This is a genomic window from Citrobacter sp. ANG330 (assembly GCF_047467925.1).
Taxonomy (GTDB): domain Bacteria; phylum Pseudomonadota; class Gammaproteobacteria; order Enterobacterales; family Enterobacteriaceae; genus Citrobacter_A; species Citrobacter_A amalonaticus_G.
This window is the reverse complement of record NZ_JASJUI010000006.1, coordinates 173,015-229,170: the sequence shown is the minus strand read 5'-3', so window position 1 is coordinate 229,170 and position 56,156 is coordinate 173,015. Positions and strand designations below refer to the sequence as shown.

Below are 56,156 nucleotides of genomic sequence, written 5' to 3'. Positions count from 1 at the left end.
TGGCGAGAACATTCCTGAGATGTCTCGCTCGCGCCTCTACACGGTACGTAAACGGATGAGTATGCTGTTTCAGTCGGGGGCGCTGTTCACCGATATGAACGTGTTTGATAACGTTGCCTATCCGCTGCACGAACATACCACGCTTCCCGCACCGTTACTGAAAAGCACGGTGATGATGAAACTGGAAGCGGTCGGTCTGCGCGGGGCGGCAAAACTGATGCCCTCAGAGCTGTCTGGTGGGATGGCGCGCCGGGCGGCGTTAGCGCGCGCCATTGCGCTGGAACCGGATCTCATCATGTTTGATGAGCCGTTTGTCGGCCAGGATCCGATCACCATGGGTGTGCTGGTCAAACTGATTTCAGAATTAAACAGTGCGCTGGGCGTGACCTGTATCGTGGTCTCTCACGATGTGCCTGAGGTCCTGAGCATTGCCGATCACGCCTGGATTATGGCGGACAAAAAGATTGTGGCCCACGGCAGCGCGCAGGCGTTGCAAGAGAATGACGACCCGCGTGTGCGTCAGTTCCTGGATGGCATTGCAGACGGGCCGGTCCCGTTCCGCTATCCTGCGGGCGATTATCACTCTGATTTACTCGGAACAGGGAGTTAAGCCACTCATGCTGTTAAATGCACTGGCAACGCTGGGACATAAGGGGATTAAAACCCTCAGAACGTTCGGGCGTGCCGGGTTAATGTTGTTCAATGCGCTGGTCGGCAAACCGGAATTTCGTAAACACGCGCCACTGCTGGTGCGCCAGCTTTATAATGTGGGCGTCCTGTCGATGCTCATTATTATTGTCTCTGGCGTGTTTATCGGCATGGTGCTGGGTTTGCAGGGCTATCTGGTACTCACCACCTACAGTGCGGAAACCAGTCTGGGGATGTTAGTGGCGTTGTCGCTGCTGCGTGAACTCGGTCCGGTCGTCGCCGCGCTGCTGTTTGCGGGGCGTGCGGGCTCTGCGTTGACCGCTGAAATTGGCCTGATGCGCGCGACGGAGCAGCTTTCCAGTATGGAAATGATGGCCGTCGATCCACTGCGCCGGGTGATCTCTCCGCGTTTCTGGGCGGGCGTGATTTCTCTGCCGCTGCTGACGATTTTGTTTGTGGCCGTCGGGATCTGGGGCGGTTCTCTGGTCGGCGTAAGCTGGAAGGGGATTGATGCTGGCTTCTTCTGGTCTGCGATGCAGAATGCCGTCGACTGGCGTCTGGATCTGGTCAACTGTTTGATTAAAAGCGTGGTGTTCGCTATCACGGTCACCTGGATTGCATTGTTCAATGGGTATGATGCGATTCCGACCTCGGCGGGAATCAGCCGGGCAACCACACGCACCGTTGTGCATTCGTCGCTGGCCGTTCTGGGTCTGGACTTTGTACTGACCGCATTGATGTTTGGGAATTGAGTTCATGCAAACGAAAAAAAATGAAATTTGGGTGGGGATCTTCTTGTTAGCCGCATTGCTGGCCGCGCTGTTTGTCTGCCTGAAGGCGGCCAACGTGACCTCTATGCGTACAGAACCGACCTACACGATTTACGCGACATTCGATAATATCGGCGGCCTGAAAGTGCGCTCGCCGGTGCGTATCGGTGGCGTGGTGGTGGGGCGCGTGGCGGACATCTCCCTGGATCCAAAGACCTATTTACCGCGCGTGACGCTGGACATCGAAGAGCGCTATAACCACATCCCTGATACCAGTTCTCTGAGCATCCGCACGTCGGGTCTGCTGGGGGAACAGTATCTGGCGCTGAACGTCGGTTTTGAAGATCCTGAGCTGGGAACGTCTATCCTCAAAGATGGCGGCACAATCCAGGACACCAAATCCGCGATGGTGCTGGAAGACATGATTGGTCAGTTCCTTTACAACAGCAACAGTAAAGGCGATGACAATAAGAATTCTGGCGATGCGTCGGCACCGAACGAAGGCCATAATGAAGCCACTGGGCCTGCGGGCACAACGAATTAATCTCAGGAGAATCGAATTATGCTTAAGCGTTTAATGATGGTGGCTCTGCTGGTGATTGCACCGCTGAGCACCGCCATTGCAGCCGATCAAACCAATCCTTACAAGTTGATGGATGAAGCGGCGCAGAAAACCTTCGACCGCCTGAAAAACGAACAGCCGAAAATCCGTTCTAATCCGGACTATCTGCGTGATGTGGTTGACCAGGAGCTGCTGCCGTATGTGCAGGTGAAATATGCTGGTGCGCTGGTGTTGGGCCGTTACTACAAAGAGGCCACGCCGGCGCAGCGTGAAGCCTATTTCGCCGCGTTTCGTGAATACCTGAAACAGGCTTACGGTCAGGCGCTGGCGATGTATCACGGCCAGACGTACCAGATTGCTCCGGAACAACCGTTGGGCGATGCGACCATCGTTCCGATCCGCGTGACGATCCTCGATCCAAACGGTCGTCCTCCGGTACGTCTGGATTTCCAGTGGCGTAAAAACACGCAGACGGGTCACTGGCAGGCCTATGACATGATTGCCGAAGGCGTCAGCATGATCACCACCAAACAGAATGAGTGGAGCGATCTGCTGCGTACTAAAGGAATCGATGGTCTGACGGCGCAACTGAAATCTATCGCGCAGCAAAAAATCACGCTGGAAGAGAAGAAGTAATGACCCAGTCACTCAACTGGACGCGTGACGGTGACAAACTGGCGCTGGTGGGAGAACTGGACCAGGACGTGCTGAATCCCTTATGGGATGCGCGCGTCGAGGCGATGACGGGCGTGACCTGTATCGATCTCAGCCAGGTTTCCCGAGTGGATACAGGGGGACTGGCGTTGCTGGTTCATCTCATCAGTCTGGCAAAAAAGCAGGGCAACGAGGTGTCGCTGACGGGGGTGAACGACAAAGTCTATACTCTGGCGAAACTCTATAATTTGCCGGCTGACGTGCTTCCCCGCCTGTAATCCATGCCGGATGGCGGCGTAGACGCCTTATCCGGCCTACACTTCTTATTATTTTCGTAGGCCGGATAAGACGCGCTAGCGTCGCCATCCGGCTTTTTGCTGCGGTGATTTAGCCGCTTATCTTCTTGCTTATTTATGACAGCGCAACTTTGCTCTAAGATGTTGGGCTGTTTTCTCAATCTGACGAATGAAGAGCCCATGGAAAATAATGAAATTCAGAGCGTGCTAATGAACGCACTCTCCCTCCAGGAAGTCCACGTCTCTGGCGATGGCAGTCACTTTCAGGTTATTGCCGTGGGTGAGATGTTTGACGGCATGAGCCGGGTGAAGAAGCAGCAGTCGGTTTACGCGCCGCTGATGGAGTACATTGCCGACAACCGCATTCATGCCCTGTCGATCAAAGCATATACCCCCGCAGAGTGGGCGCGCGATCGCAAACTAAATGGTTTTTGAGTTACGGGTGACGCACCGGTAACGACGATGAATTTTAACTGAGAACAACATCATGGATAAATTTCGTGTACAGGGGCCAACCCGGCTCCAGGGCGAAGTCACAATTTCTGGCGCGAAAAACGCCGCTCTGCCGATCCTTTTTGCTGCACTGCTGGCAGAAGAGCCGGTAGAGATCCAGAACGTCCCGAAATTGAAGGACGTTGATACCTCGATGAAACTGCTGGGCCAGCTTGGCGCGAAAGTGGAACGCAATGGCTCCGTGCACATCGATGCCCGCGAGGTAAATGTTTTCTGCGCTCCGTATGAACTGGTGAAAACCATGCGCGCATCGATCTGGGCCCTGGGACCGCTGGTAGCCCGTTTTGGTCAGGGTCAGGTTTCTCTGCCTGGCGGTTGCACGATCGGTGCACGTCCGGTTGACCTGCATATCACCGGTCTGGAGCAACTAGGCGCCACGATCACGCTGGAAGAAGGCTATGTGAAAGCCTCTGTGGATGGCCGCCTGAAAGGTGCGCATATCGTTATGGATAAAGTCAGCGTTGGCGCAACGGTCACCATCATGTGTGCCGCCACCCTGGCGGAAGGCACCACCATCATTGAAAACGCCGCACGTGAACCAGAAATTGTCGACACGGCCAACTTCCTGATTACGCTGGGAGCGAAAATTTCCGGCCAGGGTACCGATCGTATCACCATTGAGGGCGTAGAACGTCTGGGCGGCGGTGTCTATCGTGTATTGCCGGACCGTATCGAAACCGGGACTTTCCTGGTGGCAGCGGCGATTTCTCGCGGCAAAATCATCTGCCGTAACGCGCAGCCGGATACGCTGGACGCGGTACTGGCGAAACTGCGCGATGCCGGCGCGGATATCGAAGTGGGTGAAGACTGGATCAGCCTCGACATGCACGGTAAACGTCCGAAAGCTGTCAACGTGCGCACCGCGCCGCATCCGGCATTTCCGACAGACATGCAAGCCCAGTTCACGCTGCTGAACCTGGTGGCGGAAGGGACAGGGTTCATCACGGAAACCGTGTTTGAAAATCGCTTTATGCACGTGCCTGAACTGAGTCGTATGGGTGCTCACGCAGAAATCGAAAGCAATACCGTGATTTGTCATGGTGTTGATAAACTTTCCGGTGCGCAGGTAATGGCGACGGATCTCCGTGCATCTGCTAGTCTGGTACTGGCGGGCTGTATCGCGGAAGGAACGACGGTTGTTGATCGTATTTATCATATCGATCGCGGTTACGAGCGTATCGAAGATAAACTGCGTGCGCTGGGCGCCAATATCGAGCGCGTGAAAGCCGAATAATTGAATGATATTGCGTAGCCCCGAGGCGCTGTGCGGGGCTACTGTTTTATGCCTTACTCTACATCCTGCTTTTCCCGGCGCGCAGCCCGCATCAGACGCGTCCTGTCGATGAATTCGTGTGTTTTGGCATCATGGTAGCGTGACGGCCAGATCACCCAGGGTTCCGTCCCGAGTGCTTTCGCAATAATCAACTCGCCTTTCGGCCATGGTCGGGTTAAAGCGTTTGCCAGCGTGGAGGAACTTAATCCATGTCTGCGCGATTCGGCAGCCATGGATGTTCCTTTTTTACGTAACCCGGCAATGATATCTGCCGGATGCCAGTCAATGAGTTTGCTCTCCATTTTCCCCTCGCTCGTGGTCTTCATTGTTGATTTGAACATTTAACCTGTAGAAGACACTATACGCTCAGAGAACTGATGTTCTAATAAGTTCGAGTAAAGAGTTTATATATTCAGAATTTATTAAGGATTATTGCGCTGATTGCAAAGGAAAAGAGAGGTGGGATGGTTTTTACCAGAGCTTTCTGGAATCATCCCGCACGGCCTGGCGGGATGATTCCCTTGTCATCAACGGTCACGCTGGACAGCGATATGTGCCAGGCCGATCAACGCTTCGCGCCATTGGGAATCCGGCAGCACTTGCAGCGAGGCGATGGCTTTGTCAGCCTCTTCTTCCGCACGCTGGCGTGTCCATTCCAGTGAGCCGCAGGCGTTCATCGCTTCCAGCACCGGTTCCAGAAGGTGTCGGCCATTGCCTTGTTCAATAGCGCTACGAATCATTTGCGCTTGCTCAGGCGTGCCGTTGCGCATCGCATGCAGCAGCGGTAACGTAGGTTTGCCTTCGTTCAGGTCATCGCCGACATTTTTACCGAGCTGCTCGCCATCGGCGTTATAATCCAACAGATCGTCAATCAACTGGAATGCGGTGCCCAGATAGCGACCATAGTCCTGCAGCCCTTTTTCCTCCGCTTCGCTACAACCTGCAAGGATACCGGAACACTGCGCTGCGGCTTCAAACAGACGCGCTGTTTTACTGTAGATCACCCGCATATAGCTTTCTTCCGTAATGTCCGGGTCGTTAACGTTCATTAACTGCAGGACTTCACCTTCAGCAATAACGTTCACGGCTTCAGACATCACTTCCAGCACTTTCAGCGAGCCGAGGCTGGTCATCATCTGGAAAGCGCGGGTATAGATAAAATCACCAACCAGCACGCTGGCAGCATTGCCAAACGCGGCGTTCGCCGTCGCTTTACCCCGGCGCATATCAGATTCATCCACCACATCGTCATGAAGCAGGGTTGCAGTGTGAATAAATTCTATCAGCGCCGCGATCGTGACATGGGCGTTTCCCTGATAGCCAACGGCGCGCGCGGCGAGGACGGCGATCATCGGACGAATGCGTTTACCGCCACCGCTGACAATGTAATAGCCTAACTGATTGATCAGTTGGACGTCGGAATTAAGCTGTTCAAGGATTGTCGCATTGACACCCGCCATATCTTGCGCGGTTAACTCATTGATTTTTTCTAAATTCATCGCAAAAGCCGGGCTTTTCGCCCCGTTTACCTCATCATGCGGCAAGGTAACTTAGGGTTTAGGGTTAGAAATATATGCTGATTGTACTGAAAAAACGCCGCAGATAAACGTTACCGTACACGTTGTGTTTTTTTTCTTCATGTATTGACTGTAGCACTTGTCAAAGGCTCACGTTTTGCGTAATATTCGCGCCCTATTGTGAATATTTATAGCGCGCTCTGAATCATTGAAAAGGTGTGCGCGGAAGCGGAGTTTTTTATGTACGCGGTTTTCCAAAGTGGTGGTAAACAACACCGAGTAAGCGAAGGTCAGACCGTTCGCCTGGAAAAGCTGGACATCGCAACTGGCGAATCTATTGAATTCGCTGAAGTTCTGATGATCGCAAACGGTGAAGATGTCAAAATCGGCGTTCCTTTCGTTGATGGCGGCGTTATCAAAGCTGAAGTTGTTGCTCACGGTCGTGGCGAGAAAGTTAAAATCGTTAAGTTTCGTCGTCGTAAACACTATCGTAAGCAGCAGGGCCATCGTCAGTGGTTCACTGATGTGAAAATTACTGGCATCAGCGCCTAAGACCTGAGGAGAGATTTAAATGGCACATAAAAAGGCTGGCGGCTCCACTCGTAACGGTCGCGATTCAGAAGCTAAACGCCTTGGCGTTAAGCGTTTCGGTGGCGAATCCGTTCTGGCGGGTAGCATCATCGTTCGTCAACGTGGTACCAAGTTCCACGCGGGCACTAACGTAGGTTGCGGTCGTGACCACACTCTGTTTGCGAAAGCAGACGGTAAAGTGAAATTTGAAGTTAAAGGCCCGAACAACCGTAAATACATCAGCATCGTTGCTGAGTAAGTTTTTCGTGGTCCGGTAACGGATAAAAGCCCCGCACCTTGTTGCGGGGCTTTTTACATTCGATGACCGGTAAATATGCTCGTGAAACCGTTTGTATGGGATAACGAGCCCTTGCAGGGAAAACGGGCATGAAGCAGCAGGCTGGCATTGGTATTCTTTTGGCACTCACGACCGCGATTTGTTGGGGCGCTTTGCCAATTGCTATGAAACAGGTGCTGGAGGTGATGGAACCTCCTACCATCGTGTTTTACCGTTTTTTAATCGCCAGTATTGGCCTCGGCGCGATTCTGGCCGCGAAGCGTAAGCTGCCGCCGTTGCGAATTTTTCGCAAAGCGCGCTGGCTGATCCTGTTGGCAATTGCTACCGCTGGACTCTTTGGAAACTTTATTCTGTTCAGCTCTTCCCTGCAGTATTTGAGCCCGACGGCTTCGCAGGTGATCGGTCAACTGTCGCCAGTGGGGATGATGGTCGCAAGCGTATTTATTCTTAAAGAGAAAATGCGCGGTACGCAGATTGTCGGCGCGATAATGCTGCTGAGTGGCCTGGTGATGTTCTTTAACACCAGTCTGATCGAAATTTTTACCAAACTGACGGATTACACCTGGGGTGTCATTTTTGGCGTCGGTGCGGCGATGGTCTGGGTCAGTTATGGCGTCGCGCAAAAGGTGTTATTGCGGCGGCTGGCGTCACCGCAGATCCTGTTTTTACTGTACACTTTATGTACGATAGCGCTATTGCCGCTGGCAAAGCCTGGCGTGATAGCCCAGCTCAATGACTGGCAGCTTGCTTGTTTGATTTTCTGTGGGCTGAATACGCTGGTAGGATATGGCGCCCTGGCGGAAGCGATGGCGCGTTGGCAGGCAGCTCAGGTGAGTGCATTAATCACGCTCACGCCGCTGTTTACGCTGTTATTTTCAGATCTTTTATCTATGGCCTGGCCCGATTTCTTCGCCAGACCGATGTTAAACCTTTTAGGTTATCTCGGTGCGTTTGTCGTGGTTGCGGGCGCGATGTACTCCGCCATTGGTCATCGTATTTGGGGCGGATTACGTAAGCATGAATCGGTGGTATCGCAGCCCCGCTCAGGCGAATGATTTACGGAGAGTAAAATGAAGTTTGTTGATGAAGCAACGATTTTGGTCGTTGCAGGTGATGGCGGTAATGGTTGCGTAAGCTTCCGCCGTGAAAAATATATCCCGAAAGGCGGCCCGGACGGTGGCGATGGTGGTGATGGTGGCGACGTCTGGATGGAAGCTGACGAAAACCTGAACACGCTGATCGATTACCGTTTTGAGAAATCATTCCGCGCTGAGCGCGGTCAGAATGGCGCCAGCCGTGACTGTACCGGTAAACGCGGGAAAGATGTCACTATTAAAGTGCCGGTAGGTACGCGTGTGATCGACCAGGGCACGGGCGAAACCATGGGCGACATGACTAAGCACGGCCAGCGTCTGATGGTCGCAAAAGGCGGCTGGCATGGCCTGGGTAACACCCGTTTTAAATCTTCCGTCAACCGTACGCCACGTCAGAAAACGATGGGGACGCCGGGTGACAAGCGTGACCTGCTGCTGGAGCTGATGCTGCTGGCGGACGTGGGCATGCTGGGGATGCCAAATGCGGGTAAATCCACCTTTATCCGCGCGGTCTCTGCGGCGAAACCGAAAGTGGCGGATTATCCGTTTACTACGTTGGTGCCGAGCCTCGGCGTTGTCCGTATGGATAACGAGAAGAGCTTCGTGGTGGCGGACATTCCCGGACTGATTGAAGGCGCTGCGGAAGGTGCCGGTCTGGGTATCCGTTTCCTGAAACACCTTGAGCGTTGCCGCGTATTGTTGCATCTCATCGACATCGATCCGATTGACGGTTCCGATCCGGTAGAGAATGCGCGGATCATCATCGGCGAGCTGGAAAAATACAGTCAGGATCTGGCGGCTAAACCTCGCTGGTTAGTGTTCAACAAGATCGATTTGCTGGACAAAGCCGAAGCGGAAGAAAAAGCCAAAGCTATCGCGCAGGCGCTGGGCTGGGAAGATAAATACTACCTGATCTCCGCCGCCAGTCAGCTGGGCGTGAAAGATCTCTGCTGGGATGTGATGACCTTTATCATCGAGAACCCAATTACTCAGGCGGAAGAAGCGAAGCAGCCAGAGAAAGTGGAATTCATGTGGGATGATTATCATCGCCAGCAAATCGCTGAAGTGGAAGAAGAAGCGGAAGATGACTGGGATGACGACTGGGACGAAGACGACGAAGAAGGCGTCGAATTCATCTATAAGCGTTAATCTCAAGCAAACCCCGGCCATGTTGCCGGGGTTTTTGTTTCTGCTGACTCAGTTATTCTGATAAATATCTTTGTACAATCGGCTTTCAAATCGAACCAGCGGAATGCGACGGTTACGTTGATCGGCAGGTTCTACCGCATAACCCGACAGATATTGTACGAACGCCATCCGTTGCCCGCTGGCGGTGGTAATAAAGCCCGCCAGGTTATACACGCCCTGCAATGACCCCGTTTTCGCGGAGACCTTACCGTCGACGCCCGCCTGATGCAGACCTGCGCGGTACTGTAGAGAACCGTCATAGCCTGCCAGCGGCAGCATAGAGATGAAGTTCAGTTCATTGTCATGCTGTGCGATGTATTGCAGCACCTGCATCATGGTCGCCGGTGCAATGAGGTTATGGCGCGACAGACCGGAACCGTCGGCAATAATTGTATTGCCAATATCAACCCCCGCTTGCTGACGCAGGATCTGACGTACGGCATCGGAACCTGCGCGCCACGTTCCCGGTACATTGAAGCGCGCGTGACCAATCATACGAAAGACGGTATCGGCAATCATGTTGTCCGACTTTTTCAGCATAATCTTAAGCAGATCGTGCAGCGGTGCTGATTGCTTGCTCGCCACAACAGTACCCGGCTCGTTGACCTGCGTCTGGCGTAACAATGTTCCGCTGTAGGTAATACCGGCTTGTTTTAACTCATCTTTCAGGATTGCTCCGGCATAACTGGCGCCGTCCTGGATGGCAAACGCCAGTGGGAGGGGCTCGGCGCGCTGCGGCAAACAACCGGTCAGCGTGAAGCGGTTTAAATCGCCAGGAACCACGTCCAGCTCACAATATTGCGCTTCCGCTGAACCGCGCGCGAGGGTGCGAACCTGACTGAACATGGTGACCGGATAGTAAGACGCCACGCGAATATAGGCTAAATCGTTCGCTTTTTGCGCACTGTAGAGCGAAATCGAGAAGCAGTTTCGATCGACAATCGCGGCCGCAGGCGGTGCGCTGAAACACTGGGTCATGTCGTTCCAGGGCCAACCCGGCGCTTTATCGTGACTGGCAAAAACGGAGGTATCAATCAGGACGTTTCCGGTGATTTGCGTGACGCCTGCTTTTTTCAGGTTCGCCACCATATTGCGAATATCCTGACGTTTTAGCGTCGGATCGGCGCCAAATCTCGCCACTAAGTCACCTTTCAATACGCCCGCATCAATGCTGCCTTTGGTTTCCAGCGTAGTGGTAAAGCGGAAGTCTGGGCCAAGCTGAATTAAGGCCGCCAGCGCGGTAATGACTTTCTGCGTACTGGCAGGAAGCGCCATTTGCTGACTATGATAATCAATGGCGGGAGTCGGGGCGCCGACCTTCTGAACCATAAGGGCAAGGTTGGCTCCGGCAGGGAGCTGGTTGATGTACTCGTCAACGTTCGCGGCCTGGACGCTGAACGCTACGCTGGTAGTCAATCCGATGATAAATCTGGAAAATCGCATAATCTCGCGCTAACAACCTGGAAACAAGCCGTCATACTACGGCGCAATGCCCTGAAAAGTAAACGATGACCCATAGGGAACTCCAGGGTAAAATGAGTATCAAATTAAGAATTGTAGCTGACCTGGACCTTATGTCCGGGTCGGTATTTTTTTGCTTCTGGTCCGGGTATGACGCCATACCGGGGCAGGCTTAACAGCCGGGGCACAGCGATCGCCCCCTACAGGAATGTTCAAGAGGTATAACAAATGCAAGCGATTCCGATGACCTTACGTGGTGCAGAAAAATTACGCGAAGAGCTGGATTTTCTGAAATCTGTGCGCCGTCCTGAAATTATCGCCTCTATCGCCGAAGCGCGTGAACACGGTGACCTGAAAGAAAATGCGGAATATCACGCGGCGCGTGAGCAGCAGGGTTTCTGCGAAGGTCGTATCAAAGACATTGAAGCGAAGCTGTCGAACGCGCAGATCATTGATGTCACCAAAATGCCGAATAACGGTCGTGTCGTCTTTGGCGCGACGGTCACCGTTCTGAACCTTGATAACGACGAAGAGCAGACATGGCGCATCGTTGGCGATGACGAAGCGGACTTCAAACAGAACCTGATTTCCGTCAACTCGCCGATTGCACGTGGCCTGATTGGCAAAGAACAGGATGACGTCGTGGTGATTAAAACCCCTGGCGGCGAAGTGGAATATGAGATCACTAAAGTAGAATACCTGTAAGTGCTCAAGATGTTGATGTATTGTAAAGAAAGGAAAAAGGCCGCATAGCGGCCTTTTATCAACGAAGAGAGCATGGCATTTTGCTCTCCTGCCTGCGGGAAATCCCTCGTTTTACACAGGTTTTGTGTTTGACTTTAGGATATTCTTAGCGTGGCAGCGAGATTTTGCGTTCTTTACTCGGGCGATAAAGCACCAGCATTTTACCGATGACCTGTACATTACAGGCGCCGGTTTCGCGCACGATAGCGTCCACGATCAAGGTTTTGGTTTCGCGATCTTCAGACGCGACTTTCACCTTGATAAGTTCATGGTGCTCTAACGCTTGTTCAATCTCGGCCAGTACCCCTTCGGTCAAACCATTATTGCCAAGCATAACGACCGGCTTGAGCGGATGTGCCAGACCTTTCAGGTGCTGTTTTTGTTTAGTACTCAGATTCATCGTATATTTTTGCTTACGTTGGGATTGAAAACGGGTCATTCTACCGCCATCTCCCATATATCGCCAAATAGTGCGTGGAAATTTACGCCTTATGGCAACGATGTTCTGCCCCGATGGGAAAGTTAAATGACAGGTAAGAAGCGTTCTGCCAGCTCGAGTCGCTGGCTACAGGAACACTTTAGCGATAAATATGTTCAAGAGGCACAGAAAAAGGGGTTGCGTTCCCGTGCCTGGTTTAAACTTGATGAAATACAGCAAAGTGACAAACTTTTTAAGCCGGGGATGACGGTAGTCGATCTCGGTGCCGCGCCAGGAGGCTGGTCACAGTATGTGGTCTCGCAGATAGGCGGCAAAGGCCGTATCATCGCATGCGATCTTTTACCTATGGATCCTATCGTTGGTGTGGACTTTCTTCAGGGCGACTTTCGTGATGAACTCGTTATGAAAGCGCTGCTGGAACGTGTGGGTGACAGTAAAGTTCAGGTTGTCATGTCAGATATGGCACCAAACATGAGCGGAACACCGGCGGTGGATATCCCCCGCGCCATGTATCTGGTGGAACTGGCGTTAGAAATGTGTCGTGATGTGCTAGCGCCGGGTGGAAGTTTTGTTGTGAAGGTGTTCCAGGGCGAAGGTTTCGATGAGTATCTAAGGGAAATTCGCTCCCTGTTTACGAAGGTGAAAGTTCGTAAGCCGGACTCTTCTCGCGCACGTTCGCGTGAAGTGTATATTGTAGCGACCGGGCGTAAACCATAACTGGTCGATTTCAGACGAAAGTTTGAAAGACGCTGGATATAGAGTATCCTGACGCTGTTTTTAACACAGTTGTAATAAGAGGTTAATCCCTTGAGTGACATGGCGAAAAACCTAATACTCTGGCTGGTCATTGCCGTTGTGCTGATGTCAGTATTCCAGAGCTTTGGGCCCAGCGAGTCTAATGGCCGTAAGGTGGATTACTCTACCTTCCTGCAAGAGGTCAACAACGACCAGGTTCGTGAAGCACGTATCAACGGACGTGAGATTAACGTTACCAAGAAAGATAGTAACCGTTACACGACTTACATTCCGGTAAACGATCCGAAGCTGCTTGATAACCTGCTGACTAAGAACGTCAAGGTTGTGGGTGAACCACCAGAAGAGCCGAGCCTGCTGGCTTCTATCTTCATTTCCTGGTTCCCGATGCTGCTGTTGATCGGCGTCTGGATCTTCTTTATGCGTCAGATGCAGGGCGGCGGTGGCAAAGGTGCCATGTCGTTTGGTAAAAGCAAAGCGCGCATGCTGACAGAAGATCAGATCAAAACCACGTTTGCTGACGTTGCAGGCTGTGACGAAGCGAAAGAAGAGGTCGCGGAACTGGTTGAATATCTGCGCGAGCCGAGCCGCTTCCAGAAACTGGGCGGTAAAATCCCGAAAGGCGTCCTGATGGTTGGCCCTCCGGGTACCGGTAAAACCCTGCTGGCAAAAGCCATTGCAGGTGAAGCGAAGGTTCCATTCTTTACGATTTCAGGTTCTGACTTCGTGGAAATGTTCGTCGGTGTGGGTGCATCTCGTGTGCGTGACATGTTCGAACAGGCCAAGAAAGCAGCTCCGTGCATTATCTTCATCGATGAAATCGATGCCGTAGGTCGCCAGCGTGGCGCAGGTCTGGGTGGTGGTCACGATGAACGTGAACAGACCCTGAACCAGATGCTGGTTGAGATGGATGGTTTCGAAGGTAACGAAGGTATCATCGTTATTGCGGCAACTAACCGTCCGGACGTTCTTGACCCTGCGCTGCTGCGTCCAGGCCGTTTCGACCGTCAGGTTGTGGTCGGCTTGCCGGATGTCCGTGGTCGTGAACAAATCCTGAAAGTGCATATGCGTCGCGTACCGCTGGCGCCGGATATCGACGCGGCAATCATTGCCCGTGGTACGCCTGGCTTCTCCGGTGCGGACCTGGCGAACCTGGTGAACGAAGCGGCGCTGTTTGCTGCTCGTGGCAACAAGCGCGTCGTGTCGATGGTTGAGTTCGAGAAAGCGAAAGACAAAATCATGATGGGTGCAGAACGTCGCTCCATGGTGATGACGGAAGCGCAGAAAGAATCAACCGCTTACCACGAAGCAGGCCACGCGATTATCGGTCGCCTGGTGCCGGAACACGATCCGGTGCATAAAGTGACAATTATCCCGCGTGGACGTGCGCTGGGTGTGACCTTCTTCCTGCCTGAAGGGGACGCGATCAGCGCCAGCCGTCAGAAACTGGAAAGCCAGATCTCCACGCTGTACGGCGGTCGTCTGGCAGAAGAGATCATCTACGGTGTAGAACATGTTTCTACCGGTGCGTCGAACGATATTAAGGTTGCCACCAACCTGGCGCGTAACATGGTGACCCAGTGGGGCTTCTCCGACAAACTCGGTCCGTTGCTGTACGCGGAAGAGGAGGGTGAAGTTTTCCTCGGCCGTAGCGTTGCTAAAGCGAAACATATGTCTGATGAAACCGCGCGTATCATCGACCAGGAAGTGAAAGCATTGATTGAGCGTAACTACAATCGTGCGCGTCAGCTCCTGAATGACAATATGGACATCCTGCACGCCATGAAAGATGCGCTCATGAAATATGAGACCATTGATGCGCCGCAGATTGATGACCTGATGGCTCGCCGCGATGTTCGCCCGCCAGCTGGCTGGGAAGAGCCGGGCTCTAACAATTCTGACAACAATGGCACACCTCGTGCGCCGCGCCCGGTTGATGAACCGCGCACGCCGAACCCAGGTAATACCATGTCAGAGCAGTTAGGCGACAAATAAGTTACCGTTGTTGATGACTGCGTTTTATTGAAAACCCTGGGGCTTGCTCCGGGGTTTTTTCTTATCAATTTATACCAGGGATAACACCATGAAACTCTATGCCCAGGGCACTTCACTGGATCTCAGCCATCCTCATGTGATGGGGATCCTTAACGTCACGCCGGACTCTTTCTCAGATGGTGGAACGCATAACACGCTGATTGAGGCGGTTAAACATGCCAATCTGATGATTAATGCCGGGGCGACCATCATTGATGTCGGCGGTGAGTCAACCCGCCCCGGTGCGGCGGATGTGAGTGTGGAAGAGGAGCTGGCGCGTGTTATCCCGGTGGTTGAAGCCATTGCTCAGCGTTTTGAAGTCTGGATTTCTGTTGATACCTCAAAGCCTGAAGTGATCCGCGAATCGGCAAGAGTGGGTGCTCACATCATTAACGATATTCGCTCGCTCTCTGAGCCTGGCGCGCTGGAGGCGGCGGCAGAAACCGGTTTGCCAGTTTGTCTGATGCATATGCAAGGGCAGCCGAAGACCATGCAGGAAGCACCCAAATATGAGGACGTGTTTGCCGAGGTGAATCGCTACTTTATTGAGCAAATAGCGCGTTGTGAAAGGGCAGGCATCGCAAAAGAGAAATTGTTGCTCGACCCGGGATTCGGTTTCGGTAAAAATCTCTCCCATAACTATACATTACTGGCGCGACTGGCTGAATTTCACCATTTTAATCTGCCGCTGCTGGTGGGAATGTCACGTAAATCGATGGTGGGCCAACTGCTCAACGTGGGTCCATCAGAGCGTCTGAGCGGTAGCCTTGCCTGTGCGGTCATTGCTGCTATGCAAGGGGCGCAGATCATTCGTGTCCATGACGTCAAAGAAACCGTAGAAGCGATGCGTGTGGTGGAAGCCACATTGTCCGCAAAGGAAAACAAACGCTATGAGTAACCGTAAATATTTTGGCACCGATGGGATCCGGGGTCGTGTGGGCGATGCGCCGATTACGCCTGATTTTGTATTGAAGCTGGGCTGGGCTGCGGGTAAAGTCCTTGCGCGCCACGGTTCGCGTAAAATCATCATTGGCAAGGACACCCGTATTTCCGGCTACATGCTGGAGTCTGCGCTTGAGGCGGGTCTGGCGGCGGCAGGGTTGTCCGCGTCGTTCACTGGCCCAATGCCAACGCCCGCGGTTGCCTACCTGACGCGTACTTTCCGCGCTGAAGCCGGGATTGTTATCTCGGCATCGCATAACCCGTTCTATGATAACGGTATCAAATTCTTCTCTATCGACGGAACCAAACTGCCCGATGCCGTTGAAGAAGCCATTGAAGCAGAGATGGAAAAAGAGATCACCTGTGTAGACTCCGCTGAGCTGGGTAAAGCCAGCCGCATTGTCGACGCTGCGGGTCGCTACATTGAATTTTGCAAAGGCACCTTCCCGAACGAGTTGAGCCTGAACGAATTAACTATCGTGGTGGATTGCGCCAATGGGGCAACCTACCATATTGCGCCGAACGTGCTGCGTGAACTGGGCGCGAAGGTGATTGCCATTGGCTGTGAGCCCAATGGCGTGAACATTAACGAAGAAGTCGGCGCCACCGATGTGCGTGCACTGCAGGCACGGGTGGTCGCGGAAAAAGCCGATCTGGGTATCGCGCTGGATGGCGACGGCGACCGCGTGATCATGGTTGACCATGAGGGCAATAAAGTCGATGGCGATCAGATCATGTATATCATCGCCCGTGAAGCCCTGCGTCAGGGACAACTGCGCGGTGGCGCGGTCGGGACGCTGATGAGCAATATGGGTCTGGAACTGGCGCTCAAGCAACTCGGCATTCCGTTTACCCGTGCGAAAGTCGGTGACCGCTATGTGCTGGAGAAAATGCAGGAAAAAGGCTGGCGTATCGGTGCGGAAAACTCCGGCCACGTCATTCTGCTGGATAAAACCACCACCGGGGACGGCATTGTTGCTGGTCTTCAGGTGGTAGCCGCGATGGTGCGTAACCACATGAGTCTTCACGATCTGTGCAGCGGCATGAAAATGTTCCCGCAGATTCTGGTGAATGTGCGCTACACCGCAGGCAGCGGTGACCCGCTGGAAAATGACGCCGTGAAAGCGGTGACGGCTGAAGTTGAAACGGCTCTCGGGAACCGTGGACGCGTATTGCTGCGCAAATCCGGCACCGAGCCGTTAATCCGCGTGATGGTTGAAGGTGAAGATGAAGCGCAGGTGACCGAGTTTGCCCATCGCATTGCGGATGCGGTCAAAGCGGTATAAGACAAACTTAACTGCATAAAAAGGCGGCATTTGCTGCCTTTTTATTAAAGGGAAACCAGGCTTTTGCTGTTTTTTTCCGCAGTTGATACAATGCACTAAAATTGCCCTTGCGAAGGTCATTCGCTTTGGTTAGTATTCACACCCGCTTCAGTGGGAAACGTAAAAATCCCGCTTTATTGGTCAGAAGCATTGGTATGCGGCAACTCCGCAAGGAACAGGTTGATTATGTACGAAGCTCTTTTGGTAGTTTTCCTTATTGTGGCAATTGGCCTTGTAGGCCTGATCATGCTGCAGCAAGGTAAAGGCGCTGATATGGGAGCCTCCTTCGGAGCAGGCGCTTCCGCTACGCTGTTTGGTTCAAGTGGTTCTGGTAACTTCATGACCCGTATGACAGCTGTGCTGGCGACGTTATTCTTCATCATCAGTCTGGTGCTGGGCAATATCAACAGCAACAAAACCAATAAAGGAAGTGAGTGGGAAAATCTGAGTGCGCCGGCGAAAACCGAACAACCTCAGCCAGCTGCTCCGGCTAAGCCGACCAGCGATATCCCGCAGTAAGTATTCAGTACCGAGGTGGTGGAATTGGTAGACACGCTACCTTGAGGTGGTAGTGCCCTAACGGGCTTGTGGGTTCGAGTCCCATCCTCGGTACCAAATTCCAGAAAAGAGACGCTGCAAAGCGTCTTTTTTTCGTCCGTGATTTGGGGCTGTTGTGGCGTTCTGTAGGTCGGATAAGTCGTTTACGTCACCATCCGACATAACTGACAACGCCTGATGGCGCTACGCTTATCAGGCCTACAAGCATCACACTATAATTTCGCCCACAAAAAAGGCCGCTTTCGCGGCCTTCATTTAAGAATCAAAACGTTACTTCGCTTTGTTTTCCAGGTTTTCGACCTGCGGCAGGCCCGTTGCTGAAGAGGCAGAAAGCAGTCCTGACTGGGCATAACCGAACAGTTTCTCGCGGGTATCGGTGATATCCAGGTTACGCATGGTCAATTGCCCAATACGATCGTCCGGCGAGAACACGGAGTCACCTTTCTCCATGGTCAGACGTTCTGGCTTGTAGGTCAGATTGTCAGACACGGTATTGAGGATCGAGTAGTCGTTGCCGCGACGCAGTTCCAGCGTCACCTCACCGGTAATCTGACTGGCAACCCAACGCTGCAGACCATCACGCAACATCAGCGCCTGAGAGTCGAACCAACGGCCCTGATAGAGCAGGCGACCTAACTGACGGCCGTGGGCATGATACTGCTCGATGGTATCTTCGTTGTGGATACCCGTCAGCAGACGCTCATAGGCGATATGCAGCAGCGCCATCCCCGGGGCCTCATAAATACCGCGGCTTTTGGCTTCAATAATACGGTTTTCAATCTGGTCACTCATGCCCAGTCCGTGACGCCCGCCGATGCGGTTCGCTTCCAGCATCATTTCAACGTCGTCGCTGAAGGTCTTACCGTTCAACGCTACCGGATGGCCCTGTTCGAAGCGAATGGTGACTTCTTCCGCCGCGATCTTCACATTCTCGTCCCAGAACTTCACGCCCATGATTGGGTTGACGATCTTGACGCTGGAGTTCAGAAACTCAAGGTCTTTGGCTTCATGCGTCGCGCCGAGCATGTTGGAGTCCGTGGAGTAGGCTTTCTCGACGGACATTTTGTAGTCGAAACCGCAGGCAATCATAAACTCAGACATCTCATGACGACCGCCCAGTTCATCGATAAAGTCGGTATCCAGCCACGGTTTGTAAATCTGCAGTTCAGCGTTTGTCAGCAGGCCATAGCGATAGAAACGCTCAATGTCGTTTCCTTTATAGGTACTGCCATCGCCCCAGATATTGACGCCATCTTCTTTCATTGCCGCAACCAGCATGGTGCCGGTGACCGCACGGCCCAGCGGCGTGGTATTAAAATAAGTGAGCCCGCCAGTGGTGTTATGAAATGCCCCGCACTGAATTGCGGCGATACCTTCAGCAACCAGTTGTTTACGGCAGTCAATCAGGCGAGCGTTCTCTGCTCCATATTCCATTGCACGACGAGGGATTTCATCATAATCCTCCTCGTCTGGCTGACCCAGATTCGCAGTATATGCATATGGGACAGCCCCTTTTTGTCGCATCCACAGCAGTGCCGCGCTGGTGTCCAGACCGCCGGAAAAAGCGATACCAATACGTTGACCTGCCGGGAGATGCTTGAGAATCGTCGTCATAAAATAAAACCCTGCTTGCTAGACTGATGGTGAGATCGGCTTTCTGCTTTAAGTGCATTTTTATGCAAAATAAATGAGTTTTCATTTAATCATCTTTTTGCGGAGACAGGAAGAGTTTCGTGTTTTTTTCCGTAAATAAAGGCAAGGCCGTGAGCAGATGATGCCGTCAATAAGGTTGACAAAATGTGGAGATAATCATTATAATACGCGCAGATTTTACGTCCCGTCCTCGGTACCAAATCCCAGCAGTATTTGCATCTTTTACCCAAAACGAGTAAAATTTGCCACGTTTCAGGCGCGGGGTGGAGCAGCCTGGTAGCTCGTCGGGCTCATAACCCGAAGGTCGTCGGTTCAAATCCGGCCCCCGCAACCACTTTCCCTTAGAGTTCTTTTTCAAATATACTGTGAAGACCATAGCCTTCGTAGCTGGATTTGAAAAAAATTCTTTCGGAAGGTTCTCCAGACCGCAGTTGCGGTTATAGGGTTCAGTTATCTAAAGCCCCGATTTATCGGGGTTTTTTGTTATCTGACTACAGAATAACTGGGCTTTAGGCCCTTTTTTTATGTCTTGGGGGTGGGCTTGTCCACATTAGAGCAAAAATTAACAGAGATGATTACAGCACCAGTTGAAGCCTTAGGTTACGAGCTGGTCGGCATCGAATTTATTCGCGGTCGCACATCCACACTGCGCATCTATATTGATAGTGAAGATGGCATCAATGTTGATGATTGTGCTGATGTGAGCCACCAGGTAAGCGCAGTTCTGGACGTTGAAGATCCGATTACTGTGGCTTACAACCTGGAAGTCTCCTCTCCGGGTCTCGATCGCCCAATGTTCACTGCTGAACACTATGTGCGTTTCCTGGGTGAAGAAGTTTCGCTGGTACTCCGCATGGCGGTGCAGAACCGCCGTAAATGGCAGGGCGTTATCAAAGCGGTAGATGGTGAAATGATCACCGTCACAGTCGAAGGAAAAGATGAAGTGTTCGCGCTGAGTAATATCCAGAAGGCGAACCTGGTTCCCCACTTTTAACAGTCTGGATGAGGTGAAAAGCCCGCGATGAACAAAGAAATTTTGGCTGTTGTTGAAGCCGTATCCAATGAAAAGGCGCTGCCACGCGAGAAAATTTTTGAAGCGTTGGAAAGTGCGCTGGCTACAGCGACAAAGAAAAAATATGAACAAGAGATTGACGTTCGCGTAGAAATCGATCGTAAAAGCGGTGATTTTGACACCTTCCGTCGTTGGGTGATCGTTGAAGAGGTGACCCAGCCGACGAAAGAAATCACGCTGGAAGCCGCACGTTTTGAAGACGAAAGCCTGAACGTGGGTGATTATGTTGAAGATCAGATTGAATCTGTGACCTTTGACCGTATCACCACTCAGACGGCGAAACAGGTTATCGTACAAAAGGTGCGTGAAGCTGAACGTGCGATGGTTGTCGATCAGTTCCGTGAACACGAAGGTGAAATCATCACCGGCGTGGTGAAGAAAGTGAACCGCGATAACATCTCTTTGGATCTGGGCAGCAATGCTGAAGCCGTGATCCTGCGTGAAGATATGCTGCCGCGTGAAAACTTCCGTCCTGGCGACCGTATTCGTGGCGTTCTTTACTCTGTTCGCCCGGAAGCACGCGGCGCGCAACTGTTCGTGACCCGTTCCAAACCGGAAATGCTGATCGAACTGTTCCGCATTGAAGTGCCGGAAATCGGCGAAGAAGTGATTGAAATTAAAGCCGCAGCTCGCGATCCGGGTTCTCGTGCGAAAATCGCGGTGAAAACCAACGACAAGCGTATCGACCCGGTCGGTGCGTGTGTCGGTATGCGTGGCGCGCGCGTTCAGGCGGTTTCGACTGAACTGGGCGGTGAGCGTATCGATATCGTCCTGTGGGATGATAACCCGGCGCAGTTCGTGATTAACGCTATGGCGCCTGCTGACGTTGCGTCTATCGTGGTGGATGAAGATAAACACACCATGGATATCGCCGTTGAAGCCGGTAACCTGGCGCAAGCAATTGGACGTAATGGTCAGAACGTCCGCCTGGCTTCGCAATTAAGCGGCTGGGAACTCAACGTGATGACCGTTGATGACCTCCAGGCTAAACATCAGGCTGAAGCACATGCCGCGATCGATACCTTCACCAAATATCTCGATATTGATGAAGAGTTCGCCACTGTTCTGGTTGAAGAAGGGTTCGCAACTCTGGAAGAACTGGCCTATGTGCCGATGAAAGAACTGCTGGAAATCGATGGCCTTGATGAGCCGACCGTTGAAGCACTGCGCGAGCGTGCTAAAAACGCACTGACCACTCTGGCACTGGCCCAGGAAGAAAGCCTCGGTGATAACAAGCCGGCTGACGATCTGCTGAATCTGGAAGGATTAGATCGCGATATGGCCTTCAAACTGGCTGCCCGTGGTGTTTGTACGCTGGAAGATCTCGCCGAACAGGGCATTGATGATCTGGCTGATATCGAAGGGTTGACCGACGAAAAAGCCGGTGAGCTGATTATGGCTGCCCGTAATATTTGCTGGTTCGGCGACGAAGCGTAATAAACTGTAGCAGGAAGGAACAGCATGACAGATGTAACCGTAAAAGCGCTGGCCGCAGAGATACAGACCTCCGTGGATCGCCTGGTACAGCAATTTGCTGATGCCGGTATCCCGAAGTCTGCTGATGACTCTGTGTCCGCACAAGAAAAACAAACTTTACTGGCGCACCTGAACCGTGAAAATGGTTCTGGCCCGGATAAGCTGACGCTGCAGCGTAAAACGCGTAGCACCCTGAACATTCCAGGTACCGGTGGAAAAAGCAAATCGGTACAAATCGAAGTCCGCAAGAAGCGCACCTTTGTGAAACGTGATCCGCAAGAGGCCGAACGCCTTGCCGCGGAAGAGCAAGCGCAGCGTGAAGCGGAAGAGCAAGCCCGTCGTGAGGCAGAAGAAATGGCCAAACGCGAGGCGCAACAAAAAGCTGACCGTGAGGCCGCAGAACAAGCTAAGCGTGACGCCGCTGATAAAGCGAAACGTGAAGCTGCGGAAAAAGACAAAGTGAGCAATCAACAGACTGACGATATGACCAAAACCGCCCAGGCCGAGAAAGCCCGCCGTGAGAATGAAGCTGCAGAGCTGAAGCGTAAAGCGGAAGAAGAAGCACGTCGCAAGCTTGAAGAAGAAGCGCGCCGTGTTGCGGAAGAAGCTCGCCGTATGGCGGAAGAGAACGCCGGCGTGTGGGCGGAGCAAGAAAAAGTGGAAGAAGATAAGAGCGATTATCACGTCACCACTTCTCAGCATGCGCGCCAGGCCGAAGACGAAAACGATCGTGAAGTGGAAGGCGGTCGCGGCCGTGGCCGCAACACGAAAGCGGCGCGTCCGGCGAAAAAAGGCAACAAACATGCTGAATCCAAAGCTGATCGTGAAGAAGCACGCGCTGCCGTTCGCGGTGGTAAAGGCGGGAAGCGTAAAGGTTCCACGCTGCAGCAGGGCTTCCAGAAGCCAGCTCAGGCCGTTAACCGTGATGTTGTGATCGGCGAAACCATCACTGTTGGCGATCTGGCTAACAAGATGGCGGTTAAAGGTTCTCAGGTCATCAAAGCGATGATGAAACTGGGTGCTATGGCTACCATCAACCAGGTCATCGACCAGGAAACCGCGCAGTTGGTTGCCGAGGAGATGGGCCACAAAGTTATCCTGCGTCGTGAAAACGAGCTGGAAGAAGCGGTAATGAGCGACCGTGACACGGGCGCTGCGGCTGAACCGCGCGCACCGGTTGTGACCATCATGGGTCACGTTGACCACGGTAAAACGTCTCTGCTGGACTACATTCGTTCAACGAAAGTGGCCTCTGGTGAAGCGGGTGGCATTACCCAGCACATCGGTGCTTACCACGTTGAAACCGACAACGGTATGATCACCTTCCTGGACACCCCGGGTCACGCCGCGTTTACCTCTATGCGTGCTCGTGGTGCGCAGGCAACGGATATCGTGGTTCTGGTTGTGGCAGCAGACGACGGCGTAATGCCGCAGACCATCGAAGCTATCCAGCACGCGAAAGCGGCGGGTGTGCCGGTTGTGGTTGCGGTAAACAAAATCGATAAGCCGGAAGCCGATCCGGATCGCGTTAAAAACGAACTGTCCCAGTACGGTATTCTGCCGGAAGAGTGGGGCGGTGAGAGCCAGTTCGTCCACGTTTCTGCAAAAGCAGGTACTGGTATCGACGAACTGCTGGATGCGATCCTGCTGCAGGCTGAAGTTCTCGAACTGAAAGCGGTCCGTAAAGGGATGGCGAGCGGTGCGGTTATCGAATCCTTCCTGGATAAAGGTCGTGGTCCGGTTGCAACGGTACTGGTACGTGAAGGTACGCTGAATAAAGGCGATATCGTACTGTGCGGCTTCGAATACGGTCGCGTTCGTGCGATGCGTAACGAGCTGGGCCAGGAAGTCCTGGAAGCGGGTCCGTCCATTCCGGTAGAAATCCTGGGTCTGTCCGGTGTGCCGGCAGCAGGTGACGAAGTGACCGTCGTACGTGATGAGAAGAAAGCACGTGAAGTTGCGCTGTATCGTCAGGGCAAATTCCGTGAAGTCAAACTGGCTCGTCAGCAGAAATCTAAACTTGAGAACATGTTCGCCAACATGACCGAAGGCGAAGTTCACGAAGTGAATATCGTGCTGAAGGCCGACGTACAGGGTTCTGTGGAAGCGATCTCCGACTCCTTGCTGAAACTGTCTACCGACGAAGTGAAAGTGAAGATTATCGGTTCTGGTGTCGGTGGTATCACCGAAACCGACGCAACCCTGGCCGCAGCGTCCAACGCGATTCTGGTTGGCTTCAACGTCCGTGCTGATGCCTCTGCGCGTAAAGTGATTGAATCTGAAAGCCTGGATCTGCGCTACTACTCCGTCATCTATAACCTGATCGACGAAGTGAAAGCGGCGATGAGCGGTATGCTGTCTCCTGAACTGAAACAGCAGATCATCGGTCTGGCTGAAGTTCGTGATGTGTTTAAATCGCCGAAATTTGGTGCCATCGCGGGCTGTATGGTTACCGAAGGAACGATCAAACGTCACAACCCAATCCGCGTCCTGCGTGACAACGTGGTTATCTACGAAGGCGAACTGGAATCCCTGCGCCGCTTCAAAGATGACGTTAACGAAGTCCGTAACGGTATGGAATGTGGTATCGGCGTGAAGAACTACAACGACGTTCGCGTTGGCGATATGATCGAAGTGTTCGAGATCATCGAGATTCAGCGTACGATCGCATAATCTTCGTTATGCCCGGTGGCACTGCGTTTACCGGGCCTACGTCCGGGTTGTAGGCCTGATAAGCGTAGCGCCATCAGGCTTCAAAGCGCCACCCGGCAATAATTTTTAAAAGGGGCTCAAGGCCCCTTTTTTGTCTGGAGAATTTATTATGGCGAAAGAATTTGGTCGCCCGCAGCGTGTGGGACAGGAGATGCAAAAAGAAATCGCAATCATCCTGCAGCGCGAAATTAAAGACCCGCGTCTGGGCATGATGACCACCGTATCGGGGGTCGAAATGTCCCGCGATCTGGCATATGCCAAAGTGTATGTCACCTTCCTCAATGACAAAGATGAAGACGCGATTAAAGCGGGTATCAAAGCGTTGCAGGAAGCGTCAGGTTTCATCCGTAGCCTGCTGGGCAAAGCGATGCGCCTGCGCATCGTGCCGGAACTGACCTTCTTCTACGATAACTCGCTAGTGGAAGGGATGCGCATGTCCAACCTGGTGACCAGCGTGGTGAAACATGACGATGAACGTCGTGTTAACCCAGCGGACGACAGCAAGGAGGACTAATGAGTCGTCCTCGTCGTCGTGGTCGCGACATTCACGGTGTCCTGCTGCTGGATAAACCGCAGGGCATGTCCAGTAATGACGTACTGCAAAAAGTGAAACGCCTCTATAACGCCAACCGCGCCGGACATACCGGGGCGCTGGATCCGTTAGCGACCGGCATGCTGCCGATTTGCCTCGGGGAAGCGACTAAGTTTTCGCAGTATCTGCTGGATTCTGACAAACGTTATCGGGTTATAGCCCGTCTGGGGCAGCGTACAGACACCTCCGATGCCGATGGACAAATTGTGCAGGAGCGTCCGGTCACTTTCACCCCTGAACAACTGGCTGTCGCACTGGACGCGTTCCGCGGCGATATCGAACAGGTGCCATCGATGTATTCGGCGCTGAAGTATCAGGGTAAAAAACTGTACGAATACGCGCGTCAGGGCATTGAAGTCCCTCGCGAAGCACGACCGATAACCGTTTACGAGCTGCTGTTTATCCGCCATGAAGGGGATGAACTGGAGCTGGAAGTGCATTGTTCCAAAGGCACCTATATTCGCACCATTATCGACGATCTGGGTGAGAAACTGGGTTGTGGCGCGCATGTTTCCTTCCTGCGTCGTCTGACGGTCAGCAAATATCCGGTGGAGCGTATGGTCACACTGGAACATTTGCGCGAATTGGTCGAACAGGCGGAGCAACAGGGGATCCCGGCTGCACAACTGCTTGATCCGCTGTTGATGCCGATGGACAGTCCGGCTTCGGACTACCCCATCGTTAATTTGCCGTTAACCTCTTCGGTTTACTTTAAGAACGGTAATCCGGTTCGCACGAACGGCGCGCCGCTGGAAGGGCTGGTTCGTGTTACGGAAGGTGGCGACGGTAAGTTTATTGGCATGGGTGAGATCGACGACGAAGGTCGCGTGGCGCCCCGCAGATTAGTGGTTGAATATCCAGCGTAGCGCGGGTTCGTCTTGCGATAAGAAGACGCTACGAGTAGAATACTGCCGCTTAACGTTGCGTGAATTTTTTAACAGTTCACACGGCGTACACTGGGAACGCTGAATTAGAGATCGGCGTCCTTTCATACTTAATACTTTGGAGTTTTAAAATGTCTCTAAGTACTGAAGCTACAGCTAAAATCGTTTCTGAGTTCGGTCGTGATGCAAACGACACCGGTTCTACCGATGTTCAGGTTGCTCTGTTGACTGCACAGATTAACCACCTGCAGGGCCACTTTGCAGAGCACAAAAAAGATCACCACAGCCGTCGTGGTCTGCTGCGCATGGTTTCTCAGCGTCGTAAACTGCTCGACTACCTGAAACGTAAAGATGTTGCACGCTATACCGCGCTGATCGAGCGTCTGGGCCTGCGTCGCTAATTCTTGCGAGTTTCATAAAAGGGGGCCTTCATGGCCCCTTTTTTCAAGCAGATGGCAGCAATTCCTTGGAAACTATTGTATTGTTGCTATGAATGATCTTCCGTTGCAGAGGTTCGCGCGGCTAATGAGAGGCTTTACCCAATATCGTATGGGTTAGGGTTGTCATTAGTCGCGAGGATGCGCAGAAGATCGGGTATTAACGGCGATTCAGTTCGTGTCGCCAAAATTGGAAAGGATATTATTTTGCTTAATCCGATCGTTCGTAAATTCCAGTACGGTCAGCATACCGTCACGCTGGAAACCGGCATGATGGCCCGTCAGGCCACTGCCGCTGTTATGGTTAGCATGGACGACACTGCGGTATTCGTGACCGTTGTCGGCCAGAAAAAAGCGAAGCCGGGTCAGGACTTCTTCCCGCTGACTGTTAACTACCAGGAGCGTACTTACGCTGCTGGTCGTATCCCGGGCAGCTTCTTCCGTCGTGAAGGCCGCCCGAGCGAAGGCGAAACCCTGATCGCGCGTCTGATTGACCGCCCGGTTCGTCCGCTGTTCCCGGAAGGTTTCGTGAACGAAGTACAGGTTATCGCAACCGTGGTTTCCGTTAACCCGCAGGTTAACCCGGATATCGTGGCGATGATTGGTGCTTCTGCTGCACTGTCTCTGTCTGGTATTCCGTTCAACGGCCCGATTGGCGCTGCTCGTGTGGGTTATATCAATGACCAGTACGTACTGAACCCGACTCAGGACGAGCTGAAAGAGAGCAAGCTGGATCTGGTGGTTGCCGGTACCGAAGCCGCCGTACTGATGGTTGAATCCGAAGCAGAACTGCTGAGCGAAGACCAGATGCTGGGCGCTGTCGTGTTTGGTCACGATCAGCAGCAGGTTGTTATCAAAGAAATCAACGAACTGGTGAAAGAAGCCGGTAAACCGCGTTGGGACTGGCAGCCGGAAGCAGTGAACGACGCGCTGAACGCGCGCGTTGCAGCCCTGGCCGAATCTCGCCTGAGCGATGCTTACCGTATCACCGACAAACAAGAGCGTTATGCTCAGGTTGATGTGATCAAATCTGAAACCATCGCGACGCTGGTTGCAGAAGATGAATCCCTGGACGCTAACGAACTGGGCGAAATCCTGCACGCGATCGAGAAAAACGTGGTGCGTAGCCGCGTGCTGGCAGGTGAGCCGCGTATCGATGGCCGCGAAAAAGACATGATCCGTGGTCTGGACGTGCGTACTGGCGTACTGCCGCGTACTCACGGTTCTGCACTGTTCACCCGTGGCGAAACGCAGGCGCTGGTTACCGCAACCCTGGGGACCACCCGTGATGCGCAGAACCTCGACGAGCTGATGGGCGAGCGTACTGACAACTTCCTGTTCCACTACAACTTCCCTCCGTACTGCGTCGGCGAAACCGGCATGGTCGGTTCTCCGAAGCGTCGTGAAATTGGTCACGGTCGTCTGGCGAAGCGCGGTGTTCTGGCCGTGATGCCGGATCTGGATAAATTCCCGTACACTGTACGTGTGGTTTCTGAAATCACCGAATCTAACGGTTCTTCTTCTATGGCTTCCGTCTGTGGCGCTTCTTTGGCGCTGATGGATGCGGGTGTACCGATCAAAGCGGCCGTTGCGGGTATCGCAATGGGTCTGGTGAAAGAAGGCGACAACTATGTCGTACTGTCTGACATCCTGGGCGACGAAGATCACCTGGGCGATATGGACTTCAAAGTGGCGGGTTCCCGCGACGGTATCTCTGCTCTGCAGATGGATATCAAAATTGAAGGTATCACCAAAGAGATCATGCAGGTTGCACTGAACCAGGCTAAAGGTGCGCGTCTGCACATCCTGGGCGTGATGGAGCAGGCGATCAACGCGCCGCGTGGCGACATTTCTCAGTTCGCTCCACGTATCCACACTATCAAGATCAGCCCGGATAAGATCAAAGACGTGATCGGTAAGGGCGGTTCTGTGATCCGTGCACTGACCGAAGAAACCGGCACGACAATCGAAATCGAAGATGACGGTACTGTGAAGATCGCAGCGACCGACGGTGAGAAAGCGAAATACGCTATCCGTCGTATCGAAGAGATCACCGCCGAAATCGAAGTGGGTCGTGTCTACAATGGTAAAGTGACCCGTATCGTTGACTTTGGCGCGTTTGTTGCCATCGGTGGCGGTAAAGAAGGTCTGGTCCACATCTCTCAGATCGCGGATAAGCGTGTTGAGAAAGTGACCGATTACCTGCAGATGGGCCAGGAAGTACCGGTTAAAGTTCTGGAAGTTGACCGCCAGGGCCGTGTACGTCTGAGCATTAAAGAAGCAACTGAGCAGTCTCAGCCTGCCGCAGCACCGGAAGCTCCGGCAAGCGAACAGGGCGAGTAAGGTTGCCATTTGCCCTCCGCTTCTGCGGAGGGCTTTTAACCTGGCAGGACGCCTTGTTAGCAACCGGGGAACAGGACGTTCAATTAATCGTTGTCTTCGGGAGTGGGAAATGAAGCCTTTTTTGCGCTGGTGTTTCGTGGCAACAGCACTCACGCTGGCTGGATGCAGTAATTCCACCTGGCGTAAGAGTGAGGTCCTCGCAGTACCATTGCAACCGACTTTGCAGCAGGAAGTGATTCTGGCACGCATGGAACAAATTCTTGCCAGTCGGGCTTTAACCGATGACGAACGCGCACAGCTTTTATATGAGCGCGGAGTGTTGTATGATAGTCTTGGTCTGAGGGCATTAGCGCGAAATGATTTTTCACAAGCGTTGGCAATCCGACCCGATATGCCTGAAGTATTCAATTACTTAGGCATTTATTTAACGCAGGCAGGCAATTTTGATGCTGCCTATGAAGCGTTTGATTCTGTACTTGAGCTTGATCCAACTTACAACTACGCGCACTTAAATCGCGGTATCGCATTGTATTACGGCGGTCGCGAGAAGTTAGCGCAAGATGATCTGCTGGCGTTTTATCAAGACGATCCCAATGATCCTTTCCGCAGCCTGTGGCTTTATCTCGCTGAGCAGAAGCTCGATGAGAAGCAGGCAAAAGTGGCGCTGAACGAGCGCTTCGAGAAATCGGATAAAGAACAATGGGGATGGAACATTGTCGAGTTCTACCTGGGCAACATTAGCGAAGCAACGCTGATGGAAAGGCTCAAGGCGGACGCAACGGATAACACCTCGCTCGCTGAGCATCTCAGTGAAACCAACTTCTATTTAGGTAAGTATTACCTAAGTCTGGGGGATTTGGACAACGCTACGGCATTGTTCAAACTGGCGGTCGCTAACAACGTTCATAACTTTGTTGAGCACCGATATGCATTGTTGGAATTATCGCTCCTGGGCCAGGACAAAGATGACCTGGCAGAATCGGACCAGCAATAGCTGACGTACACATCAGCCCGTAATCTTTTTTGATTGCCATCACCTTTGCGGGTGAGGGCGTTGTTGTTCGTTAATACACCTACTTTGAGCCGGTTCACACTTTTCAATGAAAATTGCTGATCAATTTCATGATGAGTTATGTAGACTGGCCGCCATTAATTTTGAGGCACACGTACTACATGGCTGAATTCGAAACCACATTTGCAGATCTGGGCCTGAAGGCTCCTATCCTTGAAGCCCTTAACGATCTGGGTTACGAAAAACCATCTCCAATCCAGGCAGAGTGCATTCCGCATCTGCTGGGCGGTCGCGACGTTCTGGGTATGGCCCAGACCGGTAGCGGCAAAACGGCAGCGTTCTCTTTACCGCTGCTCAACAATCTTGATCCTGAGCTGAAAGCACCTCAGATTCTGGTGCTGGCACCGACCCGCGAACTGGCGGTTCAGGTCGCCGAAGCGATGACGGATTTCTCTAAACACATGCGCGGCGTGAACGTGGTTGCCCTGTACGGCGGCCAGCGTTATGACGTGCAATTACGCGCCCTGCGTCAAGGGCCGCAGATCGTCGTCGGTACGCCGGGTCGTCTGCTTGATCACTTAAAACGCGGTACCCTGGATCTGTCTCGTCTGAGCGGTCTGGTACTGGACGAAGCGGACGAAATGCTGCGTATGGGCTTCATCGAAGACGTTGAAACCATCATGGCACAGATCCCGGAAGGTCATCAGACCGCACTGTTCTCTGCCACCATGCCGGAAGCGATTCGTCGCATTACCCGCCGCTTCATGAAAGAGCCGCAGGAAGTGCGCATTCAGTCCAGCGTCACTACCCGTCCGGACATCAGCCAGAGCTACTGGACTGTCTGGGGCATGCGTAAGAACGAAGCGCTGGTACGTTTCCTGGAAGCGGAAGATTTTGATGCGGCGATTATCTTCGTTCGTACCAAAAACGCGACTCTGGAAGTGGCGGAAGCGCTGGAGCGTAGCGGTTACAACAGTGCCGCGCTGAACGGTGATATGAACCAGGCGCTGCGTGAGCAAACTCTGGAGCGTCTGAAAGACGGTCGTCTGGATATCCTGATTGCAACCGACGTTGCGGCCCGTGGCCTGGACGTTGAGCGTATCAGCCTGGTAGTTAACTACGATATCCCGATGGACTCCGAATCTTACGTTCACCGTATCGGTCGTACCGGTCGTGCGGGTCGCGCGGGTCGTGCGCTGCTGTTCGTTGAGAACCGCGAGCGTCGTCTGCTGCGTAACATCGAACGCACCATGAAGCTGACCATTCCGGAAGTGGAACTGCCGAATGCAGAACTGCTGGGTAAACGTCGCCTGGAAAAATTTGCCGCTAAAGTACAGCAGCAGCTGGAAAGCAGCGATCTGGATCAATACCGTGCGCTGTTAGCTAAACTGCAGCCGACGGCGGAAGACGAAGAGCTGGATATTGAAACTCTGGCCGCCGCTCTGCTGAAGATGGCTCAGGGCGAACGTCCGCTGATTCTGCCGCCAGATGCGCCGATGCGTCCGAAGCGTGAGTTCCGTGACCGTGACGATCGTGGTCCGCGTGACCGTAACGATCGTGCGCCGCGTGGCGACCGTGAAGACCGTCCGCGTCGTGAACGTCGTGACGTTGGCGATATGCAGTTGTACCGCATTGAAGTGGGCCGTGATGATGGTGTTGAAGTTCGTCATATCGTTGGCGCGATTGCAAACGAAGGCGACATCAGCAGCCGCTACATTGGTAACATTAAGCTGTTCGCGTCTCACTCCACCATCGAACTGCCGAAAGGTATGCCGGGTGAAGTCCTGCAGCACTTTACGCGCACTCGCATTCTGAACAAGCCGATGAACATGCAACTGGTGGGCGATGCACAGCCACACACCGAACGTCGTGGCGGGGGTCGTAGCTTTGGTGGCGAGCGTCGTGAAGGTGGTCGCGGTTTTGGCGGTGAGCGTCGTGAAGGCGGTCGTGGTGATGGTCGTCGTTTCAGCGGCGAACGTCGCGAAGGTAGCCGCGCACCACGTCGTGATGAAGGTTCCAGCCGTCGTCGTGACGCGTAAACATCTCGTTTACTGACGTAAAGTAATAAATACAGCCCCGATGAAAATATCGGGGCTTTTTTTATTCCATTTGTACTATCGTACTGGTACAGTGCAGCACATTAGAATGTGGTCACACTATTATTCGCTGGAGAAATCGCTAAATGGCAACACTAACCACCACCCAGACATCACCTTCGCTCATCGGCGGCGTGGTGATCATCGGCGGCACCATAATCGGCGCAGGGATGTTCTCTCTGCCAGTGGTCATGTCCGGGGCGTGGTTTTTCTGGTCAATGGCGGCGCTGGTCTTTACCTGGTTTTGTATGCTGCACTCTGGTCTGATGATCCTCGAAGCTAACCTAAACTATCGGATTGGCTCAAGTTTTGACACCATCACCAAAGACCTGCTTGGCAAAGGCTGGAACGTGGTGAACGGCATCTCGATTGCCTTCGTGCTCTATATCCTGACCTATGCCTATATTTCGGCGAGCGGTTCAATTCTGCACCATACCTTCAGCGAAATGTCGCTGAATGTACCTGCGCGAGCGGCAGGGTTTGGCTTTGCCTTACTGGTGGCGTTTGTGGTGTGGTTGAGTACTAAAGCGGTAAGTCGCATGACGGCGATTGTGCTGGGTGCGAAGGTGATTACTTTCTTTCTGACCTTCGGCAGCCTGCTGGGGCATGTCACGCCGACCACGCTGTTTAACGTCTCGGAAAGCAACGCCTCTTACGCGCCCTACCTGCTGATGACGCTGCCGTTCTGTCTGGCATCGTTTGGCTATCATGGTAACGTCCCAAGCCTGATGAAATACTACGGTAAAGATCCGCGCACCATTGTGAAGTGCCTGGTCTACGGCACGCTGTTGGCGCTGGTGCTTTATACCGTCTGGTTGCTGGGGACGATGGGGAACATTCCGCGTCCGGAATTTATTGGTATCGCAGAGAAGGGCGGCAATATTGATGTGCTGGTGCAGGCACTTAGCGGCGTACTGAACAGCCGTAGTCTGGATCTGCTGTTAGTGGTGTTCTCTAATTTTGCCGTGGCGAGTTCATTCCTTGGCGTCACGCTGGGTCTGTTTGACTATCTGGCCGATCTGTTTGGTTTTGATGATTCGGCGATAGGACGTTTTAAAACCGCGCTGTTGACCTTTGCTCCGCCAATCGTTGGTGGTCTGCTGTGGCCGAACGGGTTCCTGTATGCCATTGGCTATGCAGGACTGGCGGCAACCATCTGGGCGGCGATTGTGCCGGCGCTGTTGGCACGCAAATCACGTCAGCGTTTCGGTAGCCCGAAATTCCGCGTCTGGGGTGGCAAGCCGATGATTGTCCTGATCCTGGTGTTTGGTATCGGCAACGCGCTGGTACATGTGCTGTCGAGCTTTAACCTGTTGCCTGTTTACCATTAAACACATTGCCCGGTGGCGCTACGCTTACCGGGCCTACAGGGATCGCGTAGGCCGGATAAGGCGAAGCCGCCATCCGGCAAAAAACTACCCCACCAACTCTTCTTTCACCTGCATCGCCAGATCAAACGAATGCAGACGCGCCTGATGGTCAAATATCTGCCCGTTAACCATAATCTCATCGGCCTGCGTTTCACGTAGAACTGATTCCAGCCCGTGGCGTATTTTCGCTTTATCACCCACCAGCGACATACTCAGCGCCTGCTGAACGCCGTACTGCTCTGACGGCGACCAGAACTGATCCATATTTTGAATCGGCGCCGGAAGCTGACCCGTCTCGCCACGACGCAGTTTCACAAATGCCTGTTGCATCGAGGTGAACAGATACTCCGCATCACGGGTACTGTCGGCGGCAATGATATTGATACAGACCATAGCGTACGGCTTATCCAGTCGCGCGGACGGCCTGAACTGCGTGCGGTAAAGGTGCAGCGCCTGGAACAGCATATCCGGTGCGAAGTGGGAGGCAAAGGCGAACGGCAGGCCAAGCTGTGCGGCTAACTGCGCGCTATAGAGACTGGAGCCTAACAGCCAGACCGGGATCTTCTCACCGTAGCCAGGAACCGGGCGTACCTGCGGATTAGGATCGCGCGCATCAAACCAGTCCACCAGCTCAGCGACATCACGAGGGAAGTTATCGATATCGCCGCCCATATGACGGCGCAGGGCTCGCATTGTCGGCTGGTCGCTACCCGGCGCGCGTCCTAAACCGAGATCAATGCGTCCTGGATAGAGCGTATTCAGCGTACCGAACTGTTCGGCAATGACCAGTGGTGAGTGGTTGGGAAGCATGACGCCACCGGAACCGAGATGCAAAGTCTGGGTATTCGCGGCCAGATAGCCAATCAGCACGGAGGTTGCCGCGCTGGCGATACCGGTCATATTGTGATGCTCCGCCAGCCAGTAGCGATGATAGCCGCGCTTTTCAGCGAGGCGCGCGAGAGCGAGCGAGTGTGAGAACGCCTCTTTCGCTGAGGATCCGTCGGGAATCGGCGCCAGATCCAGCACCGAGAAAGGAATGGTTTTGTCAGTCATAACGGCTCACTTTGTTACCAGTTAATCTTTTCATACTGCATTAAAGATTAGTTAATGTTGTTAACAAAGTGAGCTATTTATCAGGATTGTAATTCAAGGCCAGCCAGACGTTTCCAGTAGCCGTTGCAGTCGCTATGCGCCGCGAGTGGCAGCGGCGCTTTTCCGGTTTCGTTGGCGCGGAAGGCGTCGAGCATCGCGAATGTCTCCGTGCCAAGCGGTGACAGACGCACGATATCGACCAGTCCCTGCATCGACGTCAGTTCGTTACCCAGGTTGTAGATATAGCCGCTCATAGTCTGAATGCCGTTGAGAACGAAGACTTGCTGATTCTCCTGAGTGAGAACATTACGGCCTTGTGGGTACTTAATACAGCAGGTTTCGCATTCATCTTTTGGACGGTCTTCCGAGCGGGCAGTAAAACAGCGGGCGGAATACGCCAGCGGCAGATGCCCATAGCTCAGGACTTCCACTTCAAACTGCTGGCGAATTCCCAGTTCATCACACTGATTGAGCAGGTTCACCAGCCAGTCGCGGGAAAGTTCCACCGGCATGCACCAGCGCACCATCCCCTGTTTGAGCAGCAGACGCAACGTAACCGCGTTGTAGCAGTTCAGCGCGTGACTGGCGACAAACGGTAGCTTACGGTCGGCGCACATGTTCACCACGCCAAGATCGCTGGCCTCCAGCAGAAAGTCGCCATTGTCGACATAGCGCTTCAGTTCGTTCAGCTCAGAAGTGGCCTGAACCAGCGCCAGCGTGGACAGCACGACCTGCTTACCGCTACCGGCGAGTGATTTCGCCATATCCAGCCAGTCGCCGACTTTAGTGGCGCGGCGTTTGCTGCACACCGCTTCGCCAAGATAGATAACATCCGCGCTGCTGGCGGCGGCCTGCTGATAAAAATCTTCCAGCGTCTCTTTCGGCCAGTAATAAAGCACGGGCCCTAAGGAATATTTCATTGCTTTTCTCACTGCCATTTACGGTGATACGCGCCAAGCGTCGTCTGGGTGCCTTCGGACATCGCGCCGAGCGTTTCCATCCACGCTGGCTGCGGCGCATAGTGCTGTGGATCGGCGATGCAACGGTCAATCGCCTGACGCCACACTTTCGCGACCTGGCTGACATAGGCCGGGCTGCGCTGACGACCTTCGATTTTCACCGAGGCAATATTCGCCGCCAGCAGCTCTGGCAGCAGTTCCAGTGTATTCAGGCTGGTCGGTTCTTCCAGCGCGTGGTAACGCTCGCCGTCAACCAGATAACGCCCTTTACACAGCGTCGGATAACCGGCGTTCTCTCCTTCCTGATAACGGTCGATGAGCACTTCATTCAGGCGTGATTCCAGCCCTTGTGGCGTTTGCTGCCAGCGCACAAAACGGGCCGGAGAGCAGGCACCTACCGTATTAGGTGATTCGCCGGTCAACCAGGACGAGAGATAACAGCGGCCTTCAGCCATAATGCACAGACTGCCGAAAGCAAAAACCTCCAGCGGAACCGGCGTCACACGGGCGAGTTGTTTCACCTGATGGATTGAGAGCACGCGCGGCAGAACAACGCGGGCGACATCGAAATGGCGATGATAAAAGTTGATCGCTTCTTCATTGGTCGCCGAAGCCTGAACAGAGACATGGCGCTCAATTTGCGGATAACGTTCTGCGGCATACTCGAGCATAGCAAGATCGGCGAGGATCAACGCATCCGCCCCCAGTTGCGCGGCCATATCCACCGCACGCTGCCAGCGGGCATAGCCATCCGGATGCGCAAACGTATTAATTGCGATGTGCAATTTGCGGCGATGTTGATGGACAAAACTCACCGCTTCCTGCAATTTCTTCTCGGTAAAGTTAAGGCCGGCGAAGTGACGGGCGTTGGTATCATCTTTTAGCCCGATATAAACGGCATCAGCGCCGTTTTCGATGGCCGCCTTAAGCGCCGGGAGATTTCCGGCAGGGCAGAGCAGCTCCATAATTTATCCTGAAGATTGCGCCGCCTGGGACGCATAATTGTTAACGAACAAGGATTTTAGTTAACCTTGCTGCGACAATTTTTGATTTAAGGCAGTTAAAGTCGTATTGATATCAGTAATAAAGAGGTAGAGATTTCGTACGCAATTGTTGATTTATGCCGCTATGTCATTTATCTGATATGGCAAAATAGCAGGATAATTGAAACAGGGAGTAAAGCTCGTGTTAGATAAGCTGCGTTCACGCTTAGTACATTTCGGTCCGTCTCTGATGAGTGTGCCAGTTAAACTGACGCCCTTTGCACTGCAGCGCCAGGTTCTGGAGCAGGTCCTGAGCTGGCAGTTTCGCCAGGCCCTGGCGGACGGGGAGCTGGAGTTCCTTGAAGGCCGTTGGTTAAGCATTACGGTTCGCGATATTGGCCTGAAGTGGTATACCTCGGTCGAGAATGACAAACTGATCGTCAGCGAGAATGCGCAAGCCGACGTGAGTTTTAGCGCTGATGCCAGCGATCTGTTAATGATCGCCGCGCGTAAGCAGGATCCGGATACACTCTTCTTCCAGCGCCGCCTGGTGATCGAAGGAGATACGGAGTTAGGGTTGTATGTGAAAAACCTGATGGATGCCATTGAGCTGGAGCAGATGCCCAAAGCGTTGCGCGTTATGCTGTTGCAACTGGCGGATTTTGTTGAGGCGGGCATGAAATACTCGCCCGAAACCAAACAGACATCGGTAGGTGAACCATGCTGATTCGAGTAGAAATTCCCATTGACGCGCCTGGCATTGATGCCCTGCTGCGTCGTTCATTCGAAAGCGATGCGGAAGCAAAACTGGTTCACGATTTGCGTGAAGATGGTTTTCTGACGCTCGGTCTGGTCGCCACAGATGATGAAGGTCAGGTGGTGGGTTATGTGGCATTCAGCCCCGTAGACGTGCAGGGCGAAGATCTTCAGTGGGTCGGTATGGCGCCGCTGGCGGTCGATGAAAACTATCGTGGACAAGGTCTGGCGCGCCAGCTGGTCTATGAAGGACTGGATTCACTCAACGAATTTGGCTATGCCGCTGTGGTCACCCTGGGCGATCCGGCACTGTACAGCCGTTTTGGTTTCGAACTGGCCGCCCACCACGATCTGCATTGCCGCTGGCCTGGCACGGAAAGTGCGTTCCAGGTGCATCGCTTAGCGGAGGATGCGCTCAACGGCGTCACGGGACTGGTCGAGTATCACGATCACTTTAATCGTTTTTAAGCGCCGGGGTTTGCAGGTCGTGCAGCAGTGCTGCAAACCCTTCGCCTTCTGCGACAAGCCGTTCTTTCTGCCGCTTAGTGAGTTTTTTGACCCGGTATTCTGCGCGCAGCGCCAGTGAGCGATCGCCAACGGGCGCCGAAAACGCCAGCGTCAGTTCTCCTTTTCCCCGCAGCGCTTTTGCCCCTTTTCCTTGTTGATGTTGTTGATAGCGGCGCGCCACGTCGGTCGTGATCCCGGTATACAGGGCATTGTCGGCGGTGCGAATCAGATAGAGATACCAGGGTGTCATCGTGGCCTTCGGCGTGTTACGTTTCTGGCATCCAGTATAAAAGAGAACCGAGATGGAAACACTTACTGCGATCAGTCGTTGGCTGGCGAAACAACACGTTGTGACCTGGTGTGTGCATCGCGAAGGTGAACTGTGGTGTGCAAATGCGTTTTATCTTTTCGACGCCAACAAGGTCGTTTTTTATCTGCTGACGGAAGAGAAAACGCGTCATGCGCAGATGTCCGGACCGCGTGCGCCCGTTGCCGGAACGGTAAATGGCCAACCGAAAACGGTCGCATTGATTCGCGGCGTGCAGTTTAAAGGGGAGATTCGCCAGCTGGTTGGAGAGGAAAGCGACGCGGCGCGACAGGCCTATCTTCGCCGCTTCCCGGTTGCCAGAATGCTGTCAGCGCCGGTATGGGAAATCCGCCTGGATGAACTCAAGTTCACCGACAACACCCTGGGTTTTGGCAAAAAATTAGTGTGGTTACGTCGGTCAGGCACCGAGAATGCGTAAGGCTTCACGATTGAACGCCGGCAGATCGTCAGGGGTACGACTGGTCACCAGTTGGTCTTTATCCACCACCACTTCCTGATCGTAAAATTCTGCACCGGCGTTTTTCACATCGATAATGATCGGCTTAACGGCGGTGAGTTTACGCCCGCGAATCACATCGGCACTGATCAGCAACTGTGGTCCGTGGCAGATGGCGAAGACCGGTTTACCCGTGTTCACGAAATCGCGCGTAAAGGTGACGAAACGGTCATCACCGCGAAGGTAATCCGGTGAATGGCCGCCAGGCAACAACAACGCATCGAAATCGGCCGGACGCACGTCATCAATCGCTTTATCAATGGTGACGCTGGCCTCGCCTTTTTTCCCTTTCACCGTTTTCCCGGCCTGTTTCTCGATCGTAATGACCTCATGTCCGGCTTGTCGAAATTCTGCCGCGGGTGAGGTGAATTCTGAGTCTTCAAACTCGTCAGTGATTAAAACGGCAATCTTCTTACTCATGCTTCCTCCGCTGGATCTGCATTGGATAAGGCAATTTTTCCCTGATGATGGATAATTACCTTGTGAACTACTAAGCCTGGTTGATAGGGCTGAGGGTGCAAGGCGGACAATTCTGGAAAGGAGTGAGGATGAGTCAGGTACTGATTACCGGGGCAACGGGGCTGGTTGGCGGACATCTGCTGCGGATGTTGCTTAACGAGCCGAAGATCCATTCCATTGCCGCGCCAACGCGACGTCCGCTGGCGGATATGCCTGGCGTCTATAATCCCCACGATCCGCAACTGACCGATGCGCTGGCGCAGGTCACCGATCCTGTCGATATCGTTTTTTGCTGCCTGGGCACGACCCGCCGGGAAGCCGGCAGTAAAGAGGCGTTTATCCATGCTGACTATACGCTGGTGGTCGATACGGCGTTGACCGCTCGCCGCCTGGGGGCGCAGCATATGCTGGTGGTGAGTTCGATGGGAGCTAATGCCCATTCGCCGTTTTTCTATAACCGCGTAAAAGGGGAAATGGAGGAGGCGCTTATTGCCCAGAACTGGCCAACGCTTACGATCGCTCGGCCCTCAATGCTGCTCGGCGATCGGTCAAAGCAGCGGATGAACGAAACCCTGTTTGCGCCGTTGTTCCGGTTGCTGCCGGGCAACTGGAAATCGATTGAGGCGCGGGACGTGGCGCGCGCGATGCTGGCAGAAGCGCTGGCGCCTGAACATGGCGGGGTAACAATCCTGACATCGTCTCAACTGCGGGAAAAGGCGGCGTCAATATAGCATTTCCAAACATTACCCAAAGGCGTAGTATTCACCGGCGAAATTATCTCACACTCCCTGGGGAATGCTATGGCTGGTCAGTCTTCGTCTCAGGCGGCAACACCATTTCAATGGTGGAAACCCGCTCTTTTCTTTCTCGTTGTTATCGTCGGTCTCTGGTATGTGAAATGGCAGCCTTACTACGGCAAAGCCTTCACCGCCGCAGAAACTCACAGCATTGGAAAATCCATTCTGGCGCAGGCCGACGCGAACCCCTGGCAGGCGGCCTGGGACTATGCGATGGTCTATTTCATTGCGGTCTGGAAGGCAGCAGTATTGGGGGTCATTCTCGGCTCGTTGATTCAGGTTTTGATCCCGCGTGACTGGCTGTTACGCACGCTTGGACAGGCACGTTTTCGCGGCACGCTGTTCGGTACGCTTTTCTCTCTGCCCGGCATGATGTGCACCTGCTGTGCTGCGCCGGTGGCGGCGGGGATGCGTCGCCAGCAGGTTTCAATGGGTGGTGCGCTGGCATTCTGGATGGGGAACCCACTATTAAACCCGGCTACGCTGGTATTTATGGGGTTTGTCCTCGGCTGGCATTTCGCGGCGATCCGTCTGGTCGCGGGTCTGGCAATGGTGCTGGTAGTGGCGACGCTGGTGCAAAAATGGGTGAAAGAGCCTCCGCAGGCTGAATTGCCGGTGGAAATCACGCAACCGGACGAGCAGGGCGGGTTCTTTGTTCGCTGGGGCCATGCGCTATGGACGCTGTTCTGGAGCACCATTCCGGTCTACATTCTGGCCGTGTTGGTACTGGGTGCGGCGCGCGTCTGGCTGTTCCCGCATGCCGATGGGGCTATTGATAACAGCCTGCTGTGGGTGATTGCGCTGGCGGTGGCCGGTTGTCTGTTTGTGATCCCAACTGCCGCAGAAATCCCGATTGTGCAGACCATGATGCTGGCAGGGATGGGAACTGCGCCCGCGCTGGCACTGCTGATGACACTACCCGCCGTCAGCCTGCCGTCCTTGATCATGCTGCGAAAAGCATTTCCGGCAAAAGCGCTTTGGCTGACCGGTGCGCTGGTGGCGATTTCGGGTGTGATGGTGGGAAGTATTGCGTTGATATAAAACAGGAAGGCCGGGGGCGCTTCGCTTGCCCGGCTTACGGTCGTACATTCTGTAGGCCGGATAAGGCGTTTACGCCGTCATCCGGCACACAACTGACTTATTTGATAAACGTAAACGCTGTGGTGACGCGCTTCACGCCGCTGACCCGGCTGGCAATATCCGCCGCCGCTTTGGCCTCACGGTCGGTTACCAGACCCAACAGAAATACTTCGCCGTTTTCGGTCGTGACTTTCACGTTTGATGATTTTACCTGGTCGCTGGTCAGCAACTGAGAGCGCACTTTGGTGGTGATCCACGTGTCACTTGACGCAGTGCCCATGCCAATGGGCTGGCCCTGGCGGATCTCGTTATAGACTTCGGTGGTCCCGTCGACGCCCATCGCAATCTGTTTGGCGCGTGCGGAGAGCTCGCTATTCGGCGACTGACCGACCAGCAACACTTTACCCTGATAAGCCGTCACGTTAATACGTGTTTCTTTTTTGATCTGTTCATCTTTCGACAACGCACTGTTGACGCGCAGTTCCAGGGTTCCATCGTCCACCTGAGTGCCTACGCTACGTGGGTCTGTTGCTGCTTTGGTTCCGACGGCGGCGGTACCGACAACAGCGGCGGCCACACAACCTTGCAAGAGCAGAGCAGAAATAAGGACTGCGATTGGCGATAAAGCCTTCATGTGTACTCCTTAATCATCCTGGTGAGGGAAAAGCGTGTTATCGATCAGATCGCACAGGCAGTTTACCGTCAGCATATGCATTTCCTGAATGCGTGCGCTGTGGTGCGAAGGGATGCGGATCTCAACATCCTGTGGCCCTAACAGTCCAGCCAGTTCACCCCCGTCATACCCGGTTAGTGCTACAATCGTCATGTCTCGCGTAACGGCGGCTTCCACGGCCTTCACAATATCGCGACTATTGCCACGCGTTGAAATGGCGAGTAAGACATCGCCCGCATGGCCCAGTGCGCGAACTTGCTTTGCATAAACCTCGTCATGCAAGCGATCGTTAGCAATCGCTGTTAAGACCACATTATCCGTATTTAGTGCAATCGCAGGTAAACTGGGGCGTTCTGTTTCAAAACGGTTGATCATGCTGGCAGCAAAATGCTGTGCGTTGGCAGCGGATGTCCCATTACCACAACAGAGAATTTTGTTGCCATTGAGCAGTGAATGAACCAGCGTCATGGCGGCACGAGAGATAGCATCCGGGAGGGCTTCTGCCGCGGCAATTTGCGTTTGAATGCTTTCGGTAAAGCAGACTTTGATTCTGTCTAACACGCTAATCCTTAAGAGCTAATCTATTAGGCTATTTTATTTGCCATTTTGGGCCAGGACAGTGCTAACACTCCAAATACGCTGCGGTTGTTCCGCGCTGTCCGTGTCCAGACCGGCTGCAATAATATGCGCCCAATGGGTCTGCTCTGAATCTTCAATTATGAGCAGTCGGTAAAGGCATTTCTCAACCACTCAACGTCATTTCCGGTGAAGGCTAACACATCGAACCGGCAATCCACAGTATCAAAACTCCCATTGTGGCGCGCGAGCCACAAGCGGGCAGCCTGTAATAATTTGTGTTGCTTGTTGCGTGTTACACTGGCAGCGGCGCCACCGAATACCGCAGAGCGCCGGTAGCGGACTTCAATAAAGACGGTTGTCTTGCCATCACGCATAATCAGATCAATTTCACCGCCACGTTCACGCACGTTGGCGGCGATGAAATGCAGTCCCTTGCGCTCAAGCCAGCGACGTGCGGTAGTTTCCCACGCGTCACCGGCCTGTTTGCTCGTTAACTGGCGGGGACGATCTGCCCTTGCTGGTACTGGAGCCATGATAACTTCCTGTTAATCACGCAGTCCTGACTGGCGGTCAGCGCGCCGGTATTCCCGTTAATTTCAAAGCCCTGCACCTGACGCATCTGGGAGAAATGGTTTGCCAGCGACCAGGCATCCACGCCCATTGCATACATGCGCGCCAACGAATAGTCGTTATGCACAGCACCGAGTGCCTGCTGCATCAGCGACGGGTTCGCGCCTGCCAGCATTGGGATCTCGCTGTACTGCAGGCCATCCATTTCCAGGCGGAAGTCTGGGCCGGCATTTCCCTGTGCGCTACGTGAGCTGGCATACAAGGTGGCGCCACTCTGGCTACCGTTGCGCATGGCAATCATCGGCTTGATGAAGGCTATCTCATTCGGGGTTGCCAGAATATAGACAGCATCCACACGGCCTCCGTTACCGCTGATTTGCGCATCCGTTGGCGGCGCCGGGATGGTTAAATTGCCAATGGTGACGCCAGGTTGAGACGGCGTGCTGGCGGCAACCGGGCTACCGGTTAAGGCAATGCCGGAACCGCCGTTAACGCCCATACGCAGTTCCGCCGTTGAGCCAAATTTCTGCTGCAACACCGTACCGCCCCCCAGTTTTTGCCATTCCTGAGCAAAGGCGTTAGCCACACGATCGCCAAGCGCGCTACGTGGGATCAGTAGCAGCGGCGATTGTTTTCCCTGTTCATGAATATGGCGCGCGGCATCACGCGCTTCATCTTCTGGTGAGAGGGCGAAGTAACAGATGTTTGCCCGGCTCTGCACCGATTCCGGCTGGTTAAGCGCCAGTACGTTCAGCGGGGTGTTGCTTTTGACCAGTTCGTCGACATTGTTTTTCAGCAGCGGGCCGACCACGATGCTCGCGCCGTCCTGCTGAACCTGCGTCAGGATCTGATCGAGCGGTTGGGCACTGGTGTCATAAATTTTCAGCTCTGCGGAAGGATTCGCCGCCACGCTTGCGATGGCTGGTTGCGCAGACGTTGGTTGCGTGGCGTTAGCAGGCTGATCGGCTTGTTGTTCGTCAGTCAAATCGCTCACGGATGCCTGGGAAGGGCTGGCGACACCATCGGTAGCCTGAGGTTGCTGGGTCGTTGGTGCAGGGGCCGCAACTGGCGTCGGTTGCACGACGGGCTGGGCATCAACAGGCTGCGTACCGAGATTTTTGGCGGCTTCAAAGCCTTGTTGAATGGTGCGGCCAAACACCGCAGCCTGACCATTTAGCGGCAGCAACAGGGCGATTTTGCTGGTGGACGCAGGCTTAAAGCTCTGTACGTTGACCAGTTGGGTTGGCAGCATTTTTGCGCCCGGATTTTGCGGATAGCGTTTTTGCCAGTCGGCAATACCCGCTTTCATCATGTCCGGATCGCTGCGGTTATCAAACCAGACGCGTTGCAGATCCAGCCAGCCCTGCAGCACGTTTTCATCGGCATTGATCACCAGAGCCTGAGCCTGCTCCGGCGTCATTGACGACAGCGCCTGCCAGGTGGCGTCGATGTTTTTCTGCTTATCCTTTTCGCCAAGCAGCGGTTCCTGAGCAATCAGGGCGCGCAGCAGCGAGAGAGACGGACGGCCCTGGCTGGCGTCAATCTGCGCCTGCCAGTAACGAGCCTGCTGATTTTGCTCAAAATCAGACGGGGTAAGCTTTTCCAGCAGCGACTGCGCGCCGGTAAAATCTTTCTGCGCCAGTTTGATTTCAACGGCCAATAGCGACTGTTCCCGGCGCTGGGAATCATTCAGATCCTGCGGTAACTGGTTAAACAGTTCGATAGCCTGCTGGCTTTTGCCTTCTTTCAGCAGTGCACGAATGGCGAGTAATTGCCAGTTGGTCTTGCTATCATTTGCGCTTTGCTGCATCTGTTGCAGATAAAAGCCGGAATCAGCTTGCGCCGTGCCCTGCATATGGGCAGTGCTCTGATCGGGTGCCTGGGTGCCACAGCCGGCGAAAATCAGGGCTGCCAGAACGATGGGCAGACAGCGCGCGGCTTTCAAACGAGAAAATGTTAAGGGTACCATACTGTATCCAGTGATATTTTTTATACGCAATGCTCAATATTAAATCGGCAATACGGACGACACAATGACACAACACGAATCGGCGGATAATTCTCGCGGCCAACTCTTTATTGTACCTACTCCTATCGGGAATTTATCTGACATTACCCAGCGTGCGCTCGAAGTGTTACAAGCTGTTGATTTAATTGCCGCTGAAGATACCCGTCATACCGGATTATTATTGCAGCATTTCGCGATTAATGCCCGACTGTTCGCCCTGCACGATCATAATGAGCAGCAAAAAGCAGAAACGCTGGTGGCGAAGCTAAAAGAGGGGCAGAACATCGCGCTGGTTTCTGACGCCGGGACGCCGCTGATCAACGATCCGGGCTATCATCTGGTGCGCACCTGTCGTGAGCAGGGCATCCGTGTGGTTCCTCTGCCTGGCCCCTGCGCGGCGATTGCCGCGTTAAGCGCGGCGGGGTTGCCGTCCGACCGCTTCTGCTATGAAGGTTTTTTACCAGCGAAATCAAAAGGACGCCGTGATGCGCTGAAAGCTATCGAAACCGAGCCGCGCACGCTGATTTTCTATGAATCCACTCATCGCCTGTTAGACAGTCTGGAAGATATGGTTGCGGTGTGGGGCGAGTCGCGTTATGTGGTGCTGGCGCGTGAGCTGACCAAAACCTGGGAGACGATTCACGGTGCCCCGGTGGGTGAACTGCTGGCGTGGGTTAAAGAGGACGAAAACCGGCGCAAAGGCGAGATGGTACTGATTGTGGAGGGACGCAAGGCGCAGGAAGATGAACTGCCCGCTGACGCCCTGCGCACTCTCGCACTCTTACAGGCCGAGTTGCCGTTGAAGAAAGCCGCGGCGCTGGCGGCTGAAATTCACGGTGTCAAAAAGAATGCGCTGTATAAGTACGCGCTGGAGCAGCAGGAATAACCTGCTACTTCACGATAACGGTAATTGTGGCGGTCCCTTTGAAATTACCCGGAGAAAGAACTCCACCGGTCAAATTAACGGGATAGGCTTCCATATGGGTGACGCCACGTCCCGAACTGTCGATCAGGATTGAACCCGGATTAAAGGGAACATTCACATTGGTCTTTGTGATATCAACCAGGCGAATACCTACATCCGGAACATTATCCGTTTCCCGGCGGCGAGCGATGAGCACATACTGGCTTGCTAAATCGCTCGCTTCAATCTCCATATACAGGCTGTTTTTAATATCAGACATATCCCCGCAATCATAGGTGATGTCAAAGTTGACAGGCGTGTAGTGCTCCGGCATTTCATCCTTAGTGGTGAAGTATGCCGCACTGATGACGCCAAGATTGACTTGGATGACATCCCCCTGATTGATTTTGCAGCTTTGAGGGACGGTTATTCTTCCCTGGATATGGAGCTCTGCAATATTGTTGAATGTTTTTGGAGGCGTTGAAGAAGTACTCCACGCAGCCTGTAGGTAAGCAATGGGTGTATCCGGAATGATAAGCTCACCCAAAAAAGGTTTGCTAACGTACAGCGTGAAAGTGTTGTCCGCGCCCGTTGAGACATCTGGTAAGTGTTTTTCCGGAGGATCACCCTCACACACCCCCCTGTTCGAAGCCGTGCTGAAGGATCCAGATCCATCTTTAATTGAAGTATTAACTTTGCTTGGAACGGTCACGGGACCCGTCGTTCCCGGAATGTTGCTGATTTCAGTTTTAATATCCAGGTTATCATTCAAATGATAATAACCGGTCAGGTGCCCGGTTGCGGTTATCGCACTCGTTAGAAAGTAAAAGAGACTCACTTTTGTGCCAGTTGCACAATCACAAGTGATTTGATAACTCCCACCTGTAGACGAATTCGCAACGGACCAGGTGACACCGGAGATATTCTGCTCTTTCGTCCAGTCCGCGGAGGCATCGGTAGTAAAATGGCCATTTGCTTCGCAAAGCCCGGTTCCTGCCTGCGCAGGTGAAATACATGTCTGTGCGTTCAGTATCAGAATAATGATCAACGCATATTTTTGTATCGGATTAATTTTCATTGGCAGCGAGCCGTTTCTTGTAAAATAGAGGAAGCGCTCTGCCGGTTTTCTGGCAGGCTATAGGTGAAGTGGCATTGTTGGCTGGAGTCACTCCCCCAGCGTACAGACCAGGTCTGAGGCGTGTCATTGACCCCCGTGAGATACAGCACGCCACCTTCATCAACGATGCTTTGCGCAGGCAGTGTTTCATTGCTGGCTATGGCGCCAAAAGGGATGGGCGTCCCCTGAGCATCCGTGAGCGCCAGCAGGATCCGCCGACCCGTTTGGGCGTTGAAGCTGGCGATCACTGCGGCTCCCTGTCCCGGCACAACGATTTTTGCAGTTTCAGTAACGTCAACATCATCCGGCATCGTAGTGGTATCCAGCGAAATGCGGTTTTCCTGGTAAGGTGTTAAAAACGGGATGACCGCGTTACCAAAATAGTCTGTTGTAATACCGGGATAGTTTTTAACCCGAATACCGGTTGCGCCGTTGGCATTGATCAGCGCAAAGGAATTTCCCAGGGGCTGCGAGAGCGTTACGCCGTGTGGATGGGCCACGATGCCGCCAGAAAGCCCATATCCCAGCTGACGGCTGTCAGCACTGTAATCGTAACTGCCGCTAAGCGAGCCAAATGCGGAGCGATAGTTTCCTGAAAGACTACTGCCGTTATTTTCGTTATCTTCACTTTGTCGCTGCTTAACGCTATAGCTCAGGCGGTTGTCATCCAGCAGAGAGCCGTTAATGCCTGATTCATGCTGTGTGGCTCTATTTTTCTCCGTGGTGGTACGCCAGGTCGCATGGGCATGCGGAAGCCAGCGATCCAACGGTATGCTCAGGCTGAGCGAAACAGAACGCTCGCTGTCGCGATCCGAGGAGTCAGTGAATTGTCCATTCAGGTTATAGCTAACCCCATAAATGTTGCCATTTAACCCAACAGAGTAATTATTCTCTTTCTGTTGCTCACCCCAGTAATCTCGCTGCGAACCCGAGGCATAGAGACTAACGTCCTCTATCAGCGTTTGGCTGATGCTAAATTGCGATTCACTTTTTTGCCGATAACTGTCATCAACGTCTCGCAGATTGGCATCGGAAAAATTGTAGTAACCGCCGCTGCTATAACGATAATAGCCCAGCGACAGGTTGGTTCCCGTCTCGGGCATATCCTTGATGTACTGGATACGCCAGTCATAGCCTTCATAACTGCGGCTATTATCAAATTGCGTATCGGCCCGGCCCACATCCATCGAAATCGACCCTAATTCGCCCAGGGCGCTTCCTATGCCAAATGACGTAGCGCGGTAATTTTTCGAGGCCAGCAGGCCACCATAGAGCGTGATAGCATTACTAACCCCATAAATCCCGGTACTTTCAACGAAATCAGGTTCATTGCTGTCTGAGGATTGTGATGCGCGAAAACGTCCGGCGGTCAGGCTATATTTCAGGTGGCCAGGTCTTTGCATTACCGGGAGAGAAGAAAATGGCTGGACAAAATGACGTACTGAACCGTCGGCCTCTTCAATACTCACGTCCAAATCAGCACTGGACGACGAGGGATAAAGATCATTGATTTCAAATGCGCCTGCGGGAACATTGCTCTGGTAAATGATATAGCCGTTTTGACGTACAGTTACAATGGCATTCGTGTTGGCAATGCCACGGATCGTGGGCGCAAACCCTCTTTGGCTGTTTGGTAACATGCTATCGTCGGAGTAAAGTCGAGCGCCTGTAAATTGATAGCCCGGAAACAGGGTGCCTTCTGTTGTATTTTCACCGACGATGAATTGAGCTTTTAACCTCTTGATGTCTCTTTGCAACCAGCTATTAATGCTGTCCCACTGGGTATAATCATCATTATGTGACCAGGTTGAGTAATTACGTACCCGCCATGGACCAACGTTAGCGCCATTTTGCAGATTCATATACTGGCGTTGGCTGCGATCGCCATTTCCGTAATGGCTCTGCGAACCGGTAAAAGTGTAATTACTAAAAACAACGGGAACGCCACTGTCCCAGCGTGAAGGATCGACATAACCTCTGGCATCTCGATAAAGTGCGATTTGTGGTACGGTCAATTTTAGTTTGCTATGGTTAAAATCAAAGACCGCCACGCAACCGGGGATGGCTTTAGCCAGGTCGTCTACCGTTTTGCTATTCTCAGCGTCATTAAAAAATGGATATTCGTCGATTTTAAAACCTAATTCACGTAGTTGGCCGACAGTGAATTGTGGCTGTAACTGTTGATTTTTTGATGTAACGAAAAGGATGGTTTGTTGCTTAACTTTTATGTTATTAATGAAAACGTCAACGGAATAACTCCCAGGCTGCTGTGAATTTTCGTGAGAAAAAAGGGAGAGATCCACAGGAGCTTGCCCACTTTTATTCCTTTCAAGTAAGGAAGGGTCAAAAATATATTCAGTTGCTAAAGCATTGGCGCCGATAATATTTCCACATATAATAGTCAGCGGTAATATACGCTTGATACAGCAATGAAGACAATTCATTGCTGTACGTATATTATTCGATTCCTTAAAGCATTTAACCCGCTGATAGCTCATGTGTCCCTTATAGTTTAACCTTATGCTATTTACAGTAGAGAGCGTGTTTCTGTTTGAGAAGTGCCACCGTAATCATTAATGGCTGCCCATTTTACTATTTTCCCTGCAGCAGAGGCTAATGTCAGCGTTTTTTTCTCCAGCGGTGCGATGTATTCTATTTTATCGGTCAAGTCGGTTTTACCAAACGAGAGTCCAGCGAAAACGACATAATAGGATGAAGGATTGTAAATAGTGAGTTGATTATCAGTAATACTGAACTCCAGTTTTTTAACCGCGTCGCTGGCTCTGCCTTTAAGTCCCTTTGGCCGGTAAAACATTTTGATACGGGTTTTAAACACCAGAGTTAGTGCGTTGGTGTTGACTATTTCCGTCTTTTTTTGTGCCGGAATCGCTCTTACATTAATAAAATATAATGACTCTTTTTCTTCTGGAATCAGAGCATCCGATTTTACTATGCGTAGCGTTGAGTCTTCTCCAGCATCAAGACGAAAAAGAGGCGGGGTAACAATAAAAGGACCGCGAGAACCATTACTCACGTTTTCTACCCATGACTGAAGCAGATAAGGCATCTCTTCACTGCGGTTGGCAAGCGGCAGCGCTGCCTCTTTTTTGCTGGCGTCATAGATGACTCGCGTTCTTTCCAGCACGATACCGCCAGCATACGAGGAGCCCATCCAACCAATAAGCAAGAGTAAGAAAGCGAAGTTTGCTGTTCTGAACATGATTTACTGTCCGAAAAGTCATGATGGTGTCTCTTTATTCTTTAAAAAAGGATAAAGAGACATGAGCGATCGATTAACGATAGTCAAGCGTGACATCAACCGAAGCATTTGCTTCACCGGCGGTTATATCTTTTGAGTCAACTGTGGAGACGTAATAAGCGACTAAATTGATATTCATGGTTGCCCCTGTGATAGGGAAAGATACTTTCGGATCGTTGAGTTTGTTCAGCGCCATTTGAGTGCCATCACTGCTGTCGATACGAATACCAACACCTGTTGCGGCCGTGTCCATTCCAGTGACTTCGATTAAGTCATTATTCGCTCCAACCGTTCCGCCACTAAGCGTTTCTAACCAAAGCTGAAAAGAAGCATCGGTGGTACCATCAACATGTTCCCAGGGATCAGTTGGACAATTTTTCAGTGGGATAGCGACAGGAATACTGGGTGTTTTATCGCCTATCGACTTGAACTGACCTGCGGCATAATGTCCAAGCTCGATTTCAACAACATCATCCCCAGCAAATTCGCATGTGCTGGTCAGTATTTGTCCTGTAAATTCGATCGTTCCATCTGTAGCCCAGGCATGACAAGCGGCAAACGTTAATAAACTCGCAATAGCGGTTTTGCTGATAATGTTCATCAAAACTTCCTCATCTATCATATAAAAATATAATATGAATATTAAATGGATAAGAAACTACTCTAAAGAGTATACCGCGTAGAAATGGGGGAAGATTAAGGGTGGCTAATTTTCGGATTCTATTTATATTTGGATTTTTAATTGATTAGATGAGTGGTTATTAATAGTATGTTAAAAAATATATTCAAGAAAACAGTTAACCTCTTGAGGTCTATGCTTTTTATTGGTTGCTGGGTTAATAAGGTTATTGAAAATGGTTAGATGTGAGCGCGAAATATTGAAATAATGATAATTAGAGTATATGGTATGATTCTGGACAGCGTTGGAAATACTTAAGTTATATTTATAATATTATTTTTTGGGTAAGCCTCGATCTCATTCCACTAAATATTAACCGTGTGAATAGAGATGAAGTGTAAAATGATTTAATTTTATTGTTTCCAGACAGGAAATAAACCTGTCTGGTGAAAAAGTTAGAGGACGGATTAGCTATAATCTAAGCATGAGTGAACAATCAGGCAGTGCATATTGTTATGTAACCATAAAAATGATGCAGGAAGCGATGTTGTAATAGATTGAGTTAAAAATTGACGGCTCGCAAGCGATTTACCTTCTCCAGCAATCAGCAGCATTACCTCTTTTGTGTTCATGATGTCCTTCAGTCCCAGCGTAATGCCGTGCATCACCGGGCGACCAGCCGTTTTTAACATATCATGCTGGCGCGTTTTCTCATCAAGCCTGCTGATATGGCAAAATGGCGTCAGCGCTTCTCCTGGTTCATTGAGTCCCAGATGACCATTTTTACCGAGGCCCAGGAGACATAAATCAAGGCCGCCCCGATGGGCAATCAAATCTGTCACGCGCTCGCACTCCGCCTCGTCAATATTTTCCGACTGAAAGCCAATTAACTGGTCCGGTCGTATGCCAAGCGGTTGTACGATGTGCTGTTGCAGGAACGATTCGCAGGTACCCGGCGTGTGTAAGGGAATTCCCAGCCACTCATCGAGCTTCACGAAGGTCACGTTCCGGATATCAACGTGACGTTGCTGTATTTTCTCGACAAAGAAGCGATAGGTCAGTTCAGGTGTGGCCCCTGTCGCGAGGCAGATTGTGGCGTCTGGTTTACTTGTGATGACCTCGACCAGACGCTCGCTGGCGAGTTCGCTGAGCGCCTCATAACTCTTGCAATACTGTATGTTTTGCATTGATCCATGTTCCTTTTGAGGAGGGGGTAACACGCGATTACCCCCTGTCTGGTTTACAGAATACCGAGTGCGGAAGAGACGATAGAGAGCACAAAAGTGACGCCGATTAACAATACCGGATGCGCTTTTTTTACCCGCAGCAGGTAGTACATCAGCAGCGTATAGCCCATCGGTAAAATGTTCGGGAAGACCTTATCGAAGAAGTCCTTTTGCAGGGCCACGTTGTGTGTACTGTCGATAGCAAAAGAGGTGACGACATTGATATGGACGTAAGACGCAATCAGACCGCCAATCACCGTGATCCCGAGGATGGTCGCCGAGCGGGCGATCATCTGCGAATTTTCCCGCACCTTATCAATGGCTTTTACCCCGACCGAATAGCCGACGTGAGTCCAGCCGACGCGCAGGAAAAAGATCATCAGATAGACGGCGAAGAACAGAATCGGCCCCAGTAAATTGCCCTGGCTGGCGAAAGAGGAGCAAATCCCCGCCATAATCGGCAGTAAGGTGAACCAGAAAATGGCATCGCCAATCCCGGCAATCGGGCCAAACAGCGCCACTTTGAGACCTTTAATGGTGTCGCGGTTTTCTCCTTTCTCTTCCATTGAGATAAGCAGCCCCATCAGAAAACCGACGAGGTTCGGGTGGGTATTGATAAATTCCAGATGATCTTTCATGGCCGCACTCAGGCCCGGCTTATCATCTTTATAGATTTTTTTCAGAATCGGCAGCATCGCCCAGGTAAAGCCGCCCGCCTGCATCCTTTCATAGTTAAAGCTCGCCTGAAGAAGCGAAGAGCGAAAGCCAAGACGGGTAATGTCTTTTTTACTGATTTCAGATCCCATTGCTGTAATCCTCTTCATCATCATTTTTACGGGCGACAGGCTGGGGTTGCGCCTGCTGTTTAGCTTTGGCATTGAAAAATTCGTACACGGCGAAGCCTGCGCCGAGGACTGCGACCGGGAGAAGGTTGTTGACCTGGATATAGCAGACAAACAGGAAGCCTGCGATCAGGTAAGGAATGTACTGTGCTTTAAACATCACGCGCAGTAACAGGCCAAAACCAACGGCAGGCAGAATCCCGCCCGCGACTTCAAAACCATGAGTAAGCCAGGCGGGCATGGCTTTCACCAGTGCCTGCATGGCGCCCTGCGCCAGATAGGTACAGAGAAACGCGATAATGGCATACGAGCAGGCGACAATCAGCGTTGTCAGCCAGTTCAGACGAGCAAATGCGCGGGTGTTGGCTTCTTTCGCGCAGTTGTCGGCCCTGGACATAAACAGAGAGAAGGCGGAATAGAAGAACAGAATCACGTATTGCATCAGCAGGCTGAACGGCAAGCCGAGGCCGATGGCGGTTTTGGCATCCACGCCAGTAGACCAGGCGATCACCGTGGTCATCAGCCCCGCCATGATAGGGTTTGGCGGTTGAACACCGCCAGCGGGCGTCAAACCAGCGAAAGCCAGTTCGGTCAGACCGCCGGTGATCAAACCGATATGAATATCGCCCAGGATGGCACCTGTGAGCGTACAGACAATGATCGGTCTGAATAAAAACAGAGCTTCCAGCCAAAAATCAATTCCCAGAAAGAAAACTAATGCCGCGAGGGATATCCCTTGTAAAAGCGTTATTTCATTCATTGTAAACACCTCATATAAATAAGTCCCTTTACTATGAAAACGTTGGCTTGTTATTTACTCCGGGATCGCTTCTTTTTGATCGCCAGGGACATCCTGAATAAAAATGTTTACGCCGTGCTTCTTAATGAACTGCAGATCATTAAGGTCCTGCTCATTGACATAAACTTTACTGCTGATCTGCTTTTTGCCTTCCGAGAAGTGCATATTGCCGACGTTCACGTCGTTGAGCACGATACCGCCTTCGAGCAGCTTTCTGACCGTTTGCGGGGTGCGGCAAATCAGGAATATCTTCTGGTGCGGCGCGGCCTTACCGATGACGTTGATGGTTTTTTCTATAGAGAAGAAGCGGATACCGAAACCGTAGGTTTCTGCGGTGATACCCATTAATTTCTGCTGAATCTCATCCTGAGCGACATCGTCATCCACGACGACCAGCAAATTGGCGCCGATCGTTGATGTCCAGGTGACACCCACCTGACCATGCACCAGTCGGTTATCAATACGCGTTAACAGGATATTTGGACTGCTCATACTTAAATCCTCACCATAAAATAATTGAATGACTGAGCTTGTTGAAATATATTATTCTTACCGTATCGCATTCATTAATTAATTCAGCGTGATGTAATCTCGTTATTCTCCTCCGTTATTTGGTCAGAAAGCGCTACCTGATATTCATCAGATAGCGCTTTTGAATAATGATAAAGCCGACCCGCTTACGATAACTCGTGGTCGACCACAAGTTTATTGGCCGATCCACAGACATTGATTTTACTTCTTACGACCTCTTTCATTGCATCCATACCAACGCGCATGTAGTAGCGCGGATCGTTGCCCTGTGGATTGTCGGCAAACCACGCTTTCACGGCATCGGCAAAGGCAATTTTCAGTTCAGTGGCGACGTTAACCTTACAGACGCCCAGTTCTATTGTGCGGCGCACGTACTCGTCAGGTACATCGCTCGCGCCGTGCAGCACCAGCGGAATATCCACCACTTCACGGATTTCAGCCAGACGCTGGAAATCGATTTTCGGCTTTTTGGTGTACAGGCCGTGCGCGGTGCCGATGGCGACGGCAAGGCTGTCGACGCCGGTCAGTTCAACAAAGCGTCTGGCTTCCTGCGGATCGGTCAGAAAGGCGCTTTCTGCGTCAACGCTCATGTCGTCTTCTACGCCACCCAGTCGTCCCAGTTCCGCCTCAACGCTGCAATCGCGGGCGTGGCAAAAATCCACCACCGATTTCACCAGCTTCACATTCTCCTCAAACGGGAAATGGCTACCGTCGATCATGGCGCTGCGCACTCCGGCGTTCACTTTATGGCGAATGTCGTCCAGCGATTCATGATGATCGAGATGCAACGCCAGCGGCATACCGTAAGTGGTGGAGTAGGCGGTGCACAATGCGTAAAGCTCTTCCAGCGCGATATGTTTAAAGGTGCCAGGAGTTCCGGCGAGGATCACCGGCGATTGCATTTCGCTACACACTTCAAGGATCGCCTGGATCGTCTCGGCATTATGGATGTTAAAAGCCGGTACGGCGTAGCCTTTTGCCTGGGCGTCCTGCAGGAGATACTTCGTGGAAATAATGCTCATGATCGGATCCTCTTAAGCCTGCCACGGGTGAATAATGACGCCCTGCACCACGCGGTTGACCGTACCGCTGCGGGAAGGGGTATCCGGCGTGTTACCGACCGCAATGGACTGGGTGAGCGCAAAGACCTGGGCATACATCAGGTAACAGAACGCCAGTTCGCAATCGATAAAATGTCGTGCGGGCGGCAGCAGGATGTGCGGGCCGGCTTCGATAAGGGAATCGCTTTCGGCCGCAATAGCGACAACGCGCATGGCCTGACCATCGCGACGCAGCTCCGCCAGCAGATCGAGATCGTACTGCCGGGTGTAAGGGTGGCTGGAGATATACACCACGATCAGCGTTTCGTTATCCACCAGAGATTTCGGACCGTGGCGAAAGCCGGTTGGCGAATCGTAAAACGCGGCCAGCTTACCGGCGGTCAGTTCAAGGACTTTCAGGGACGATTCGCGCGCCGCACCCTGCAGTCCGCCGCTTCCGAGATAGACGATCCGTTTCCAGTTTTCATTGCCAAATACACCGTGGCTGAAATCACCCAGTGAAGACAGGATCGTCTGGCAGCGATCCGCGACGTCGCGGAAGGTCTGGCTGTTGATGAGTTTCGGTGCGAACACCGACAGGCAACTGGCCATCATGGTGGTGATACTGCTGGTCATCGCAAAACCGCGATCGTGCGTTTCTGCCGGCATCAGCAGAGCAAAAGCGTTATCGCTTGCCACCGCGTTCTGGTACAGGCTGCCCGCTTCATTGCAGGTGATCGAAAGGTGATAGCACTCAGGGACGAACTGGTTTGCCAGTTCCACTGCGGCGACGCTCTCCGGGCTGTTGCCGGAACGGGCAAACGAAACCAGCAGCAGCGGATGCGTCGGATTCAGATAATCCATCGGATTGGTGACCAGATCGGTGGTCGGTACTGCGCTGATGTTTTGCCCGGTGTGGCTGGCAAGCCAGGGGGCGATGATCTCGCCAATGAATGCCGAGGTACCCGCTCCGGTCAGGACGATCCGCAGATCGTCTTTGCGCAGCAGGGGCGCGAGAAAGTTGTCGATCGTGGTGCGCATCGCGTCAATATTCGTCAGCGATCGGATCCAACTGGCAGGCTGCTGGCGGATCTCTTCTTCAGTCCAGGTTCCGGTGGTTGCCGCTGCAGGGGTATAGGTTTCTGGCATAACGTAAGTCCTTAGTCTTGTGAATTCCACATCAGACGCTGGCAAAATGTCGCTATCTTTCGTTTCGTTTCACTTGTTCATATGATCGATTGATTAA

Annotated in this window: 58 protein-coding genes and 2 tRNA genes (1 of these 60 cut by a window edge); 36 read left to right on the top strand and 24 right to left on the bottom strand. The window is 52.7% G+C overall.

Annotation, left to right across the window (positions count from 1 at the left end; translation table 11 throughout):
- The 7 genes from mlaF to murA form a co-directional block, all read left to right on the top strand.
- Positions 1–610, top strand: partial view of a phospholipid ABC transporter ATP-binding protein MlaF gene (mlaF, locus tag QNN88_RS15330; protein ID WP_414240966.1) — the 3' portion only. The gene continues 203 nt to the left of window position 1, outside the view; the window shows 610 of its 813 coding nt (coding positions 204–813); its start codon lies beyond the left edge, outside the window; the stop codon is at positions 608–610.
- Between the two features lie 7 nt (positions 611–617).
- Positions 618–1,400 carry a lipid asymmetry maintenance ABC transporter permease subunit MlaE gene (mlaE, locus tag QNN88_RS15325; RefSeq protein ID WP_042325057.1) on the top strand — a complete coding sequence of 261 codons (783 nt, stop codon included), beginning with the start codon at positions 618–620 and terminating at the stop codon, positions 1,398–1,400.
- A 4-nt stretch (positions 1,401–1,404) separates the two neighbouring features.
- Positions 1,405–1,962, top strand: coding sequence for an outer membrane lipid asymmetry maintenance protein MlaD (mlaD, locus tag QNN88_RS15320; RefSeq protein ID WP_414240965.1), 558 nt, complete (start codon positions 1,405–1,407; stop codon positions 1,960–1,962).
- A gap of 18 nt (positions 1,963–1,980) precedes the next feature.
- Positions 1,981–2,616, top strand: a complete 636-nt coding sequence (mlaC, locus tag QNN88_RS15315) for a phospholipid-binding protein MlaC (protein ID WP_042325061.1) — start codon at positions 1,981–1,983, stop codon at positions 2,614–2,616.
- On the top strand, positions 2,616–2,912 hold the full coding sequence (gene mlaB, locus QNN88_RS15310) for a lipid asymmetry maintenance protein MlaB (RefSeq protein ID WP_414240964.1): 297 nt from the start codon (positions 2,616–2,618) through the stop codon (positions 2,910–2,912). Before mlaC ends, mlaB begins: the two co-directional genes overlap by 1 nt.
- 198 nt (positions 2,913–3,110) lie before the next feature.
- Positions 3,111–3,365, top strand: a complete 255-nt coding sequence (gene ibaG, locus QNN88_RS15305) for a BolA family iron metabolism protein IbaG (RefSeq protein WP_042325065.1) — start codon at positions 3,111–3,113, stop codon at positions 3,363–3,365.
- Positions 3,366–3,417: 52 nt separating this feature from the next.
- Positions 3,418–4,677, top strand: a complete 1,260-nt coding sequence (gene murA / locus QNN88_RS15300) for a UDP-N-acetylglucosamine 1-carboxyvinyltransferase (RefSeq protein ID WP_414240963.1) — start codon at positions 3,418–3,420, stop codon at positions 4,675–4,677.
- Between the two features lie 53 nt (positions 4,678–4,730).
- Here murA and sfsB read toward each other — a convergent pair whose 3' ends face one another.
- Positions 4,731–5,018, bottom strand: a complete 288-nt coding sequence (gene sfsB / locus QNN88_RS15295) for a DNA-binding transcriptional regulator SfsB (RefSeq protein ID WP_414240962.1) — start codon at positions 5,016–5,018, stop codon at positions 4,731–4,733.
- A gap of 225 nt (positions 5,019–5,243) precedes the next feature.
- On the bottom strand, positions 5,244–6,215 hold the full coding sequence (gene ispB, locus QNN88_RS15290) for an octaprenyl diphosphate synthase (RefSeq protein WP_414240961.1): 972 nt from the start codon (positions 6,213–6,215) through the stop codon (positions 5,244–5,246).
- Between the two features lie 258 nt (positions 6,216–6,473).
- Here ispB and rplU point away from each other — a divergent pair, with 258 nt between their 5' ends.
- The 4 genes from rplU to cgtA all read left to right on the top strand — a co-directional run bounded on the left by rplU (position 6,474) and on the right by cgtA (position 9,344).
- Positions 6,474–6,785, top strand: coding sequence for a 50S ribosomal protein L21 (gene rplU / locus QNN88_RS15285; RefSeq protein ID WP_181682825.1), 312 nt, complete (start codon positions 6,474–6,476; stop codon positions 6,783–6,785).
- Positions 6,786–6,804: 19 nt separating this feature from the next.
- A complete protein-coding gene (rpmA, locus tag QNN88_RS15280) occupies positions 6,805–7,062 on the top strand; it encodes a 50S ribosomal protein L27 (RefSeq protein ID WP_003861831.1) in 258 nt (85 codons plus the stop codon).
- A gap of 128 nt (positions 7,063–7,190) precedes the next feature.
- The gene (locus QNN88_RS15275) at positions 7,191–8,156 is read left to right on the top strand and encodes a DMT family transporter (protein ID WP_414240960.1); all 966 of its coding nucleotides are present in this window, start codon (positions 7,191–7,193) and stop codon (positions 8,154–8,156) included.
- Positions 8,157–8,171: 15 nt separating this feature from the next.
- Positions 8,172–9,344: an Obg family GTPase CgtA gene (cgtA, locus tag QNN88_RS15270; RefSeq protein ID WP_042325080.1), complete on the top strand. Its 1,173-nt coding sequence runs from the start codon at positions 8,172–8,174 to the stop codon at positions 9,342–9,344.
- 48 nt (positions 9,345–9,392) lie between these two features.
- Here cgtA and dacB read toward each other — a convergent pair whose 3' ends face one another.
- Positions 9,393–10,826: a serine-type D-Ala-D-Ala carboxypeptidase gene (gene dacB, locus QNN88_RS15265; protein WP_414240959.1), complete on the bottom strand. Its 1,434-nt coding sequence runs from the start codon at positions 10,824–10,826 to the stop codon at positions 9,393–9,395.
- Between the two features lie 246 nt (positions 10,827–11,072).
- Between dacB and greA the strand changes: the two genes are divergently transcribed.
- Positions 11,073–11,549: a transcription elongation factor GreA gene (gene greA, locus QNN88_RS15260; protein ID WP_414240958.1), complete on the top strand. Its 477-nt coding sequence runs from the start codon at positions 11,073–11,075 to the stop codon at positions 11,547–11,549.
- A 145-nt stretch (positions 11,550–11,694) separates the two neighbouring features.
- Here greA and yhbY read toward each other — a convergent pair whose 3' ends face one another.
- Positions 11,695–11,988, bottom strand: a complete 294-nt coding sequence (yhbY, locus tag QNN88_RS15255) for a ribosome assembly RNA-binding protein YhbY (RefSeq protein WP_041686369.1) — start codon at positions 11,986–11,988, stop codon at positions 11,695–11,697.
- Between the two features lie 126 nt (positions 11,989–12,114).
- On the opposite strand from yhbY, the gene rlmE reads away from it, so the two are divergent.
- The 6 genes from rlmE to QNN88_RS15225 all read left to right on the top strand — a co-directional run bounded on the left by rlmE (position 12,115) and on the right by QNN88_RS15225 (position 17,696).
- The gene (rlmE, locus tag QNN88_RS15250) at positions 12,115–12,744 is read left to right on the top strand and encodes a 23S rRNA (uridine(2552)-2'-O)-methyltransferase RlmE (RefSeq protein ID WP_042291855.1); all 630 of its coding nucleotides are present in this window, start codon (positions 12,115–12,117) and stop codon (positions 12,742–12,744) included.
- Between the two features lie 99 nt (positions 12,745–12,843).
- Complete coding sequence (ftsH, locus tag QNN88_RS15245; protein WP_042325087.1) at positions 12,844–14,775, top strand: ATP-dependent zinc metalloprotease FtsH; 1,932 nt, start codon at positions 12,844–12,846, stop codon at positions 14,773–14,775.
- Positions 14,776–14,863: 88 nt separating this feature from the next.
- On the top strand, positions 14,864–15,712 hold the full coding sequence (gene folP / locus QNN88_RS15240; RefSeq protein WP_042998288.1) for a dihydropteroate synthase: 849 nt from the start codon (positions 14,864–14,866) through the stop codon (positions 15,710–15,712).
- Entirely contained in the window at positions 15,705–17,042 is a 1,338-nt protein-coding gene (gene glmM / locus QNN88_RS15235) for a phosphoglucosamine mutase (protein ID WP_414240957.1), read from the top strand. The genes folP and glmM overlap by 8 nt, the downstream gene beginning before the upstream one ends.
- Before the next feature lie 225 nt (positions 17,043–17,267).
- Positions 17,268–17,600, top strand: a complete 333-nt coding sequence (secG, locus tag QNN88_RS15230; RefSeq protein ID WP_042325094.1) for a preprotein translocase subunit SecG — start codon at positions 17,268–17,270, stop codon at positions 17,598–17,600.
- A 9-nt stretch (positions 17,601–17,609) separates the two neighbouring features.
- Positions 17,610–17,696: transfer RNA gene (locus tag QNN88_RS15225), tRNA-Leu, on the top strand.
- Positions 17,697–17,909: 213 nt separating this feature from the next.
- On the opposite strand, the gene argG is transcribed toward QNN88_RS15225, so the two are convergent.
- Positions 17,910–19,253: an argininosuccinate synthase gene (gene argG / locus QNN88_RS15220; RefSeq protein WP_414240956.1), complete on the bottom strand. Its 1,344-nt coding sequence runs from the start codon at positions 19,251–19,253 to the stop codon at positions 17,910–17,912.
- Positions 19,254–19,549: 296 nt separating this feature from the next.
- Between argG and QNN88_RS15215 the strand changes: the two genes are divergently transcribed.
- The 12 genes from QNN88_RS15215 to mtr all read left to right on the top strand — a co-directional run bounded on the left by QNN88_RS15215 (position 19,550) and on the right by mtr (position 33,247).
- A tRNA-Met gene (locus tag QNN88_RS15215) sits at positions 19,550–19,626 on the top strand.
- A gap of 207 nt (positions 19,627–19,833) precedes the next feature.
- Positions 19,834–20,286 (top strand): ribosome maturation factor RimP, encoded by a 453-nt coding sequence (gene rimP, locus QNN88_RS15210; protein ID WP_043001756.1) that lies wholly within the window; start codon positions 19,834–19,836, stop codon positions 20,284–20,286.
- 27 nt (positions 20,287–20,313) lie between these two features.
- Positions 20,314–21,801, top strand: coding sequence for a transcription termination factor NusA (gene nusA / locus QNN88_RS15205; RefSeq protein ID WP_195294667.1), 1,488 nt, complete (start codon positions 20,314–20,316; stop codon positions 21,799–21,801).
- A gap of 24 nt (positions 21,802–21,825) precedes the next feature.
- The gene (infB, locus tag QNN88_RS15200) at positions 21,826–24,513 is read left to right on the top strand and encodes a translation initiation factor IF-2 (protein WP_414240955.1); all 2,688 of its coding nucleotides are present in this window, start codon (positions 21,826–21,828) and stop codon (positions 24,511–24,513) included.
- 148 nt (positions 24,514–24,661) lie between these two features.
- Entirely contained in the window at positions 24,662–25,066 is a 405-nt protein-coding gene (gene rbfA, locus QNN88_RS15195) for a 30S ribosome-binding factor RbfA (RefSeq protein WP_414240954.1), read from the top strand.
- Complete coding sequence (gene truB / locus QNN88_RS15190) at positions 25,066–26,010, top strand: tRNA pseudouridine(55) synthase TruB (RefSeq protein ID WP_414240953.1); 945 nt, start codon at positions 25,066–25,068, stop codon at positions 26,008–26,010. The genes rbfA and truB overlap by 1 nt, the downstream gene beginning before the upstream one ends.
- A 149-nt stretch (positions 26,011–26,159) precedes the next feature.
- Entirely contained in the window at positions 26,160–26,429 is a 270-nt protein-coding gene (rpsO, locus tag QNN88_RS15185; protein ID WP_000059465.1) for a 30S ribosomal protein S15, read from the top strand.
- 243 nt (positions 26,430–26,672) lie between these two features.
- Positions 26,673–28,808: a polyribonucleotide nucleotidyltransferase gene (pnp, locus tag QNN88_RS15180; RefSeq protein WP_414240952.1), complete on the top strand. Its 2,136-nt coding sequence runs from the start codon at positions 26,673–26,675 to the stop codon at positions 28,806–28,808.
- A 109-nt stretch (positions 28,809–28,917) separates the two neighbouring features.
- Positions 28,918–29,802, top strand: a complete 885-nt coding sequence (nlpI, locus tag QNN88_RS15175; RefSeq protein ID WP_414240951.1) for a lipoprotein NlpI — start codon at positions 28,918–28,920, stop codon at positions 29,800–29,802.
- Positions 29,803–29,908: 106 nt separating this feature from the next.
- Positions 29,909–29,989, top strand: coding sequence for a protein YrbN (gene yrbN, locus QNN88_RS15170; RefSeq protein ID WP_010723222.1), 81 nt, complete (start codon positions 29,909–29,911; stop codon positions 29,987–29,989).
- Positions 29,982–31,859, top strand: coding sequence for an ATP-dependent RNA helicase DeaD (gene deaD / locus QNN88_RS15165; protein ID WP_414240950.1), 1,878 nt, complete (start codon positions 29,982–29,984; stop codon positions 31,857–31,859). The genes yrbN and deaD overlap by 8 nt, the downstream gene beginning before the upstream one ends.
- 143 nt (positions 31,860–32,002) lie before the next feature.
- The gene (mtr, locus tag QNN88_RS15160; protein WP_414240949.1) at positions 32,003–33,247 is read left to right on the top strand and encodes a tryptophan permease; all 1,245 of its coding nucleotides are present in this window, start codon (positions 32,003–32,005) and stop codon (positions 33,245–33,247) included.
- An 84-nt stretch (positions 33,248–33,331) separates the two neighbouring features.
- On the opposite strand, the gene QNN88_RS15155 is transcribed toward mtr, so the two are convergent.
- The 3 genes from QNN88_RS15155 to ubiU all read right to left on the bottom strand — a co-directional run bounded on the left by QNN88_RS15155 (position 33,332) and on the right by ubiU (position 36,302).
- Positions 33,332–34,339: a luciferase-like monooxygenase gene (locus QNN88_RS15155; RefSeq protein WP_414240948.1), complete on the bottom strand. Its 1,008-nt coding sequence runs from the start codon at positions 34,337–34,339 to the stop codon at positions 33,332–33,334.
- Between the two features lie 80 nt (positions 34,340–34,419).
- A complete protein-coding gene (locus tag QNN88_RS15150; protein ID WP_414240947.1) occupies positions 34,420–35,298 on the bottom strand; it encodes a U32 family peptidase in 879 nt (292 codons plus the stop codon).
- 8 nt (positions 35,299–35,306) lie between these two features.
- Positions 35,307–36,302 carry a ubiquinone anaerobic biosynthesis protein UbiU gene (ubiU, locus tag QNN88_RS15145; protein WP_414240946.1) on the bottom strand — a complete coding sequence of 332 codons (996 nt, stop codon included), beginning with the start codon at positions 36,300–36,302 and terminating at the stop codon, positions 35,307–35,309.
- A 220-nt stretch (positions 36,303–36,522) separates the two neighbouring features.
- On the opposite strand from ubiU, the gene ubiT reads away from it, so the two are divergent.
- Both ubiT and QNN88_RS15135 read left to right on the top strand, forming a co-directional pair.
- The gene (ubiT, locus tag QNN88_RS15140) at positions 36,523–37,047 is read left to right on the top strand and encodes a ubiquinone anaerobic biosynthesis accessory factor UbiT (protein WP_414240945.1); all 525 of its coding nucleotides are present in this window, start codon (positions 36,523–36,525) and stop codon (positions 37,045–37,047) included.
- Positions 37,041–37,544: a GNAT family N-acetyltransferase gene (locus QNN88_RS15135; RefSeq protein ID WP_414240944.1), complete on the top strand. Its 504-nt coding sequence runs from the start codon at positions 37,041–37,043 to the stop codon at positions 37,542–37,544. Before ubiT ends, QNN88_RS15135 begins: the two co-directional genes overlap by 7 nt.
- On the opposite strand, the gene QNN88_RS15130 is transcribed toward QNN88_RS15135, so the two are convergent.
- On the bottom strand, positions 37,531–37,833 hold the full coding sequence (locus tag QNN88_RS15130) for a GIY-YIG nuclease family protein (RefSeq protein ID WP_414240943.1): 303 nt from the start codon (positions 37,831–37,833) through the stop codon (positions 37,531–37,533). The genes QNN88_RS15135 and QNN88_RS15130 overlap by 14 nt on opposite strands.
- Before the next feature lie 52 nt (positions 37,834–37,885).
- On the opposite strand from QNN88_RS15130, the gene QNN88_RS15125 reads away from it, so the two are divergent.
- Positions 37,886–38,329, top strand: coding sequence for a YhbP family protein (locus QNN88_RS15125; RefSeq protein WP_414240942.1), 444 nt, complete (start codon positions 37,886–37,888; stop codon positions 38,327–38,329).
- Here the strand turns inward: QNN88_RS15125 and yhbO are convergent.
- Positions 38,309–38,827: a protein/nucleic acid deglycase gene (gene yhbO, locus QNN88_RS15120; protein ID WP_414240941.1), complete on the bottom strand. Its 519-nt coding sequence runs from the start codon at positions 38,825–38,827 to the stop codon at positions 38,309–38,311. The two genes, QNN88_RS15125 and yhbO, sit on opposite strands and share 21 nt — an antisense overlap.
- 128 nt (positions 38,828–38,955) lie before the next feature.
- Here yhbO and QNN88_RS15115 point away from each other — a divergent pair, with 128 nt between their 5' ends.
- Positions 38,956–39,597, top strand: a complete 642-nt coding sequence (locus QNN88_RS15115; protein ID WP_414240940.1) for an NAD(P)H-binding protein — start codon at positions 38,956–38,958, stop codon at positions 39,595–39,597.
- A gap of 69 nt (positions 39,598–39,666) precedes the next feature.
- On the top strand, positions 39,667–40,704 hold the full coding sequence (locus QNN88_RS15110; protein ID WP_414240939.1) for a permease: 1,038 nt from the start codon (positions 39,667–39,669) through the stop codon (positions 40,702–40,704).
- A 97-nt stretch (positions 40,705–40,801) separates the two neighbouring features.
- Here the strand turns inward: QNN88_RS15110 and dolP are convergent, their stop codons facing one another.
- The 4 genes from dolP to QNN88_RS15090 all read right to left on the bottom strand — a co-directional run bounded on the left by dolP (position 40,802) and on the right by QNN88_RS15090 (position 44,534).
- A complete protein-coding gene (gene dolP / locus QNN88_RS15105; protein WP_414240938.1) occupies positions 40,802–41,377 on the bottom strand; it encodes a division/outer membrane stress-associated lipid-binding lipoprotein in 576 nt (191 codons plus the stop codon).
- 9 nt (positions 41,378–41,386) lie between these two features.
- Positions 41,387–41,977 (bottom strand): DnaA initiator-associating protein DiaA, encoded by a 591-nt coding sequence (gene diaA, locus QNN88_RS15100; protein ID WP_023246631.1) that lies wholly within the window; start codon positions 41,975–41,977, stop codon positions 41,387–41,389.
- A 155-nt stretch (positions 41,978–42,132) separates the two neighbouring features.
- On the bottom strand, positions 42,133–42,528 hold the full coding sequence (locus tag QNN88_RS15095) for a YraN family protein (protein WP_414240937.1): 396 nt from the start codon (positions 42,526–42,528) through the stop codon (positions 42,133–42,135).
- A complete protein-coding gene (locus QNN88_RS15090; RefSeq protein WP_414240936.1) occupies positions 42,486–44,534 on the bottom strand; it encodes a penicillin-binding protein activator in 2,049 nt (682 codons plus the stop codon). The genes QNN88_RS15095 and QNN88_RS15090 overlap by 43 nt, the downstream gene beginning before the upstream one ends.
- A gap of 64 nt (positions 44,535–44,598) precedes the next feature.
- Between QNN88_RS15090 and rsmI the strand changes: the two genes are divergently transcribed.
- On the top strand, positions 44,599–45,459 hold the full coding sequence (gene rsmI / locus QNN88_RS15085) for a 16S rRNA (cytidine(1402)-2'-O)-methyltransferase (RefSeq protein ID WP_414240935.1): 861 nt from the start codon (positions 44,599–44,601) through the stop codon (positions 45,457–45,459).
- A 4-nt stretch (positions 45,460–45,463) separates the two neighbouring features.
- On the opposite strand, the gene QNN88_RS15080 is transcribed toward rsmI, so the two are convergent.
- The 10 genes from QNN88_RS15080 to QNN88_RS15035 all read right to left on the bottom strand — a co-directional run bounded on the left by QNN88_RS15080 (position 45,464) and on the right by QNN88_RS15035 (position 56,059).
- A complete protein-coding gene (locus QNN88_RS15080; RefSeq protein WP_414240934.1) occupies positions 45,464–46,555 on the bottom strand; it encodes a fimbrial protein in 1,092 nt (363 codons plus the stop codon).
- Positions 46,552–49,038, bottom strand: coding sequence for a fimbria/pilus outer membrane usher protein (locus QNN88_RS15075; RefSeq protein ID WP_414241032.1), 2,487 nt, complete (start codon positions 49,036–49,038; stop codon positions 46,552–46,554). Before QNN88_RS15075 ends, QNN88_RS15080 begins: the two co-directional genes overlap by 4 nt.
- Positions 49,039–49,121: 83 nt before the next feature.
- Entirely contained in the window at positions 49,122–49,814 is a 693-nt protein-coding gene (locus QNN88_RS15070; protein WP_414240933.1) for a molecular chaperone, read from the bottom strand.
- Positions 49,815–49,887: 73 nt separating this feature from the next.
- Positions 49,888–50,454, bottom strand: coding sequence for a fimbrial protein (locus QNN88_RS15065; protein ID WP_414240932.1), 567 nt, complete (start codon positions 50,452–50,454; stop codon positions 49,888–49,890).
- A gap of 485 nt (positions 50,455–50,939) precedes the next feature.
- On the bottom strand, positions 50,940–51,659 hold the full coding sequence (locus QNN88_RS15060; protein ID WP_414240931.1) for a galactosamine-6-phosphate isomerase: 720 nt from the start codon (positions 51,657–51,659) through the stop codon (positions 50,940–50,942).
- 53 nt (positions 51,660–51,712) lie between these two features.
- Complete coding sequence (agaD, locus tag QNN88_RS15055; protein ID WP_042998263.1) at positions 51,713–52,504, bottom strand: PTS galactosamine transporter subunit IID; 792 nt, start codon at positions 52,502–52,504, stop codon at positions 51,713–51,715.
- The gene (agaC, locus tag QNN88_RS15050; protein ID WP_414240930.1) at positions 52,494–53,300 is read right to left on the bottom strand and encodes a PTS galactosamine transporter subunit IIC; all 807 of its coding nucleotides are present in this window, start codon (positions 53,298–53,300) and stop codon (positions 52,494–52,496) included. Before agaC ends, agaD begins: the two co-directional genes overlap by 11 nt.
- Before the next feature lie 54 nt (positions 53,301–53,354).
- Complete coding sequence (agaB, locus tag QNN88_RS15045) at positions 53,355–53,831, bottom strand: PTS galactosamine transporter subunit IIB (RefSeq protein ID WP_414240929.1); 477 nt, start codon at positions 53,829–53,831, stop codon at positions 53,355–53,357.
- Between the two features lie 185 nt (positions 53,832–54,016).
- Complete coding sequence (gene kbaY / locus QNN88_RS15040; protein WP_414240928.1) at positions 54,017–54,892, bottom strand: tagatose-bisphosphate aldolase subunit KbaY; 876 nt, start codon at positions 54,890–54,892, stop codon at positions 54,017–54,019.
- A 12-nt stretch (positions 54,893–54,904) separates the two neighbouring features.
- A complete protein-coding gene (locus QNN88_RS15035; protein WP_414240927.1) occupies positions 54,905–56,059 on the bottom strand; it encodes an AgaS family sugar isomerase in 1,155 nt (384 codons plus the stop codon).
- Positions 56,060–56,156 lie beyond the last annotated feature (97 nt).

Excerpts from the sequence above, each read along its gene's own strand:
- mlaE (WP_042325057.1), top strand. The coding sequence starts at position 618 with ATGCTGTTAAATGCACTGGCAACGCTGGGACATAAGGGGATTAAAACC.
- mlaD (WP_414240965.1), top strand. The coding sequence starts at position 1,405 with ATGCAAACGAAAAAAAATGAAATTTGGGTGGGGATCTTCTTGTTAGCC.
- mlaC (WP_042325061.1), top strand. The coding sequence starts at position 1,981 with ATGCTTAAGCGTTTAATGATGGTGGCTCTGCTGGTGATTGCACCGCTG.
- mlaB (WP_414240964.1), top strand. The coding sequence starts at position 2,616 with ATGACCCAGTCACTCAACTGGACGCGTGACGGTGACAAACTGGCGCTG.
- ibaG (WP_042325065.1), top strand. The coding sequence starts at position 3,111 with ATGGAAAATAATGAAATTCAGAGCGTGCTAATGAACGCACTCTCCCTC.
- murA (WP_414240963.1), top strand. The coding sequence starts at position 3,418 with ATGGATAAATTTCGTGTACAGGGGCCAACCCGGCTCCAGGGCGAAGTC.
- sfsB (WP_414240962.1), bottom strand. The coding sequence starts at position 5,018 with ATGGAGAGCAAACTCATTGACTGGCATCCGGCAGATATCATTGCCGGG.
- ispB (WP_414240961.1), bottom strand. The coding sequence starts at position 6,215 with ATGAATTTAGAAAAAATCAATGAGTTAACCGCGCAAGATATGGCGGGT.
- rplU (WP_181682825.1), top strand. The coding sequence starts at position 6,474 with ATGTACGCGGTTTTCCAAAGTGGTGGTAAACAACACCGAGTAAGCGAA.
- rpmA (WP_003861831.1), top strand. The coding sequence starts at position 6,805 with ATGGCACATAAAAAGGCTGGCGGCTCCACTCGTAACGGTCGCGATTCA.
- QNN88_RS15275 (WP_414240960.1), top strand. The coding sequence starts at position 7,191 with ATGAAGCAGCAGGCTGGCATTGGTATTCTTTTGGCACTCACGACCGCG.
- cgtA (WP_042325080.1), top strand. The coding sequence starts at position 8,172 with ATGAAGTTTGTTGATGAAGCAACGATTTTGGTCGTTGCAGGTGATGGC.
- dacB (WP_414240959.1), bottom strand. The coding sequence starts at position 10,826 with ATGCGATTTTCCAGATTTATCATCGGATTGACTACCAGCGTAGCGTTC.
- greA (WP_414240958.1), top strand. The coding sequence starts at position 11,073 with ATGCAAGCGATTCCGATGACCTTACGTGGTGCAGAAAAATTACGCGAA.
- yhbY (WP_041686369.1), bottom strand. The coding sequence starts at position 11,988 with ATGAATCTGAGTACTAAACAAAAACAGCACCTGAAAGGTCTGGCACAT.
- rlmE (WP_042291855.1), top strand. The coding sequence starts at position 12,115 with ATGACAGGTAAGAAGCGTTCTGCCAGCTCGAGTCGCTGGCTACAGGAA.
- ftsH (WP_042325087.1), top strand. The coding sequence starts at position 12,844 with ATGGCGAAAAACCTAATACTCTGGCTGGTCATTGCCGTTGTGCTGATG.
- folP (WP_042998288.1), top strand. The coding sequence starts at position 14,864 with ATGAAACTCTATGCCCAGGGCACTTCACTGGATCTCAGCCATCCTCAT.
- glmM (WP_414240957.1), top strand. The coding sequence starts at position 15,705 with ATGAGTAACCGTAAATATTTTGGCACCGATGGGATCCGGGGTCGTGTG.
- secG (WP_042325094.1), top strand. The coding sequence starts at position 17,268 with ATGTACGAAGCTCTTTTGGTAGTTTTCCTTATTGTGGCAATTGGCCTT.
- argG (WP_414240956.1), bottom strand. The coding sequence starts at position 19,253 with ATGACGACGATTCTCAAGCATCTCCCGGCAGGTCAACGTATTGGTATC.
- nusA (WP_195294667.1), top strand. The coding sequence starts at position 20,314 with ATGAACAAAGAAATTTTGGCTGTTGTTGAAGCCGTATCCAATGAAAAG.
- infB (WP_414240955.1), top strand. The coding sequence starts at position 21,826 with ATGACAGATGTAACCGTAAAAGCGCTGGCCGCAGAGATACAGACCTCC.
- rbfA (WP_414240954.1), top strand. The coding sequence starts at position 24,662 with ATGGCGAAAGAATTTGGTCGCCCGCAGCGTGTGGGACAGGAGATGCAA.
- truB (WP_414240953.1), top strand. The coding sequence starts at position 25,066 with ATGAGTCGTCCTCGTCGTCGTGGTCGCGACATTCACGGTGTCCTGCTG.
- rpsO (WP_000059465.1), top strand. The coding sequence starts at position 26,160 with ATGTCTCTAAGTACTGAAGCTACAGCTAAAATCGTTTCTGAGTTCGGT.
- nlpI (WP_414240951.1), top strand. The coding sequence starts at position 28,918 with ATGAAGCCTTTTTTGCGCTGGTGTTTCGTGGCAACAGCACTCACGCTG.
- yrbN (WP_010723222.1), top strand. The coding sequence starts at position 29,909 with ATGAAAATTGCTGATCAATTTCATGATGAGTTATGTAGACTGGCCGCC.
- deaD (WP_414240950.1), top strand. The coding sequence starts at position 29,982 with ATGGCTGAATTCGAAACCACATTTGCAGATCTGGGCCTGAAGGCTCCT.
- mtr (WP_414240949.1), top strand. The coding sequence starts at position 32,003 with ATGGCAACACTAACCACCACCCAGACATCACCTTCGCTCATCGGCGGC.
- QNN88_RS15155 (WP_414240948.1), bottom strand. The coding sequence starts at position 34,339 with ATGACTGACAAAACCATTCCTTTCTCGGTGCTGGATCTGGCGCCGATT.
- QNN88_RS15150 (WP_414240947.1), bottom strand. The coding sequence starts at position 35,298 with ATGAAATATTCCTTAGGGCCCGTGCTTTATTACTGGCCGAAAGAGACG.
- ubiU (WP_414240946.1), bottom strand. The coding sequence starts at position 36,302 with ATGGAGCTGCTCTGCCCTGCCGGAAATCTCCCGGCGCTTAAGGCGGCC.
- QNN88_RS15135 (WP_414240944.1), top strand. The coding sequence starts at position 37,041 with ATGCTGATTCGAGTAGAAATTCCCATTGACGCGCCTGGCATTGATGCC.
- QNN88_RS15130 (WP_414240943.1), bottom strand. The coding sequence starts at position 37,833 with ATGACACCCTGGTATCTCTATCTGATTCGCACCGCCGACAATGCCCTG.
- QNN88_RS15125 (WP_414240942.1), top strand. The coding sequence starts at position 37,886 with ATGGAAACACTTACTGCGATCAGTCGTTGGCTGGCGAAACAACACGTT.
- yhbO (WP_414240941.1), bottom strand. The coding sequence starts at position 38,827 with ATGAGTAAGAAGATTGCCGTTTTAATCACTGACGAGTTTGAAGACTCA.
- QNN88_RS15115 (WP_414240940.1), top strand. The coding sequence starts at position 38,956 with ATGAGTCAGGTACTGATTACCGGGGCAACGGGGCTGGTTGGCGGACAT.
- QNN88_RS15110 (WP_414240939.1), top strand. The coding sequence starts at position 39,667 with ATGGCTGGTCAGTCTTCGTCTCAGGCGGCAACACCATTTCAATGGTGG.
- dolP (WP_414240938.1), bottom strand. The coding sequence starts at position 41,377 with ATGAAGGCTTTATCGCCAATCGCAGTCCTTATTTCTGCTCTGCTCTTG.
- QNN88_RS15095 (WP_414240937.1), bottom strand. The coding sequence starts at position 42,528 with ATGGCTCCAGTACCAGCAAGGGCAGATCGTCCCCGCCAGTTAACGAGC.
- QNN88_RS15090 (WP_414240936.1), bottom strand. The coding sequence starts at position 44,534 with ATGGTACCCTTAACATTTTCTCGTTTGAAAGCCGCGCGCTGTCTGCCC.
- rsmI (WP_414240935.1), top strand. The coding sequence starts at position 44,599 with ATGACACAACACGAATCGGCGGATAATTCTCGCGGCCAACTCTTTATT.
- QNN88_RS15080 (WP_414240934.1), bottom strand. The coding sequence starts at position 46,555 with ATGAAAATTAATCCGATACAAAAATATGCGTTGATCATTATTCTGATA.
- QNN88_RS15075 (WP_414241032.1), bottom strand. The coding sequence starts at position 49,038 with ATGAATTGTCTTCATTGCTGTATCAAGCGTATATTACCGCTGACTATT.
- QNN88_RS15070 (WP_414240933.1), bottom strand. The coding sequence starts at position 49,814 with ATGTTCAGAACAGCAAACTTCGCTTTCTTACTCTTGCTTATTGGTTGG.
- QNN88_RS15065 (WP_414240932.1), bottom strand. The coding sequence starts at position 50,454 with ATGAACATTATCAGCAAAACCGCTATTGCGAGTTTATTAACGTTTGCC.
- QNN88_RS15060 (WP_414240931.1), bottom strand. The coding sequence starts at position 51,659 with ATGCAAAACATACAGTATTGCAAGAGTTATGAGGCGCTCAGCGAACTC.
- agaD (WP_042998263.1), bottom strand. The coding sequence starts at position 52,504 with ATGGGATCTGAAATCAGTAAAAAAGACATTACCCGTCTTGGCTTTCGC.
- agaC (WP_414240930.1), bottom strand. The coding sequence starts at position 53,300 with ATGAATGAAATAACGCTTTTACAAGGGATATCCCTCGCGGCATTAGTT.
- agaB (WP_414240929.1), bottom strand. The coding sequence starts at position 53,831 with ATGAGCAGTCCAAATATCCTGTTAACGCGTATTGATAACCGACTGGTG.
- kbaY (WP_414240928.1), bottom strand. The coding sequence starts at position 54,892 with ATGAGCATTATTTCCACGAAGTATCTCCTGCAGGACGCCCAGGCAAAA.
- QNN88_RS15035 (WP_414240927.1), bottom strand. The coding sequence starts at position 56,059 with ATGCCAGAAACCTATACCCCTGCAGCGGCAACCACCGGAACCTGGACT.